At 68.0% G+C, this 57,287-nt stretch carries 52 protein-coding genes (1 of these 52 running past the window's edge); 41 read left to right on the forward strand and 11 right to left on the reverse strand.

Going from position 1 to position 57,287, the window contains the following annotated elements; translation table 11 throughout:
* The 4 genes from zapE to ACJJV7_RS00020 all read left to right on the forward strand — a co-directional run.
* A partial coding sequence (gene zapE / locus ACJJV7_RS00005) for a cell division protein ZapE (protein ID WP_405467789.1) occupies window positions 1–995 on the forward strand: 995 nt, incomplete at its 5' end.
* A 78-nt stretch (window positions 996–1,073) separates the two neighbouring features.
* Window positions 1,074–1,850 (forward strand): electron transfer flavoprotein subunit beta/FixA family protein, encoded by a 777-nt coding sequence (locus tag ACJJV7_RS00010; RefSeq protein WP_405371561.1) that lies wholly within the window; start codon window positions 1,074–1,076, stop codon window positions 1,848–1,850.
* A gap of 10 nt (window positions 1,851–1,860) precedes the next feature.
* Window positions 1,861–2,844, forward strand: coding sequence for an electron transfer flavoprotein subunit alpha/FixB family protein (locus ACJJV7_RS00015; protein WP_405371563.1), 984 nt, complete (start codon window positions 1,861–1,863; stop codon window positions 2,842–2,844).
* A 7-nt stretch (window positions 2,845–2,851) separates the two neighbouring features.
* On the forward strand, window positions 2,852–4,570 hold the full coding sequence (locus ACJJV7_RS00020; protein WP_405467791.1) for a cytochrome b/b6 domain-containing protein: 1,719 nt from the start codon (window positions 2,852–2,854) through the stop codon (window positions 4,568–4,570).
* A 69-nt stretch (window positions 4,571–4,639) separates the two neighbouring features.
* Here the strand turns inward: ACJJV7_RS00020 and ACJJV7_RS00025 are convergent, their stop codons facing one another.
* The gene (locus tag ACJJV7_RS00025; protein WP_405371569.1) at window positions 4,640–5,146 is read right to left on the reverse strand and encodes a GNAT family N-acetyltransferase; all 507 of its coding nucleotides are present in this window, start codon (window positions 5,144–5,146) and stop codon (window positions 4,640–4,642) included.
* A gap of 97 nt (window positions 5,147–5,243) precedes the next feature.
* On the opposite strand from ACJJV7_RS00025, the gene ACJJV7_RS00030 reads away from it, so the two are divergent.
* Window positions 5,244–5,804, forward strand: a complete 561-nt coding sequence (locus tag ACJJV7_RS00030; protein WP_405371571.1) for an acyl-CoA thioesterase — start codon at window positions 5,244–5,246, stop codon at window positions 5,802–5,804.
* 223 nt (window positions 5,805–6,027) lie between these two features.
* Here ACJJV7_RS00030 and ACJJV7_RS00035 read toward each other — a convergent pair whose 3' ends face one another.
* Window positions 6,028–6,762 (reverse strand): hypothetical protein, encoded by a 735-nt coding sequence (locus ACJJV7_RS00035; RefSeq protein WP_405371573.1) that lies wholly within the window; start codon window positions 6,760–6,762, stop codon window positions 6,028–6,030.
* Between the two features lie 149 nt (window positions 6,763–6,911).
* Between ACJJV7_RS00035 and ddaH the strand changes: the two genes are divergently transcribed.
* The 5 genes from ddaH to ACJJV7_RS00060 all read left to right on the forward strand — a co-directional run bounded on the left by ddaH (window position 6,912) and on the right by ACJJV7_RS00060 (window position 12,597).
* A complete protein-coding gene (ddaH, locus tag ACJJV7_RS00040; protein ID WP_405371575.1) occupies window positions 6,912–7,799 on the forward strand; it encodes a dimethylargininase in 888 nt (295 codons plus the stop codon).
* Complete coding sequence (gene rocD, locus ACJJV7_RS00045) at window positions 7,796–9,016, forward strand: ornithine--oxo-acid transaminase (RefSeq protein WP_405371577.1); 1,221 nt, start codon at window positions 7,796–7,798, stop codon at window positions 9,014–9,016. The genes ddaH and rocD overlap by 4 nt, the downstream gene beginning before the upstream one ends.
* A gap of 94 nt (window positions 9,017–9,110) precedes the next feature.
* Window positions 9,111–10,826 (forward strand): circularly permuted type 2 ATP-grasp protein, encoded by a 1,716-nt coding sequence (locus ACJJV7_RS00050; RefSeq protein ID WP_405371579.1) that lies wholly within the window; start codon window positions 9,111–9,113, stop codon window positions 10,824–10,826.
* Window positions 10,820–11,755 (forward strand): alpha-E domain-containing protein, encoded by a 936-nt coding sequence (locus tag ACJJV7_RS00055; RefSeq protein WP_405371581.1) that lies wholly within the window; start codon window positions 10,820–10,822, stop codon window positions 11,753–11,755. Before ACJJV7_RS00050 ends, ACJJV7_RS00055 begins: the two co-directional genes overlap by 7 nt.
* Window positions 11,752–12,597, forward strand: coding sequence for a transglutaminase domain-containing protein (locus ACJJV7_RS00060; RefSeq protein WP_405371583.1), 846 nt, complete (start codon window positions 11,752–11,754; stop codon window positions 12,595–12,597). The genes ACJJV7_RS00055 and ACJJV7_RS00060 overlap by 4 nt, the downstream gene beginning before the upstream one ends.
* 18 nt (window positions 12,598–12,615) lie before the next feature.
* On the opposite strand, the gene ACJJV7_RS00065 is transcribed toward ACJJV7_RS00060, so the two are convergent.
* The 3 genes from ACJJV7_RS00065 to ACJJV7_RS00075 all read right to left on the reverse strand — a co-directional run bounded on the left by ACJJV7_RS00065 (window position 12,616) and on the right by ACJJV7_RS00075 (window position 14,677).
* Window positions 12,616–12,783 carry a hypothetical protein gene (locus ACJJV7_RS00065; protein ID WP_405371585.1) on the reverse strand — a complete coding sequence of 56 codons (168 nt, stop codon included), beginning with the start codon at window positions 12,781–12,783 and terminating at the stop codon, window positions 12,616–12,618.
* An 80-nt stretch (window positions 12,784–12,863) separates the two neighbouring features.
* Window positions 12,864–14,240 (reverse strand): MFS transporter, encoded by a 1,377-nt coding sequence (locus ACJJV7_RS00070; RefSeq protein WP_405371587.1) that lies wholly within the window; start codon window positions 14,238–14,240, stop codon window positions 12,864–12,866.
* Complete coding sequence (locus ACJJV7_RS00075) at window positions 14,237–14,677, reverse strand: MarR family winged helix-turn-helix transcriptional regulator (RefSeq protein ID WP_405371589.1); 441 nt, start codon at window positions 14,675–14,677, stop codon at window positions 14,237–14,239. The genes ACJJV7_RS00070 and ACJJV7_RS00075 overlap by 4 nt, the downstream gene beginning before the upstream one ends.
* A 78-nt stretch (window positions 14,678–14,755) precedes the next feature.
* Between ACJJV7_RS00075 and ACJJV7_RS00080 the strand changes: the two genes are divergently transcribed.
* The 3 genes from ACJJV7_RS00080 to ACJJV7_RS00090 are packed head-to-tail and all read left to right on the forward strand — an operon-like array spanning window position 14,756 to window position 17,612.
* A complete protein-coding gene (locus ACJJV7_RS00080; protein ID WP_405371591.1) occupies window positions 14,756–15,607 on the forward strand; it encodes an alpha/beta fold hydrolase in 852 nt (283 codons plus the stop codon).
* A gap of 44 nt (window positions 15,608–15,651) precedes the next feature.
* Entirely contained in the window at window positions 15,652–16,701 is a 1,050-nt protein-coding gene (locus ACJJV7_RS00085) for a biotin/lipoate A/B protein ligase family protein (protein ID WP_405371593.1), read from the forward strand.
* Window positions 16,698–17,612, forward strand: coding sequence for a DNA-methyltransferase (locus ACJJV7_RS00090; RefSeq protein ID WP_405371595.1), 915 nt, complete (start codon window positions 16,698–16,700; stop codon window positions 17,610–17,612). Before ACJJV7_RS00085 ends, ACJJV7_RS00090 begins: the two co-directional genes overlap by 4 nt.
* An 11-nt stretch (window positions 17,613–17,623) precedes the next feature.
* On the opposite strand, the gene ACJJV7_RS00095 is transcribed toward ACJJV7_RS00090, so the two are convergent.
* Complete coding sequence (locus tag ACJJV7_RS00095) at window positions 17,624–18,154, reverse strand: YcxB family protein (protein WP_405371597.1); 531 nt, start codon at window positions 18,152–18,154, stop codon at window positions 17,624–17,626.
* Window positions 18,155–18,255: 101 nt separating this feature from the next.
* Between ACJJV7_RS00095 and pxpA the strand changes: the two genes are divergently transcribed.
* From pxpA to ACJJV7_RS00125, 6 genes are all read left to right on the forward strand, one after another.
* Window positions 18,256–19,011, forward strand: a complete 756-nt coding sequence (gene pxpA / locus ACJJV7_RS00100) for a 5-oxoprolinase subunit PxpA (RefSeq protein WP_405371599.1) — start codon at window positions 18,256–18,258, stop codon at window positions 19,009–19,011.
* Window positions 19,005–20,615 (forward strand): 5-oxoprolinase/urea amidolyase family protein, encoded by a 1,611-nt coding sequence (locus tag ACJJV7_RS00105; RefSeq protein WP_405371601.1) that lies wholly within the window; start codon window positions 19,005–19,007, stop codon window positions 20,613–20,615. Before pxpA ends, ACJJV7_RS00105 begins: the two co-directional genes overlap by 7 nt.
* Before the next feature lie 18 nt (window positions 20,616–20,633).
* Window positions 20,634–21,242 carry a hypothetical protein gene (locus ACJJV7_RS00110; protein WP_405371603.1) on the forward strand — a complete coding sequence of 203 codons (609 nt, stop codon included), beginning with the start codon at window positions 20,634–20,636 and terminating at the stop codon, window positions 21,240–21,242.
* A gap of 489 nt (window positions 21,243–21,731) precedes the next feature.
* Window positions 21,732–25,229, forward strand: coding sequence for a DNA-directed RNA polymerase subunit beta (locus tag ACJJV7_RS00115; protein ID WP_405371605.1), 3,498 nt, complete (start codon window positions 21,732–21,734; stop codon window positions 25,227–25,229).
* Between the two features lie 41 nt (window positions 25,230–25,270).
* Window positions 25,271–29,146 carry a DNA-directed RNA polymerase subunit beta' gene (gene rpoC, locus ACJJV7_RS00120; RefSeq protein ID WP_405371607.1) on the forward strand — a complete coding sequence of 1,292 codons (3,876 nt, stop codon included), beginning with the start codon at window positions 25,271–25,273 and terminating at the stop codon, window positions 29,144–29,146.
* Between the two features lie 106 nt (window positions 29,147–29,252).
* On the forward strand, window positions 29,253–29,903 hold the full coding sequence (locus ACJJV7_RS00125) for a hypothetical protein (protein ID WP_405371609.1): 651 nt from the start codon (window positions 29,253–29,255) through the stop codon (window positions 29,901–29,903).
* Between the two features lie 2 nt (window positions 29,904–29,905).
* Here ACJJV7_RS00125 and ACJJV7_RS00130 read toward each other — a convergent pair whose 3' ends face one another.
* Window positions 29,906–30,502, reverse strand: a complete 597-nt coding sequence (locus ACJJV7_RS00130) for a hypothetical protein (protein ID WP_405371611.1) — start codon at window positions 30,500–30,502, stop codon at window positions 29,906–29,908.
* Between the two features lie 178 nt (window positions 30,503–30,680).
* Between ACJJV7_RS00130 and ACJJV7_RS00135 the strand changes: the two genes are divergently transcribed.
* The 11 genes from ACJJV7_RS00135 to ACJJV7_RS00185 all read left to right on the forward strand — a co-directional run bounded on the left by ACJJV7_RS00135 (window position 30,681) and on the right by ACJJV7_RS00185 (window position 42,299).
* Window positions 30,681–31,865, forward strand: a complete 1,185-nt coding sequence (locus ACJJV7_RS00135; RefSeq protein ID WP_405371613.1) for an ABC transporter — start codon at window positions 30,681–30,683, stop codon at window positions 31,863–31,865.
* A gap of 3 nt (window positions 31,866–31,868) precedes the next feature.
* Entirely contained in the window at window positions 31,869–32,339 is a 471-nt protein-coding gene (locus ACJJV7_RS00140; protein WP_405371615.1) for a hypothetical protein, read from the forward strand.
* Between the two features lie 68 nt (window positions 32,340–32,407).
* The gene (locus ACJJV7_RS00145; protein WP_405371617.1) at window positions 32,408–33,067 is read left to right on the forward strand and encodes a spermidine/putrescine ABC transporter substrate-binding protein; all 660 of its coding nucleotides are present in this window, start codon (window positions 32,408–32,410) and stop codon (window positions 33,065–33,067) included.
* Between the two features lie 31 nt (window positions 33,068–33,098).
* Window positions 33,099–34,865, forward strand: coding sequence for a DUF5684 domain-containing protein (locus tag ACJJV7_RS00150; RefSeq protein WP_405371621.1), 1,767 nt, complete (start codon window positions 33,099–33,101; stop codon window positions 34,863–34,865).
* 290 nt (window positions 34,866–35,155) lie between these two features.
* On the forward strand, window positions 35,156–35,524 hold the full coding sequence (gene rpsL / locus ACJJV7_RS00155; RefSeq protein ID WP_378841566.1) for a 30S ribosomal protein S12: 369 nt from the start codon (window positions 35,156–35,158) through the stop codon (window positions 35,522–35,524).
* Window positions 35,525–35,529: 5 nt separating this feature from the next.
* A complete protein-coding gene (gene rpsG / locus ACJJV7_RS00160) occupies window positions 35,530–36,000 on the forward strand; it encodes a 30S ribosomal protein S7 (protein ID WP_184215316.1) in 471 nt (156 codons plus the stop codon).
* 78 nt (window positions 36,001–36,078) lie between these two features.
* Window positions 36,079–38,193: an elongation factor G gene (gene fusA, locus ACJJV7_RS00165; RefSeq protein ID WP_405371624.1), complete on the forward strand. Its 2,115-nt coding sequence runs from the start codon at window positions 36,079–36,081 to the stop codon at window positions 38,191–38,193.
* 147 nt (window positions 38,194–38,340) lie between these two features.
* Window positions 38,341–39,531, forward strand: a complete 1,191-nt coding sequence (gene tuf / locus ACJJV7_RS00170; protein ID WP_349309107.1) for an elongation factor Tu — start codon at window positions 38,341–38,343, stop codon at window positions 39,529–39,531.
* Window positions 39,532–39,671: 140 nt separating this feature from the next.
* Window positions 39,672–39,887 (forward strand): hypothetical protein, encoded by a 216-nt coding sequence (locus tag ACJJV7_RS00175; RefSeq protein WP_366214265.1) that lies wholly within the window; start codon window positions 39,672–39,674, stop codon window positions 39,885–39,887.
* A 217-nt stretch (window positions 39,888–40,104) separates the two neighbouring features.
* Entirely contained in the window at window positions 40,105–41,208 is a 1,104-nt protein-coding gene (locus tag ACJJV7_RS00180) for a glycosyltransferase (protein WP_366214266.1), read from the forward strand.
* The gene (locus ACJJV7_RS00185; protein WP_405371627.1) at window positions 41,205–42,299 is read left to right on the forward strand and encodes a glycosyltransferase; all 1,095 of its coding nucleotides are present in this window, start codon (window positions 41,205–41,207) and stop codon (window positions 42,297–42,299) included. Before ACJJV7_RS00180 ends, ACJJV7_RS00185 begins: the two co-directional genes overlap by 4 nt.
* 112 nt (window positions 42,300–42,411) lie before the next feature.
* On the opposite strand, the gene ACJJV7_RS00190 is transcribed toward ACJJV7_RS00185, so the two are convergent.
* From ACJJV7_RS00190 to ACJJV7_RS00205, 4 genes are all read right to left on the reverse strand, one after another.
* Window positions 42,412–43,314, reverse strand: a complete 903-nt coding sequence (locus tag ACJJV7_RS00190) for a glycosyltransferase family 2 protein (protein ID WP_405371629.1) — start codon at window positions 43,312–43,314, stop codon at window positions 42,412–42,414.
* Window positions 43,311–44,504 (reverse strand): hypothetical protein, encoded by a 1,194-nt coding sequence (locus ACJJV7_RS00195; protein WP_366214269.1) that lies wholly within the window; start codon window positions 44,502–44,504, stop codon window positions 43,311–43,313. Before ACJJV7_RS00195 ends, ACJJV7_RS00190 begins: the two co-directional genes overlap by 4 nt.
* An 86-nt stretch (window positions 44,505–44,590) precedes the next feature.
* Window positions 44,591–45,898, reverse strand: coding sequence for a hypothetical protein (locus ACJJV7_RS00200; protein ID WP_366214270.1), 1,308 nt, complete (start codon window positions 45,896–45,898; stop codon window positions 44,591–44,593).
* A 40-nt stretch (window positions 45,899–45,938) separates the two neighbouring features.
* The gene (locus ACJJV7_RS00205; protein ID WP_366214271.1) at window positions 45,939–47,096 is read right to left on the reverse strand and encodes a glycosyltransferase family 4 protein; all 1,158 of its coding nucleotides are present in this window, start codon (window positions 47,094–47,096) and stop codon (window positions 45,939–45,941) included.
* 285 nt (window positions 47,097–47,381) lie between these two features.
* Between ACJJV7_RS00205 and ACJJV7_RS00210 the strand changes: the two genes are divergently transcribed.
* The 11 genes from ACJJV7_RS00210 to rpsC form a co-directional block, all read left to right on the forward strand.
* The gene (locus tag ACJJV7_RS00210) at window positions 47,382–49,361 is read left to right on the forward strand and encodes a glycosyl hydrolase (RefSeq protein ID WP_405371632.1); all 1,980 of its coding nucleotides are present in this window, start codon (window positions 47,382–47,384) and stop codon (window positions 49,359–49,361) included.
* Between the two features lie 89 nt (window positions 49,362–49,450).
* A complete protein-coding gene (locus ACJJV7_RS00215; protein ID WP_405371634.1) occupies window positions 49,451–51,220 on the forward strand; it encodes a DUF4012 domain-containing protein in 1,770 nt (589 codons plus the stop codon).
* A gap of 104 nt (window positions 51,221–51,324) precedes the next feature.
* Window positions 51,325–52,806 (forward strand): sugar transferase, encoded by a 1,482-nt coding sequence (locus tag ACJJV7_RS00220; RefSeq protein ID WP_405467793.1) that lies wholly within the window; start codon window positions 51,325–51,327, stop codon window positions 52,804–52,806.
* A gap of 381 nt (window positions 52,807–53,187) precedes the next feature.
* Window positions 53,188–53,496, forward strand: a complete 309-nt coding sequence (gene rpsJ, locus ACJJV7_RS00225) for a 30S ribosomal protein S10 (RefSeq protein ID WP_018171443.1) — start codon at window positions 53,188–53,190, stop codon at window positions 53,494–53,496.
* 7 nt (window positions 53,497–53,503) lie between these two features.
* The gene (gene rplC / locus ACJJV7_RS00230) at window positions 53,504–54,163 is read left to right on the forward strand and encodes a 50S ribosomal protein L3 (RefSeq protein WP_405371639.1); all 660 of its coding nucleotides are present in this window, start codon (window positions 53,504–53,506) and stop codon (window positions 54,161–54,163) included.
* Between the two features lie 2 nt (window positions 54,164–54,165).
* Complete coding sequence (gene rplD, locus ACJJV7_RS00235) at window positions 54,166–54,828, forward strand: 50S ribosomal protein L4 (protein WP_405371641.1); 663 nt, start codon at window positions 54,166–54,168, stop codon at window positions 54,826–54,828.
* Window positions 54,825–55,136: a 50S ribosomal protein L23 gene (rplW, locus tag ACJJV7_RS00240; RefSeq protein WP_405371643.1), complete on the forward strand. Its 312-nt coding sequence runs from the start codon at window positions 54,825–54,827 to the stop codon at window positions 55,134–55,136. Before rplD ends, rplW begins: the two co-directional genes overlap by 4 nt.
* A gap of 24 nt (window positions 55,137–55,160) precedes the next feature.
* Complete coding sequence (gene rplB, locus ACJJV7_RS00245) at window positions 55,161–56,000, forward strand: 50S ribosomal protein L2 (protein WP_405371645.1); 840 nt, start codon at window positions 55,161–55,163, stop codon at window positions 55,998–56,000.
* A 12-nt stretch (window positions 56,001–56,012) separates the two neighbouring features.
* On the forward strand, window positions 56,013–56,294 hold the full coding sequence (rpsS, locus tag ACJJV7_RS00250) for a 30S ribosomal protein S19 (protein ID WP_144807106.1): 282 nt from the start codon (window positions 56,013–56,015) through the stop codon (window positions 56,292–56,294).
* A 37-nt stretch (window positions 56,295–56,331) separates the two neighbouring features.
* The gene (gene rplV / locus ACJJV7_RS00255; protein ID WP_405371647.1) at window positions 56,332–56,730 is read left to right on the forward strand and encodes a 50S ribosomal protein L22; all 399 of its coding nucleotides are present in this window, start codon (window positions 56,332–56,334) and stop codon (window positions 56,728–56,730) included.
* Window positions 56,730–57,287, forward strand: partial view of a 30S ribosomal protein S3 gene (gene rpsC, locus ACJJV7_RS00260; RefSeq protein WP_405371648.1) — the 5' portion only. It continues 198 nt past the right edge of the window; the window shows 558 of its 756 coding nt (coding positions 1–558); it begins with the start codon at window positions 56,730–56,732; the stop codon falls past the right edge of the window. Before rplV ends, rpsC begins: the two co-directional genes overlap by 1 nt.

The following is a 57,287-nucleotide window of genomic DNA, read 5'->3' on the forward strand; positions in this document are numbered from 1 at the left end:
CCGTTTCCCCCGCCGCCCCCGCCCGCGAACCTGTGCTGCGGGGTGACGAGACGACCGAGCGGTTCGCCGCGGCCACCGCCGCGCTCCGCCTCGACGACACGCAGCGTGACGCCGTGACGGCGGTGCTCGGCCAGCCGCGCGCGGGTCTGTACCTCCACGGACCGGTCGGGCGCGGCAAGTCGATGCTCGCCGAGCTCTACCTGGCGACCTTCGACCCCGACACGTCGCTGCGACTCCACCTCAACGAGCTGTTCCGGCGCCTGCAGGCCGAGCTCATCCGGGAGTGGAAGGCGCCGGCCATCGTGCTCCGCCGGCTCCTCGGCCCCGTCCGCGCGCTCCTGGTCGATGAGTTCCACGTCCACGACGTCGCCGATGCCGTCTACCTCTCGGCCCTCCTCGAGGTCGTCGCCGAGGACCGCATCGTCCTCATCGCGACCAGCAACTACGCGCCTCACGACCTGATGCCCGACCCGAAGCTGCACGAGCGCTTCCTCCCGGCCATCGAGCGCATCACCGCCGAGCTGGGCGTCATCGCCGTCGGCTCCGGTCCCGACCACCGTGCTCTCGGCGACGATGGCCGCGCGACATTCGTCTCCGGTCGCTGGACCATCACCCCCGGCATCCCGGCATCCCCCACCCCCGGAGTCCCGGCATCCGCACTGCAGATCGACGGGATCCCGCTCCATCCGCTCGAGATGGCGGACGGGCGCATCGCGTTCGACTTCGCCGGCATCTGCGACGCGGCCGTCGGCGTTCGCCAGTACCAGGGCATCGCCGACCGGTTCGAGACCGTGGAGGTCAGAGGCGTCCCCGACCTGGCGGTCGTCCGACGAGAGCCGCTCATGCGCTTCGCGACCCTCGTCGATGTGCTCTACGACCATGACGTACGCCTGGTGGTGACGTCCGCCGCGCCCTTCGAACGGCTCACGGATGCCGAGGCGCCGCCGGTCGACTCCGACCGGGTGATCAGTCGTCTCCGCGCCCTGCGGGGCTGACGGTGCCCCGCCGGCATCGCCCGGGACGGCGCGCACGCGCGCGACCGTAGACTCGAGCGTGATGTCGAGGAGGAGTCAATGAAGATCATCGTCCTGCTGAAAGAAGTGCCCGACACCTGGGGTGACCGGAAGCTCGATCTCGAGACCGGTCTCGCCGACCGGGGTGCGTCCGAGCGCGTCCTCGACGAGATCGGCGAGCGGGCTCTCGAGGTGGCCCTGACCCACGCCGAGAGCACAGACGGCGTCGAGGTCGTCGTCATGTCGATGGCGTCGGCGGGCGCCGCGGCATCCGTTCGGAAGGGCCTCGCGATGGGGGCGGGTTCGGCCGTCCAGATCGTCGACGACGCTCTGGCCGGCGCAGACCTGGGCGTGACAGCGAGGGTGCTCGCCGCCGCTCTCACGCGCACCGGATTCGACCTCGTCATCACCGGCAACCTCTCCACCGACGGCGCCGGCGGTGTGCTGCCGGCGATGCTCGCCGAGCACCTGCGAGTGCCGCAGGCGACCGCGCTCACCGAGGTCGTGATCGCCGCCGACGTCGTGACCGGAACGCGAGCGACGGATGCCGGCACGGCAAGGATCTCGGCGACGCTCCCCGCCGTGATCTCGATCACCGAGGCCCTTCCCGATGCGCGGTTCGCGAACTTCAAGGGCATCATGGCGGCGAAGAAGAAGCCCTTCGAGACGCTGTCCCTGGCCGACCTCGACGTCGATGTCGACCCGTCGCTCGCGGCGCAGTCGATCATGACCCAGGTCGCTGCGAAGCCGCCCCGCACGGCCGGCGTCAAGATCACCGATGAGGGCGACGCGGGCGAGCAGCTCGCCCGGTTCCTCATCGAGAACCGTCTGGTCTGAGGAGGCCGCGATGACTGATTTCCCCGCAGACGCCGTTCTCGTCTGGGTCGACACGACCCCGGACGGCAGCCTCGTCACGTCGGCCGCCGGACTCATCGGGGCCGCCGCCGAGATCGGCCGGCCCGTCGCTCTCATCACTGCGCCCGCGGCGCATCTCGCCGCACTCGCCGAAGAGGCGGCATCGCTCGGAGCGGAGACCGTGCTCACCGCCGCGACGGACTCGACCGACCTGACCGTGCCCGTCGTCGACGCGCTCGCTGCGGCATCCGCTCTCGTCAGCCCCGACGCCGTGCTCGTGTCGAACTCGGTCGAGGGTCGCGACGTGGCCGGCCGCTTCGCCGCACGCACGTCGGCAGCTCTGTGCGTCGATGCGGTCGGCGTCTCGCGCGACGACGAGGGCGTCCTCGCCCTGCACTCGGTCTACGGCGGCGCGTACTCGGTCACGGCCGCCGCCACCTTCGGCCCGCTCGTGATCACCGTCCGTCAGGGCGCTGTCGAGGCGCGAGCGGCGGCGGTCGCCTTGCCGACCGTCGTGCCCCTCGACGTGACCGCGTCTGCGGCGCCGGCGGCCCAGGTCACCTCGTTCGACCCGGCGGTCGTCACCTCGAGCCGGCCCGAGCTCCGCGGCGCCGGCAAAGTGGTCTCCGGTGGCCGTGGTCTGGGCTCCGCCGAGCAGTTCGCGCTCGTGGAGCAGCTGGCCGATGTCCTCGGCGCCGCCGTCGGTGCCTCGCGCGCTGCCGTGGACGCCGGGTACGTGCCGTATTCGTACCAGGTGGGCCAGACCGGTGTCTCCGTGTCGCCGCAGCTGTATGTCGCTCTCGGCATCTCCGGGGCGATTCAGCACAAGGCTGGCATGCAAACGGCGAAAACGATCGTCGCGGTGAACAAAGATGGAGAGGCACCGATCTTCGACATCGCTGATTTCGGTGTCGTCGGAGACGTGTTCACCGTCGTGCCGCAGCTGATCGCGGCGCTCGAGGCGAAGAAGAACTAGGAGCGGGATGGCGACGTACGCACGCACCGTGCGCCGCGGGCTGCCGCGCACGCCCGGCGGCGAGCCCTGGCCTCCGGCGACGGATGCCGCAGCTCCCGCACAGGCGGAGACCCCGACGGATGCCGCAGCTCCCGCACAGGCGGAGACCCCGGCGGCCGCTGCAGCTCCCGCACCCGCCGCCGCTGCAGAATCCGCCGCACCGGCGAGTGCCGAGCGCACCGTCCGACGCGGTCTTCCCCGTAGCGCGGGCGGCGACCCCTGGCCTCCCGCAGCGACCGGTACGAGCGCACCGCCAGCACCGCCGGTCCCGGCCGAGGCCGCGTCGGCTGCCGGCGCTGCGACGCCACCGCAGCAGAACTCCGGCGAGTCACCCGCCGATCTTCCCGCCACCGCGCGACCCGTTTCCGCGCCGTCCGGCGACCCCGCCTCCGCCCCCGTGCTGCGGCGAGGGCTCCCGCGTGAGCCCTCCGGCGCCCCGTGGCCGCCCGAGGGCACCGCCGCGCCGGCCACCCCCGCGCCGGGCTCGCCCGTTGAACACGCGACCCCGGCCTCACCGGAACCCGAGGCCGCCGCCGCGCCCGCCTCAGCCTCACCGGAACCGGCGGTCACCCCCGCCTCCCCGAAGCCCGACCCCGCCGCGCCTGTCCCGCCCGACCCCGCCACCCTGACGGCCCCGGAGCCCACGCCCGAGCGCGCCGCGGCGACGCCTGCTCCCGCGCCGCACCCGCGGTCGCCCCTCGAGGAGCGACCGCTCGCCCGGGCCGGCTCCGCGCGCCGACCCGCGCCGAAGGTCGTGGCGACACGGGTCGGTCCATTCACGCGCGCGCAGTGGGCGGGCGTGGTCGTGATCGGCGGAGGAGGCCTGCTCTATCTCGCCGCGATGGCCGTGCTCGCCGTGCGGTGGCTGCTGAGCCTTCAGGGGATGCAGGACTTCATCGCCACGTACCCCGGCGAGTACCACCTGCCCGAGGGCGCCCCGGTGGGGTTCCCCGCCTGGCTCAACTGGTCGCACTTCCTCAACGCCTTCTTCATGGTGCTGATCATTCGCACCGGATTGCAGGTGCGGCAGGAGAAGCGCCCGAGCGCGTTCTGGGTCTCGAAGAAGAACCGCAAGCGCAAGATGAGCCTCACGCTTTGGCTGCATCAGGCCCTCGACGTGCTCTGGCTGGCGAACGGCCTCCTGTTCGTCGTGCTCCTCTTCGCCACCGGCCAGTGGATGCGGATCGTCCCGACGTCCTGGGAGGTCTTGCCCAACGCCGCCTCCGCTGCCCTGCAGTACGTGTCGCTCGACTGGCCCACCGAGAACGGCTGGGTCAACTACAACGCCCTGCAGCAGCTCGCCTACTTCGCGACCGTGTTCATCGCCGCGCCGCTCGCGGCCATCACCGGCTACCGCATGAGCGCGGTCTGGCCGAAGAACGCGAAGAAGCTGAACGCGCTCTACCCGGTCGAGTGGGCTCGCGCGCTCCACTTCCCCACGATGCTCTACTTCGTGGTGTTCATCGTGATCCACGTCGCTCTCGTGCTCTCGACCGGGGCGCTCCGCAACCTGAACCACATGTACGCCGCGCAGGGGTCCACCGATCCGGCCGGATACGCCGACAACTGGACCGGGTTCTGGCTCTTCGCCCTGTCGATCGTCGTCACCGTGGGTGCCTACGTGGCGATGCGTCCGCTCGTGGTCGCGCCGATCGCGCGATTGTTCGGCAACGTCAGCAGTCGCTGAGCGTCCGCCTGAGACGGCAACGGCGCGGCATCCGGAGGGGGATGCCGCGCCGTCTGACCGCCGAGAGGGTCAGCGCACGAAGCGCACCTCGGTGAGCGTCTCGCCCAGGAACGGCTCGGTGTGGCTCGCGCCGTCGAGGGTGAATCCGTTGCGGACGTAGAACCGGTGCGCGCGGGGATTGTCCTCCGCCACCCAGAGGTAGGCGTCGGAGCCCTCGGGGATCACGGCGTCGAACAGGCGCTGGCCCATTCCGGTGCCGTGCCAGGCGTCGAGCAGATAGATGAAGTACAGCTCGCGCATGCGCGGGGCGTCGCGGTCGCGCGCCGGTCCCGAGCCGGCGAAGCCGACGATCTCACCGCCGGCGAGCGCGGCGACCATGCTGAAGTCGGGGCCCTGCTGAGCCCAGTGGGTCCACAGTTCGGCGAGACGCCGGGCCGACACGTTCTCGAGTGCGGCCTTGCTGATCAGGTGGTCGTAGGTCTCGTGCCAACACGTTGCGTGCACCCGCCCGAGGGCTTCGGCATCGACATCGCGAACGGGACGGACGACAGTGTCGGTCTGGAGTTCGGGGTCCATGGCCAGACTCTACGCACGGGCCGCACGATCGTGAAATCGGCCTGAATGTCCCGCCGAGGCGGGGTCGAGAGACGGGGACGGGATAGGCTCACGCCTCGTGAACGTCTGGTGGCGAACTGTCCTGATCATGCTGCGCGCACGGCTGCTCTACCGCCGCCGCGGAACCGTCGCGCCCGACACGGTCGGACGCATCCGGTTGCGCACGCTCCCCACCGACATCGACCTCCTCGGCCACATGAACAACGGGCGCTACGCGTCGCTGTTCGACCTCGGCCGATTCGACCTGCTCGTGCGCACCGGCCTCTGGCAGGCCATGTCGGAGCGGGGCTGGTACGGCGTCGTCGCCAGCGAGACGGTGACGTTCCGCAAGTCGCTGCAGCTCTGGCAGCGCTTCACGGTCGAGACGCGCATCATCGGGCACGACGACAAGGCGGTCTACCAGATGCACCGCGCCGTCGTCGGGGGGGAGGTGTACGCCGAGATGGTGCTGCGCGTGCGCTTCCTCCGAAAGAGCGGCGGCATCGTCCCGATGGAGGAGCTCTTCGAGGCCCTGCATCGCCCCGACACCCTGGCGCCATTGCCGGCGTGGATCTCCGACTGGGCCGCCGCGTCGGCGCTGCCGTCGACGAGGGCAGAGGCGCCCAGCATCTGGCCCTGACCCCGCTCCGGGCGAAGAGAAACAATTTATCTTTCTGGTGCGCGTCTCCGGCGTCGCGCACCATGGACATGCGCCGCTGGGGAGCGCGCCGCAGTGCTTCGCGCGATCATGTCGCGCGGGCCTGCGAAGTACACACGCCTGGGGGAGTGTCGCCCCGGAACCGGGTCATCCGACCTCGGCTCCGGGGCATTCCGCTGTCCGAGGCGCCTCCGGAGCGGTGGGCTCAGTTCCGTCGGAACGGGTCGTCGTTGCCGTCGCGCGGGACCATGAAGCCCTGCACGAGTGCGCGCACCGAGAGTCCGATGAGCGTCCAGTCGCCCGGCGGCAGGTCGTCCTCGCCGGTGAGGGTGTAGGTGGGGTGGGGGAGTCCTTCGAGCTCGCGGATCGCGAAGCCCTCGGCCAGCGCAGACATCGCCTGAGTGAAGTCCTGGATGGTGAGGCCCTCGCGCATCCGCATGCCGAAGGCGTCCATCACCTGCTGGTACAGCACGGCGAACGCCTCATTCGACTCGGCGTGCCGCGTGTGGCTCGCCTCGGTGAGTTCCGGCCAGGTGTCGGCGGCGGTCCGCAGCGCCAGCGCGATCAGGAACGACTGGGCGTCCAGCAGGTCGATGGGGTCGGTGAGATCGAGAGCGGCCGTCCGGATGTGGGCGAACGCCGCCACGCTGATGATCTCGTCCGCGGTCGCTCCCTCGCGGACGAGCGCTTCGACGGTCGCCTGCATCGTGTCGGCCGGTCCGGCCACCCGCATCCGCATCATCGCCACCGAGAGATCGCGGTGGTAGTCGGTCTGGTCGCCCCAGAGGCGGTACGCGGCCCCCGAGGTGAGGCCGGCCCTGCGGACCACGTCCTGCAGTCGGATGTGCTGCACCCCCGCGCTCACGCCCCGTTCGATGAGCATCTGCATGCCCGTCCGCAGCAGCAGGGTCTTCGTCTGTTCACCCGTGCGTCTACCCATGAGAGGCATCCTGTCACCCGTTCCAGATTTTCTGCCGGTCCGAGGGCCGGTCTGGCATAGTGGATGCCGGCGTGCCCGGGTCGTCGGCTTCGAACAGTCCCGCCGGGCCTCTGGACAGCGTCCGCCGCCCCTTGATCAAGGAGCGATTCATGTCCACGCATCACGACACCCTCTCGTCGACGGCCGAGGCCCCGGTCCCCGAGCGCATCGCGCAGCCGCGCCGATACCTCATGTGCCGGCCCGAGCACTTCACCGTCAGCTATCGCATCAACCCCTGGATGGAGCCGACCCACCCGACGGACACCGCCAAGGCGGTCGCCCAGTGGCAGGAGCTCCACGACACCTACGTGTCGCTGGGTCACCAGGTCGAACTGGTCGATCCCGTCCCCGGCCTCCCCGACATGGTCTACACCGCCAACGGCGGCTTCATCATCGACGGGCGCGCACTCGGTGTCCGCTTCCGCGTTCCGGAGCGCTCCGGTGAAGAGCGTCCGTTCATGGACTGGTTCGCCGCCAACGGCTTCGAGGTCATCGAGCCGGTCGAGGTGCAGGAGGGTGAAGGCGACTTCCTCCTCGTCGGCGACACGATCCTCGCCGGCACCGGCTTCCGCTCGGTGGGCGACAGCCACCGCGAGCTCGGCGAGGTGTTCGACCGCGAGGTCGTCTCGCTGCGTCTGGTCGACCCGCGGTTCTATCACCTCGACACCGCGATCACCGTCCTCGACCCGGTCGAGGGCCCCGGCGCCGCCGAGCGTGCGAACATCGCCTACCTGCCGTCGGCCTTCGACGAGGACTCGCAGCGCATCCTCGCGGAACGCTATCCCGACGCCATCCACGTGTCCGACGAGGACGGCGCGGTCTTCGGCCTCAACGCCGCGAGCGACGGCAAGCACGTGTTCATGTCGCCGCGTGCGACCGGCTTCGCCGCGCAGCTCCGCGAGCGCGGCTACGTTCCGGTTCCCGTCGATCTTTCCGAGCTCCTGCTGGGCGGCGGCGGCGTGAAGTGCTGCACCCTCGAGCTTCGGAGTGCACGATGAGCGCCGCCCCGACCGAGGTGACGACGGCCGGCCTGATCGAGGCCGAGGGCGTCCACGTCGCGCACAACTACCACCCGTTGCCCGTCGTCGTCTCGTCGGGTGAGGGGTCGTGGGTCACCGATGTCGACGGGCGCCGCTACCTCGACCTGCTGTCGGCCTACTCGGCGCTGAACTTCGGGCACCGGCATCCCGCGCTCGTCTCGGCGGCGGTCGCGCAGCTGGGCGCGCTGACCCTCACGAGCCGCGCCTTCCACAACGACCGGCTCGGCGCGTTTGCGGCAGCCCTCTCCGCCCTGTCGGGCAAAGACATGGTCCTCCCGATGAACACCGGCGCCGAGGCGGTGGAGACCGGGATCAAGGTCGCGCGCGCCTGGGCCTACCGCGTCAAGGGTGTGCCGGCCGACGCGGCGAACATCATCGTCGCCGCCGGGAACTTCCACGGACGCACGACCACGATCGTCGGCTTCAGCGACGACCCGCAGGCGCGCGAGGGCTTCGGCCCGTACGCGGGCGGATTCACGATGGTCCCCTATGGCGACGCGGCCGCCCTCGAGGCGGCGATCGACGAGAACACCGCCGCTGTGCTGATCGAGCCGATCCAGGGCGAGGGCGGCGTCATCATCCCTCCGGAGGGGTACCTGCGCGCGGTGCGCGAAGCCTGCACGGCGAACAACGTGCTCTTCATCGCCGATGAGATCCAGTCGGGTCTCGGGCGGGTCGGCACCACGTTCGCGTGCGATCGCGAGGAGGTCGTGCCCGACCTGTACCTGCTCGGCAAGGCGCTCGGCGGCGGGATCATCCCGCTGTCGGCCGTCGTGGGCGACGCCGACGTGCTCGGGGTCATCCACCCGGGCGAGCACGGCTCCACGTTCGGCGGCAATCCGCTCGCCGCCGCGGTCGGCCTGGCCGTCGTCGAGCTGCTCGCGACCGGTGAGTTCCAGCAGCGCTCGGCGACGCTCGGCGCGCACCTGCAGGAGCGCCTCGAGGCCCTGGTCGGCGCCGGCGTCACCACCGTCCGTGTCGCCGGTCTCTGGGCCGGCATCGACATCGACCCCGCGTTCGGCACCGGGCGGGAGATCGCCGAGAAGCTGCTCGCGCGCGGCGTGCTCGTGAAGGACACGCACGGGCAGACGATCCGCATGGCGCCGCCGCTCGTGATCCGCGGAACCGAGATCGACTGGGCCGTCGAACAGCTGAAGACGGTCCTCACCAGCTGAATCCGGACGGGTGGGGCGCAGCATCCGAACGGCCTCGGATCGATGCGGCGGAGGGGAAACACTCCCGCAACATGCGCCCCACTAGGCTCATCGCATGGGCGATCTCTTCGATGGATACGGCTCCACGCTCGCACCCCGGAAGACCGCCTCGGGCGTTCCGGCGTTCGACGAGATGTTCCGCGGGCCGGGGCACGCGGGCGCGCCTGCAGAGTCGCGTTCGGCGTATCGCGAGCTCTACCAGGCGCTCGCCCAGATGACGCAGGAGGAGCTCCGCGGGCGCACCGAATCGCTCGCCAGCTCGTACCTCGCGCAGGGAGTCACGTTCGACTTCGCGGGGGAGGAGCGTCCCTTCCCGCTCGACGCCGTGCCGCGCGTCATCGCCTATGACGAGTGGTCGCGGGTCGAGAAGGGCGTGCAGCAGCGCGTCCGCGCTCTCGAGGCCTTCCTCGACGACGCGTACGGTCACCAGCACGTCGTGCGCGACGGACTGCTGCCCGCCAAGCTGATCGCCTCGTCGCAGTACTTCTACCGCCAGGCCGCCGGCATCCGGCCCGCCAACGGCGTCCGCATCCAGGTCGCCGGCATCGACCTCATCCGCGACGAGAACGGCGAGATGCGGGTTCTCGAGGACAACGTCCGCGTTCCCTCCGGCGTGAGCTACGTCATCTCCAACCGGCGCGTCATGGCGCAGACCCTCCCCGAGCTGTTCGTCTCGATGCGGGTGCAGCCCGTGGGCGACTACCCGAACAAGCTCCTCCAGGCGCTTCGCGCCTCCGCCCCTCCCGGAGTCGACGATCCCAACGTCGTCGTGCTGACCCCCGGGGTCTACAACTCCGCGTACTTCGAGCACACCCTCCTCGCCCGCCTGATGGGCGTGGAGCTCGTCGAAGGCCGCGACCTGGTCTGCCAGGGCGGCAAGGTGTTCATGCGCACCACCCGCGGTCCGCGGCGCGTCGATGTCATCTACCGGCGCGTGGACGACGACTTCCTCGACCCGCTGCAGTTCCGCGCCGACTCGATGCTCGGAGCCCCGGGCCTCATGCTCGCCGCGCGGCTGGGCAACGTGTCGATCGCCAACGCGGTCGGCAACGGCGTCGCCGACGACAAGCTCCTCTACACCTACGTTCCCGAGCTCATCCGCTACTACCTCGCGGAGGAGCCCATCCTCAAGAACGTCGACACCTGGCGGCTCGAAGATCCGGGCGCGCTCGAAGAGGTGCTCGACCGGCTCGACGAGCTCGTCGTGAAGCCCGTCGACGGCTCGGGAGGCAAGGGGCTCGTCGTGGGACCCGACGCGAGCCGCGCCGAACTCGATGCGCTCCGCACGAAGCTGCAGGCCGACCCGCGCGGCTGGATCGCGCAGCCGGTCGTCATGCTCTCGACCATCCCGACGCTCGTCGAGGACGGGATGCGTCCCCGCCATGCCGACCTCCGCCCCTTCGCGGTCAACAACGGCGACGAGGTGTGGGTGCTTCCCGGCGGACTCACCCGCGTCGCCCTGCCCGAGGGGCAGCTGGTGGTCAACTCGAGCCAGGGCGGCGGATCGAAGGACACCTGGATCGTCGGCGGAGACTCGCCTCGTCGAGGCGGCGAGTACGGCCAGAACCAGAGCCTCGCCGGTCTCGTCGCCGAGCAGGCGACGGTCACCTCCGCGATCCCGATCATCTACGACGCGCAGGACGAGCCCGACCACTCTCCGCAGGACCGGCCTCGTACCCCGCACGAGCAGCAGGAGCAGCAACAGCAGCAGGGCCGTGATGCCGCGGCATCCGATACGCAGGACGAGGCCGAGGGAGGGGCGGCATGCTGAGTCGCATCGCCGAGTCGCTGTTCTGGATCGGGCGGTACATCGAGCGCTCCGACGGCACGTCGCGGATCCTCGACGTGCACCTGCAGCTGCTGCTCGAGGATCCGTGGATCGACGAGGACACCGCCTGCCGGTCGCTGATGGGCGTCATGGGCACCGTCCCGCCCGACAAGGACGGCGGCCTCGTGACGCGAGGAGACGTCCTCACCCTGCTCGCCGTCGACCGCACCAATCCCTCCTCGATCGCGTACTCGCTGCAGGCGGCCCGCGAGAACGCCCGCCGCGCTCGCGAGATCGTCTCGACCGAGCTCTGGGAGACGCTGAACACGACCTATTCGCGGATGCCGCGCCGGCTCAACGACGAGAAGGTCCACGAGTTCTTCCAGTGGGTGCGTGAACGCGCCGCGCTCGCCGTCGGGGTGACCGACAACTCGACGAGCCACGACGAGTCGTGGCAGTTCTTCACGCTGGGTCGCGCGATCGAGCGCACCGACATGACGGCTCGGATGCTGGCCACACGATCTCTGACGGAGGCCTCGGGCCCCTCGTGGACGACCATCCTCCGCTCGTGCGGCGCCTACGAGGCCTACCTCCGCACCTACCGCGGCGTGCCGAGCTCGCAGAACGCGGCCGAGTTCCTCCTGCTCGACCGGCTGTTCCCGCGGTCGATCATCCACTCGATCCAGACGGCGGAGCGCTGCATGAGCGCGATCGATCCGGTCGCCGATCGCGTCGGCCACTCGAACACCGTGCTGCGCGCCCTCGGCCGCATCCGCAACGAGCTCGAGTACCGCCCGATCGAAGAGGTCCTCGCCGAGCTGCCCGAGCACATGCAGAGCGTGCAGTCGGTGGCCCGGGAGGCATCCGAGGCCATCCGTGGCCGTTTCTTCCCCACCCATGCCGAACCGAGCTGGATCGGAGAGACCTCATGAAGCGCCTGCGCATCGAGCACACGACGGGCTTCGACTACCCGGGCAACGTGGGGGCGTCGTACAACGAGGCGCGGATGCTGCCCACGACGAACGACAGTCAGTTCGTGCTGAGCTCGCAGCTCGACATCGAGCCGTCGACGGCCGTGAACTACTACGTGGACTACTTCGGCACCCGCGTCGCCGCGTTCGACGTGCTGGCGGCGCATTCGGCCCTCCAGATCACGGCGCGCTCGCTCGTCGAGGTCCGCGCACGGCCGCTGACGCATCCCGACACCACGTGGGAGGCCGTGGCGCGCGACGCCGAGCGCTCGATCGGCACGGTCGAGATGCTCGGGCAGACGGGGCGAACCGACCCGCATCCCGAGGTCGCCGCGATGGCGGCGGCGATCGCCGCGCAGCACACGAACCCGTCGCAGGCGGCCCTCGCGATCGCGACGGCGATCGGGCAGGCGGTCGAGTACGTGCCGGGCGCCACCGAGGTGCACTCGACGGCGGCCGAGGCGTGGACTTCCCGCAAGGGCGTGTGCCAGGACATGGCGCACATCGCGCTCGGCGCCATCCGCTCGGTCGGCATCCCCGCCCGCTACGTGTCGGGGTACCTGCACCCGAACCCGACAGCCGAGGTCGGTGTGCCGGTGGTGGGCGAGTCCCACGCCTGGGTGGAGTGGTATGCCGGCTCGTGGCACGGGTTCGACCCGACGAACGACGCCGAGATCGGCGACCGCCACGTCACCGTCGGTCGCGGCCGCGACTACAACGACGTGCCGCCGCTGCGCGGCGTCTACGCCGGTCCGTTCAAGAGCCGCCTCGCGGTGCAGGTGCTCATCACGCGCGAGGCCTGAGGCCCCGCCGCCGGAGCGTCAGGCGGGGGTGTCGTCGGGGTCGAGCATCGCGACGGTGTCGGCTTCGACGTCGTTGTCGGCGTCGAGCTCCTCCTCCGTCGTGTCGTCGCCGCCGAGCGGGTTCTGCTGCTCGATCGGGGCTTCGCCGTCGTCGGTGGCGTTCTGGTCCGCGTCGTGTTCGGTCATGGCGGTCACGCTACGCCCGGCTCCTCCCGCGCCCGGCCCCCTTGACAGGGTGCCCGGCGCCGGCGAACCCGGCCGAAGGCTCAGGCCCGCTCGCCCCGGTCGCCCCGCTCGCCCCGGTCGCCCCGATCACCCCGATCATCGGGCAGCCGGATCGGCGTGGTCGCGGCGACCTCGTCGCTGAACTCCTCGGGGGCGATCACCGAGATCGGGCGCGTCTCGTCGATCGTGAGGGCGAACCGGCGCGACTGGTGCCGGTGCAGGCGGCCCGAGAAGAGCAGCCAGCCTCCCCCGATGCCGAAGGCGATGAGGGCGGCGGCCGCGCCCACGAGGATCGCGATGCGGGGCCCGAACGCGTCGGCCACCCATCCCACGATGGGAGCGCCGATCGGCGTGCCTCCCATGAGGATCGCCATGTACAGCGCGAGCACCCGGCCGCGGAGCGCGGGTTCGGTCGTCGTCTGCACGTAGCCGTTCGCCGTCGTCAGGGTGGTCACCGTGGCGAACCCGACGAACATCAGCGCGGCGGCGTAGAGGCCGTAGACCGGCATGAAGGCCGACACGATGGATGCCGCGGCGAACAGCCCGAGTCCGGCGATGACGAGACGGAGCCTCGCCCGGTCGCGGCGGGCGGCGAGAAGGGCGCCCGCGAGCGATCCGATCGCGAGGATAGAGCTGAGCACGCCGTACCCGTCAGCCTCCTGGCCGAACTCGAGCGCCATCGTCGAGGCCAGGATCGGGAAGTTCATCCCGAACGCCCCGAGGAGGAACACCATGATGAACGTGACGATGAGGTCGGGGCGGCTGCCGACGTAGCGCAGGCCGTCGGCCATGCGCGCGGCGCTGCGCATCTTCGGCCGGGGGACGAGTTCGTCGCTGCGGATGAGGAGCAGCGCAACCAGCATCGCGAGGAACGTGATCGCGTTCAGCATGAACACCCAGCCGGTGCCGACGGCGACGATCACGAGGCCTGCGACGGCGGGCCCGATCATGCGCGCCGTGTTGAACGATGCGGCGTTCAGCGCGACGGCGTTCGACGCGTTCTCGCGGGCGACGAGGTCGGAGACGAAGGCCTGGCGGGTCGGGTTGTCGAAGGCGGCGACCATGCCCAGTCCGAAGGCGAAGGCGTACATGACGGGGAGCGTCATGGCATCCATCAGCAGCAGGATGCCGATGATGAGGCCGAGCGTCATGAGCGACCCCTGCGTGACGAACAGCAGCTTGCGGCGGTCGAACTTGTCTGCGACCCAGCCGGTGAGCCCGACGAGCAGGAGCGGGGGTGCGAACTGCAGCGCCATCGTGATGCCCATGGCGGTGGCGTCGTTGTCGGTCAGCTGGGTGAGGACGACCCAGCTCAGCGCGGTGGCCTGCATCCACGCGCCGACGTTCGAGACGAGGGCGCCGATGAACCACACGCGGTAGTTGAAGACGGAGAAGGAGCGGAACATCGTGGAACTCATCGTTCGGCGGCCTCCTGCATGATCTCGGCGGCCTTCGCGAGCGTCGCGCGCTGATCGGGGCTCAACTCTTCGAGGACGGTCCCGAGCCAGGAGTCGCGGCGCCGCACGGTCTCGACGACGACCTCGCGTCCGGCGTCGGTGAGGTCGATGTTGACCTTCCGCCGGTCGGTCTCGTCGGGCGTGCGCGAGATGTACGCCAGCTCCTCGAGGCAGTTGACGGTGCGGTTCATCGACGGCGCGGAGACGCGTTCGCGCTCGGCCAGCTCGCCGAGGGTGTGCGGCCCGTGGACCTTCAGCGCGGCGAGGACGGCGAACTGCCCGTCGCTCATCGAATCGACGGCGCGTTCGGAGCGGAGGCGTCGCGCCAGACGGAACGTCGCCATGCGCAGATCGGATGCCGCGTGGGCGAGGTCATCGGAGGGGGAGGTGTCAGTCATCTGTTTAGTTAGCATAGCTCATTAGTCTGGCTAACGGCTGGGCGATCCGAGGTCGGGGCGGCCCATAGGATGCGGAGCATGCCCGAGTTCATCGATGCACACGGCATCGCGATCGTCTACGACGTCCACCCCGCCCACGGCGCCCCCCGCGGCGTCGTCCAGCTGCTCCACGGCGTCGGCGAGCATGCCGGCCGGTACGCGACGACGATCGGCGCCCTGACCGAGGCCGGGTTCATCGTCTACGCCGACGACCACCGCGGCCACGGCCGCACCGGCATGCGCCAGCACGGCGGCGACGCGACGCGTCTCGGCCGGCTCGGGCCGGGCGGGCTGCGAGCCGCGGTCGCCGCGTGCGTGCGGCTCAGTGGGATCATCCGCGACGAGAACCCCGGCCTCCCGCTCGTCCTCCTCGGACACTCGTGGGGCTCGTTCCTCGCGCAGATGATGGTCGACGACGCCCCGCAGGCGTACGACGCGCTCATTCTGTCGGGTTCGGCGCTGCGGTGGCCCGGCGACCTCAACGCGGCACCGCTCAACAAGCGGTGGGCCGGTCCCGGAGCGAACGGCACCGAGTGGCTGTCGACGGATGCCGCCGTGGGCACTGCCTTCCTCGCAGACCCGCTGACCACGACCACCCCGCTCGCCGAGCTCTTCGGCATCCGCGACACGCTCCGGCTCATCGGCCGCCCCCGCCGCGACCTCGGGGTCGCGCTCCCGGTGCTGCTCCTCGTGGGCGGCGACGATCCGGTCGGGGGGCCGAGAAGCGTCCACCGCCTCGCGGATGCCTACCGGAACCGCTCGAAGCTGACCGACGTGACGACCTTCGTCTACCCCGATGCGCGTCACGAGATCTTCAACGAGGCGGTGCAGGGCGAGGTGCGCGCCGACCTCCTGGCGTGGCTCGACCAGCGGATGCCTCGTCGCGACTGACCACCCGCGCACCCGGCGCTCCCGAACAGCGCCACAATGGACTCATGCACGGTGAGTACAAAGTCCCTGGCGGCAAACTGGTCGTCGTCGATCTCGAGGTGCAGGACGGTCGCATCGCGGAGTTCCATCTAGCCGGTGACTTCTTCCTCGAACCCGACGACGCGCTCGCCGACATCGACGCCGCGGTCACCGGGCTCCCGGTCGAATCCGACGTCGCGGCCATCGGGGCGGCGGTCCGCGCCGCCCTGCCCGAGGGTGCTCAGCTCCTCGGCTTCACGCCTGAGTCGGTCGGTACGGCCGTGCGCCGCGCCCTCATCGTCGCGCCGGGCTGGACCGAGTTCGAGTGGGAGATCATCCACGAGAAGGCGGTCTCGCCGGCGATGAACCTCGCCCTCGACGAGGTCCTCACGACCCGCGTCGGCGATGGGCGCCGAACGCCCACCCTGCGGATCTGGGAGTGGGACGAGTCGGCCGTCGTCATCGGATCGTTCCAGTCGTACCGCAACGAGGTCGACCCCGAGGGCGCCGCGCGTCACGGGTTCGAGGTGGTCCGCCGTATCTCCGGCGGCGGCGCGATGCTCATGGCGGCGGGCTCGATCGTGACCTACTCGCTGTACGTGCCGGCATCCCTCGTGGCGGGCATGACCTTCGCGGACTCGTACGCCTTCCTCGACGACTGGGTGCTGCACGCACTCCGCTCGCTCGGCATCGAAGCGACGTATCAGCCGCTCAACGACATCGCCTCGCCCTCGGGCAAGATCGGCGGCGCCGCGCAGAAGCGGCTCGCCAACGGGGGAGTGCTGCATCACGCAACCCTCAGCTATGACATGGACGGTCAGGTCCTGACCGAGGTCCTCCGCATCGGCCGCGAGAAGCTCTCCGACAAGGGCACGACGTCGGCGGCCAAGCGCGTCGATCCGCTCCGGAGCCAGACCGGTCTGCCGCGCGCGGAGATCATCGAGCGCCTCAAGGAGACGTTCGCGTCGCTCTACGGAGCGAAGGAGGGTGAGCTCTCGGCCGAGGAGTACGCCGAGGCCGAGCAGCTCGTCGCGTCGAAGTTCTCGACCGACGCCTGGCTGCAGCGCGTTCCGTGACCGTCGAGATCCACCTCGGCGACAACCTCGACGTGGCGCGGCGGCTGCCCGACGCCTCCTTCGCGCTCGTGTACCTCGATCCGCCCTTCAACACCGGTCGGGCGCAGGAGCGGGCGATCGAGTCGGCCACCCGATCGGTTCCCGATCCCGACCCGGCCGCGCTGATCGATTCCGCCCTGGTGTCGGGTTCCGCCGCGGCGGAGCTCCCGGGGGGCGCTGGCCCGGCATCCGGTCCGGTGAAGGGCGGCTTCCGGGGCGCCTCGTACGCCCGCACCCGCGGGATGCTGCGGCTCTACGACGACCGATTCGACGACTACTGGGCCTTCCTCGAGCCGCGGGTGCGCGAGGCGTGGCGCCTGCTCGCCGACGACGGCACGCTGTATCTCCATCTCGACTACCGCGAGGCTCACTACGCGAAGGTCATGCTCGATGCGGTCTTCGGTCGGGAGTGCTTCCTCAACGAACTCATCTGGGCGTACGACTACGGGGCGAAGTCGCGTCGCCGATGGCCCTCGAAGCACGACACGATCCTCGTGTACGTCAAGGATCCGGCCCGGTACCACTTCGATTCCGAGGCCGTCGACCGAGAGCCGTACATGGCGCCGGGGCTCGTGACACCCGAGAAGGCGGCGCGGGGAAAGCTCCCGACCGACGTCTGGTGGCACACGATCGTCCCCACGTCGGGGCGTGAGAAGACGGGCTACCCGACGCAGAAGCCCGAGGGCATCCTGCGCCGGATCGTGCAGGCGTCGAGCCGGCCGGGCGACCGTGTGCTCGACCTGTTCGCGGGCTCGGGGACCACGGGCGCCGTCGCCGATGCCCTCGGCCGTGACGCGGTGCTCGTCGACCACAGCCCTGAGGCGGTCGCGGTCATGCAGACACGCATGCCCGCCGCGAGGCTCGCGGGCTGACGGGGCGCGCCTCAGCGGGCGAGATGCCCGGTGCGGAGCGCGGTCACGTCGTCGTCGGTGAGCAGGTCGCGGGGGAGGAGCACCGCGGCGCCCTCGAGGTGCACGAGGTTCACGATCACCGTGTCTCCCGAGATCGTGACGCCGGAGATCGCCGCGTACCGGATCTCGGCGCGTCCGGTGGCGGCTTCGATCTCGAGTCCGTCGGACGTGACCGCGCAGGCGATCTCCTGGCCGAGCGGGTATGCGGCCTGCGTCGCTCGTCGCAGCCGTGACGCGCGCACGCGCCGGTAGGCGACACCGACGATCAGGGCGAGAAGCGCCAGGGGAACGAGCTGCAGGATCATCCGCGGGTTCATCGAGATCGCGTACCAGAGGACGGCGACAGCGATCATCCCGAGCGCCGATGCGATGACGAACCCGTTGAACGGCTTCACCGTCGTGAGGTAGTCGCGGACGAGCCGTCGGGGCAGGTCGGCGTCGGCGATCATGGTCCGCGCCGATCCTGCGATGGGCGTGCGTGCGTCGTGCATGGCGTCGGTCATCGTGCCCCCCCGGTCGCCCTCATCGTGGCACGGGGTGGCCGCGGACCGCTACAGCGCGGTCACGGGGTGGCCGAGGGCCCCGACAGCGATAACGTGGGGCGATGGCCCCGATCGACCTCAACGCCGACCTCGGCGAGACCGTCGACGGGCGTCCCACGGCCGACGACGCCGCCATGTTCGCCGTCATCTCGAGTGCCTCCATCGCGTGCGGGGGCCACGCCGGCGACACCCGCTCGATGCGCGAAGCAGTCGAACGGGCGGCCGCCGCCGGTGTCGCCGTCGGCGCGCATCCGTCCTTCGTTGACAGGGCGGGCTTCGGCAGGACCGCCCTCGAGGTCGACCCGGTCGAGCTGCGGTCGCAGGTGCGCGGTCAGCTCGAGGCGCTGCTCATGGCGGGCGCCGACCTCCGCTACGTCAAGCCGCATGGAGCGCTCTATCACGTGGTCATCTCGCGCCCAGATGCCGCCGCCGCCGTCATCGGGGCCGTCGCCGACGTCGCCGGGGCGCTCGGGCGGGCCCTGCCCGTCCTCGGGATGCCGGGGGAGATCTCCCGTGCCGCCGGCGAGGCGGGCCTGCCGTTCGTGCGCGAGGCCTTCCTCGACCGGGCCTACCTCCCGTCGGGTGCGCTCGTCCCGCGGTCGCAGCCCGGCGCCCTCCTCGAGAGCGTCGATGCCGTCGCGGCTCGGGCCGTCCGCATGGCGACGGAGGGCGTGGTCCGGGCGGTCGACGGGTCGCTGATCGAGGTGGGGGCGGCGTCGCTGTGCGTCCACGGCGATTCGCCCGGCGCGGTCGCGATGGCCCGCGCCGTCCGCGCGTCCCTCGACACGGCGAGCGTCGTGGTGCGGGCGCCGTGGTGATCCTGCCGTTCGGCGAGCGCGCACTGCTCGCCGAACTCAGCTCGCTGGGCGAGGTCGTGGCCCTGGCCGACCGGCTCCGGTCCAGGGCGCTTCCCGGAGTGACCGAGATCCTGCCCGCGGCCCGCACCATCCTCGTGCGGATCGATCCGGCCGTCACCGCGATCGCCACGGTGCAGGCGTGGCTGAGAGCGACGGATGCCGCGTCGGCACCACCCGCGCGGCGGCACGCTCCGCTCGTCGAGGTGCCGATCGTGTACGACGGACTCGACCTCGAGGCGACGGCATCCGAGATGGGCATGTCGGCGGAGGCGCTCGCCGCCCGCCACCACGCCGCGGAGTGGACCGTCGCCTTCACGGGCTTCGCGCCCGGTTTCGGCTATCTCGTGAGCGAGGGCTGGGGGCTCGACGTGCCACGCCTGGCGAGCCCCCGCACGCGCGTGCCCGCGGGGTCGGTCGGCCTGGCGGGGGAGTTCTCGGGCGCCTACCCGCGTGAGACGCCCGGCGGCTGGCGGCTGATCGGCACGACCTCCGCGCAGCTGTTCGACCCGGCTGCGGCCGAGCCCGCGCTCCTGCGCCCCGGTGCGCGGGTGCGTTTCGCGCCCGCGCGGGAGGCGATCGCCCGACCCGCGGCGGCTCCGCAACCCGCGGCGGCTCCTCGCCTCGAGGCGATAGCCCGCACCGAGGCGGCTCCTCGACCCGCGGCGTCGCCCCACGGCGCGGGCGGGCGCCCGGCCTTCACCGTCCTCGCCGCGGGGGCGCTCACGACGGTGCAGGATCAGGGCCGCGCGGGTCGCCTCGCCGACGGTGTCGCGTTCTCCGGTGCCGCCGACCGGGCGGCGCTCCGCACCGGCAACCGCCTCGTCGGCAACGCCGAGGGGGCCGCCGGTCTCGAAATCACCCTCGGCGGCTTCCGCGCCGTCGCGGCCGACGACCTGTGGATCGCCGTGACCGGCGGGTGGGGGCCGCTTCGCGTCGGAGACCTCGAGGTCGATCCTTTCCGCGCCGTCCGGTGGCCGGCCGGGGCGACGCTCGAGGTCGGCCCCCTCGCCCACGGCGCACGGGCGTTCCTCGCGGTGCGCGGGGGCGTCGCCGGGCCGGCGGTCCTCGGCTCCCGCGCCACCGATGTCCTCGCGGGGCTCGGGCCCCGGCCGCTCGCCTCCGGCGACACGGTCGCCCTCTCCGGCGAGGAGGCGGCCGCGATCCCGGTCGATGACCTCCACCCCTGGGGGCCGCCGCCCGACGTCCTCGAGATCCCTCTCGCGCCCGGGCCTCGGCGCGACTGGTTCACCCGCGAAGCGAACGAGCTGCTCTTCGAGGCGCTGTGGACCGTCTCGGCCGACGCCGACCGCATCGGCATCCGTCTCGACGGTCCCGCCCTCACACGGTCCCGCACGGGGGAGCTGCCGAGCGAGGGCATGCTGCCGGGGGCCCTGCAGGTGCCGCCGCGAGGTCGGCCGGTGATCCTCGGTCCCGACGGGCCGGTGACCGGCGGATATCCGGTCATCGCCGTGGTCCCGGATGCCTCTCGCGACCTGCTCGGAGGAGCGCGGCCGGGTACACGGCTTCGCATGCGTCACGCAAGGGTTCCCGGCCGTTTCCTATGACCCTCTACGGTTGAGCACATGACTCGCACCGTCACCGCATCCGCATTCACCGCCCTCGCCCTCGCCACGTCCCTTGCTTTCGCAGGCTGCGCGTCGGGCGGCACGGAGCCCAACACGTCGAACGAGTCCGCAGCTCCCGCCGAGTCGTCCGCCCCCGCTGCTCCCGCCGTCGAGCCCGCCGCGGGCGAGACCGTCTCCGGAGAGGGCTACTCCTTCAAGGTCCCCGAGGGTTGGGGCTTCCCCGAGGACGTTCCCGCCGGATACGACCCGTCGATGTTCTCGGCCGACCTGACCGACGCCGACGGCTTCGCCGACAACGTCAACATCATCACCTCGCCGGCCGGCGAGATCACGCCCGAGCAGGTCGAGACCGCGGGTGTCGCGGAGCTCGAGGGTGCCGGCGCGACCAATGTCACGGCTCTCGACCGCGTCACGATCGGCGGCAAGGAGTCGGCTCACCTCACGGCCGGCTTCTCGGCTGAGGGCGTGGACTACACGGTCGACCAGTACTACTTGACCGCCGACGGCCAGACCCACATCGTGACCTTCTCGTTCAGCCCGGGCGTCGGCCAGGCCGAGCGCGACGAGCTCGCCGAGTCTGTCCTGGCCACCTGGACCTGGAGCTGACCGAGCGCCGCGCTCCGGCATCCGTTCTTCCCGAATCGGTCGATGAGAGAGATCTCATCGACCGATTCGGTCATTCTCCGTGCGGTCTGCGCGCCGAGTCCTAGGCTCGAACCGATTCCGCTTGACCTCATCCGGCGGTATCGACACGGGGTGCGATGCCCACGCATTCGGGAGCGAAGCGGCGCCACCCCCCACCGGCTCGGGTCTCCATCCCGAGTCGGTGGAGTGCGCGGAAATCCCGGCGACAAGCCCGGCATCCGGCTCTATACCGCAGGTTGCGGACCTCGTCAACGATCCGACTAGACACGGCGCGTCGTCCGACCTATAGTAGGTAGTTGCGCTCCCCTCTACTTGCCCTCATATGGTGGTCGGCTCGTGCCTGCGCCCCCGACGGACTCCGTCGGCGAGCGTCGCAGGTAACAGATGTGGGAGTACTCCACCTGACGACAAGGAAAACCAGCCCTCCCCGGGCTCACGGAGGTAATTCCCTTGGCTGCTGCGCGCAACGCAACTTCCACCACCACCCCTAAGAACGGCCGAGGCGCATCCCGTCTCTCGTTCGCCAAGATCTCCGACACGCTGACGGTCCCCGACCTTCTCGCGCTGCAGACCGAGTCGTTCGACTGGCTCGTCGGTAACGACGCGTGGAAGACGCGTGTCTCCGAGGCTCAGGCCGAGGGTCGCACCGACGTCCCCGAGATCAGCGGTCTCGAGGAGATCTTCGAGGAGATCTCCCCGATCGAGGATCTCGGCGAGACGATGCAGCTCTCGTTCACGAACCCCTACCTCGAGCCGGAGAAGTACTCGATCGAGGAGTGCAAGGAGCGGGGCAAGACCTACGCCGCGCCGCTGTACGTCGAGGCCGAGTTCATGAACCACCTCACCGGTGAGATCAAGACCCAGACCGTCTTCATGGGTGACTTCCCGCTGCAGACCGCGCGCGGAACGTTCATCATCAACGGCACCGAGCGCGTCGTCGTCTCGCAGCTCGTCCGCTCGCCCGGCGTCTACTTCGACAAGACCCCCGACAAGACGTCCGACAAGGACATCGTGTCGGCGCGCGTCATCCCCAGCCGTGGTGCCTGGCTCGAGTTCGAGATCGACAAGCGCGACCAGGTCGGCGTCCGCATCGACCGCAAGCGCAAGCAGTCGGTCACCGTGTTCCTCAAGGCCCTCGGCCTCACGAGCGAAGACATCATGAACGAGTTCGCGGGCTTCAGCTCGATCGAGGAGACCCTCGAGAAGGACACGATCCTCACCAAGGAAGATGCCCTCCGCGACATCTACCGCAAGCTTCGTCCGGGCGAGCAGGTCGCCGCCGAGGCCGCCCGCGCGCTCCTCGACAACTTCTACTTCAACTCGAAGCGGTACGACCTCGCCAAGGTGGGTCGCTACAAGATCAACCAGAAGCTGGGCATCGACAAGGCTCTGTCCGACTCGGTCCTGACCGTCGAGGACATCGTCGCGACGATCAAGTACCTCGTCCGTCTCCACCGCGGCGACGTCAGCTACGACGGCACCCGCAGCGGCAAGCCCGCCGAGATCCGTCTCGACATCGACGACATCGACAACTTCGGCAACCGTCGCATCCGCGCCGTCGGCGAGCTCATCCAGAACCAGGTCCGCACCGGTCTGTCGCGCATGGAGCGCGTCGTCCGCGAGCGCATGACCACGCAGGACATCGAGGCGATCACGCCGCAGACCCTGATCAACGTGCGTCCCGTCGTGGCGGCGATCAAGGAGTTCTTCGGAACGTCGCAGCTGTCGCAGTTCATGGACCAGAACAACCCGCTCGCGGGCCTGACCCACAAGCGTCGCCTCTCGGCCCTCGGGCCGGGTGGCCTCTCCCGTGAGCGCGCCGGCGTCGAGGTCCGTGACGTCCACCCGTCGCACTACGGCCGCATGTGCCCGATCGAGACGCCGGAAGGCCCGAACATCGGCCTGATCGGCTCGCTCGCGTCGTTCGCCCGCATCAACGCGTTCGGCTTCATCGAGACCCCGTACCGCAAGGTCGTCAGCGGCAAGGTCACGGCTCAGATCGACTACCTGACCGCCGCCGAGGAGTCCGACTACATCGTGGCCCAGGCCGGCGCCGAGCTGACCTCCGACGGCACGTTCGTCAACGACCGCATCCTGGCCCGCCGCGGCCAGGGCGGCGAGGTCGACCTGTTCCCCGTCGACGAGATCGGCTACATGGACGTGTCGCCGCGCCAGATGGTCTCGGTCGCCACCTCCCTCATCCCGTTCCTCGAGCACGACGACGCGAACCGCGCCCTCATGGGTGCCAACATGCAGCGTCAGGCCGTCCCGCTGCTGCGCAGCGAGTCGCCGATCGTCGGAACCGGTATGGAGGGCTTCGCCGCCATCGACGCCGGTGACGTGCTCACCGCCGACAAGGCCGGTGTCGTCACCGAGGTCTCGGCCGACGTCGTCACCGTCCAGCTCGACGAGGGCGGCACGCAGGACTACTTCCTCCGGAAGTTCGACCGCTCCAACCAGGGCACGTCGTACAACCAGCGCGTCGTGGTCTCGGCCGGCGAGCGCATCGAGGTCGGCGAGGTCATCGCCGACGGTCCCGCGACCGAGAACGGCGAGCTCGCCCTCGGAAAGAACCTCCTCGTCGCCTTCATGACGTGGGAGGGTCACAACTTCGAGGACGCGATCATCCTCAGCCAGGAGCTCGTCAAGAACGACACCCTCTCCTCGATCCACATCGAGGAGTACGAGGTCGACTCCCGCGACACGAAGCTCGGCAAGGAGGAGATCACCCGTGATCTCCCCAACGTCAGCCCCGACCTGTTGAAGGACCTCGACGAGCGCGGCATCATCCGCATCGGCGCCGAAGTCCGCCCCGGCGACATCCTCGTCGGCAAGGTCACGCCCAAGGGTGAGACCGAGCTGTCGGCCGAGGAGCGCCTGCTCCGCGCGATCTTCAACGAGAAGAGCCGCGAAGTCCGTGACACCTCGCTGAAGGTTCCCCACGGTGAGCAGGGCACGATCATCGCCGTCAAGGAGTTCAACGCCGAAGACGGCGACGACGAGCTCGGCTCGGGCGTCAACCGTCGCGTCGTGGTCTACATCGCCCAGAAGCGCAAGATCACCGCCGGTGACAAGCTCGCCGGTCGACACGGCAACAAGGGTGTCATCGCGAAGATCCTCCCCGTCGAGGACATGCCCTTCCTCGCCGACGGCACGCCCGTCGACGTGGTCCTCAACCCGCTCGGCATCCCGGGTCGAATGAACTTCGGCCAGGTCCTCGAGACCCACCTCGGCTGGGTCGCGAAGCAGGGCTGGAAGGTCGACGGCAGCCCCGAGTGGGCAGGCAACCTGCCCGAAGAGGCATGGGAGGCTGCGCCCGGCACGAAGGTCGCGACCCCCGTGTTCGACGGTGCGTTCGAGGAGGAGATCGCTGGTCTGCTCGACTCGACCAACGTGAACCGCGACGGAGAGCGTCTCATCGACAGCTCCGGCAAGGCAGCGCTGTTCGACGGTCGTTCGGGCGAGCTGTTCCCGGCGCCCATCTCGGTCGGCTACATGTACATCCTGAAGCTGCACCACCTCGTGGACGACAAGATCCACGCCCGCTCGACGGGTCCGTACTCGATGATCACCCAGCAGCCGCTCGGTGGTAAGGCGCAGTTCGGCGGTCAGCGCTTCGGTGAGATGGAAGTGTGGGCGCTCGAGGCTTACGGCGCGGCATACGCGCTGCAGGAGCTCCTCACGATCAAGTCCGACGACATCGTCGGTCGCGTGAAGGTCTACGAAGCCATCGTCAAGGGCGAGAACATCCAGGAGCCCGGCATCCCGGAATCGTTCAAGGTCCTCATGAAGGAGATGCAGTCACTCTGCCTGAACGTCGAGGTCCTCTCGGCCGACGGCACCGAAGTGAACCTGCGCGACAGTGACGACGAGGCCTTCCGCGCTGCGGAAGAGCTCGGCATCAACATCTCCACCCGGTTCGAGTCGACGTCCATCGACGAGATCTGACCCGGCCCGGTTACGAACAGAATTCCGACACAGGAGAATCAGTGCTCGAGTCACACACCTTCGATCAGCTTCGCATCGGTCTCGCCACCGCCGACGACATCCGTCGTTGGTCCTTCGGCGAGGTCAAGAAGCCCGAAACCATCAACTACCGCACCCTGAAGCCCGAGAAGGACGGCCTCTTCGGTGAGCAGATCTTCGGTCCCTCGCGGGACTGGGAATGCTCGTGCGGCAAGTACAAGCGCGTCCGCTTCAAGGGCATCGTCTGCGAGCGCTGCGGCGTCGAGGTCACCAAGAGCTCGGTCCGCCGTGAGCGCATGGGCCACATCGAGCTCGCCGCCCCGGTCACCCACATCTGGTACTTCAAGGGCGTCCCCTCGCGCCTCGGCTACCTGCTCGACATGGCGCCGAAGGACCTCGAAAAGGTCATCTACTTCGCCGCCTACATGGTGATCTCGGTCGACGAGGATGCGCGTCACCGCGACCTTCCGACGCACGAGGCAAACCTGCGCCTCGAGATCAAGAACATCGCCGATCGTCGTGACGCTCGCGTCGCCGACCGCCTCCAGAAGCTGGAGGACGAGCTCGCGGCCCTCGAGGCCGACGGTGCGAAGGCCGACCAGAAGAAGAAGGCCAAGGACGCCGCCGAGAAGGAGATGGCGACGATCCGCAAGCGCGGCGACGAGCAGGTCGCCAAGCTCGAGCGCATGTGGGACGAGTTCCGCGGCCTCGAGGTCGGGCAGCTCAAGCAGGAAGACGACATCTTCCAGGAGCTCCAGGACCGCTTCGGCCAGTACTTCGAGGCCTACATGGGTGCGGAGTCGATCAAGCGTCGTCTGCTGGCGTTCGACCTGGCCGCTGAGGCCGAGTCGCTCCACCTGCAGATCTCCGAGGGCAAGGGTCAGCGCAAGATCCGCGCGATCAAGCGCCTGAAGGTCGTCAACTCGTTCCTGTCCACCGGCATGAGCCCGGCATCGATGGTCCTGGACGTCGTCCCGGTCATCCCGCCGGAGCTTCGCCCGATGGTCCAGCTCGACGGTGGCCGTTTCGCCACCAGCGACCTGAACGACCTCTACCGTCGCGTGATCAACCGCAACAACCGTCTTCGTCGTCTGATCGACCTCGGTGCCCCCGAGATCATCGTCAACAACGAGAAGCGGATGCTCCAGGAGGCCGTCGACGCCCTGTTCGACAACGGCCGCCGCGGTCGTCCCGTCACCGGTACCGGCAACCGTGCCCTCAAGTCCCTCAGCGACATGCTGAAGGGTAAGCAGGGTCGTTTCCGCCAGAACCTGCTCGGCAAGCGCGTCGACTACTCGGGCCGTTCGGTCATCATCGTCGGCCCGCAGCTGAAGCTGCACCAGTGTGGTCTGCCCAAGCAGATGGCACTCGAGCTGTTCAAGCCGTTCGTGATCAAGCGCCTGATCGACCTGGGCCACTCGCAGAACATCAAGGCCGCCAAGCGTGCGGTCGAGCGCACACGTCCCGAGGTCTGGGACGTGCTCGAGGAGATCATCCGCGAGCGTCCCGTGCTGCTCAACCGTGCACCCACGCTGCACCGTCTGGGCATCCAGGCGTTCGAGCCGCAGCTCGTCGAGGGCAAGGCCATCCAGCTCCACCCGCTCGTCTGCGCCGCCTTCAACGCGGACTTCGACGGTGACCAGATGGCTGTCCACCTTCCGCTGTCGGTCGAGGCTCAGGCCGAGGCTCGCGTGCTCATGCTCGCGTCGAACAACATCCTGAAGCCGTCCGACGGCCGCCCGGTGACCCTGCCCTCGCAGGACATGATCATCGGTCTGCACCACCTGACGACGCTCAAGGTCGGCGCATCCGGTGAGGGGCGCGTGTTCGGCTCCGTCGGTGAGGCGATCCTGGCGAAGGACGAGGGCACCCTCGACCTGCAGGCCAAGGTCCGCATCCGCATTCCCGGCCTCACGTTCCTCGAGGGCGAAGCCCCCGAGAACTACGAGCGCCACGGTCTCGTCGACGCCTCGCTCGGCCAGGCGATCTTCAACGACACCCTCCCGAAGGGCTACCCGTTCGTTCGCGAGCAGGCAGACAAGGGCAAGCTGTCGCAGATCGTCAACAAGCTGGCCGAGGAGTACCCCAAGACCGAGGTCGCGGCATCCCTCGACCGGATCAAGGACGCCGGCTTCTACTGGGCCACGCGTTCCGGTGTGACCGTCGCGCTGAGCGACGTCCTCACGCCGCCGAACAAGCGCGAGATCATCTCGAAGTACGAGAAGCTCGCCGCCAAGGTCCAGGGCCAGTTCGAGAAGGGTCTCGTGACCGACGCCGAGCGTCGCCAGGAGCAGATCAAGATCTGGACCGAAGCGACCGACGAGGTGCAGGCCGCCATGAAGGCCAACTTCCCCGAGGACAACACCATCTACCGGATGGTGTCGTCGGGTGCTCGTGGTAACTGGCTGCAGATCCGTAACATCGCGGGTATCCGAGGCCTGGTGAACAACACCAAGGGTGAGATCATGCCGCGTCCGATCATCTCCTCGTACCGCGAGGGGCTCTCGGTCGCCGAGTACTTCACCGCTACGCACGGTGCTCGTAAGGGTCTCGCCGACACCGCGCTCCGCACGGCCGACTCGGGTTACCTGACCCGTCGTCTGGTCGACGTCTCGCAGGATGTCATCATCCGCGAAGAGGACTGCGGCACCGCGAAGGGCCTCGAGTTCACGATCGCCGCTCCCGGCACCGACGGCTCGCTCGTCCGTGACGCGAACGTCGAGAACTCGGTGTTCGCCCGTACCCTCGCCGCCGATGTGGTCGACGCTCAGGGCACTGTCCTGGCCGAGGCCGGCGACGACGTGGGCGACGTCCTCATCGACAAGCTGGTCGCCGGTGGCGTCGAGAGCATCAAGGTTCGCTCGGTCCTCACGTGCGACTCGGCCGTCGGTGTCTGCGCGAAGTGCTACGGCCGTTCGCTGGCCAGCGGCAAGCTCGTCGACATCGGAGAGGCCGTCGGCATCATCGCGGCCCAGTCGATCGGTGAGCCCGGAACGCAGCTCACCATGCGTACCTTCCACACCGGTGGGTCCGCATCGGCAGATGACATCACGCAGGGTCTTCCCCGCGTGCAGGAGCTGTTCGAGGCGCGTACCCCCAAGGGTGCGTCGCCGATCGCAGAGTCCGACGGTGTCATCAAGATCGACGAGACCGACAAGGCCAAGAAGGTCATCCTGACGCCCGACAACGGCGACGAGCCGCACGTCTACCCCGTCCTCAAGCGCGCCACCCTCCTCGTCGAGGACGGCCAGCGCGTCGTGGTCGGTCAGCCGCTGCAGGTCGGAACGCTCGACCCCAAGGAGGTCATGCGTGTGCAGGGCGCCCGCGAGGTGCAGAAGTACCTCGTCGGCGGCGTGCAGGGCGTGTACCGCTCGCAGGGTGTGCCGATCCACGACAAGCACATCGAGGTCATCGTTCGTCAGATGCTCCGCAAGGTGACTGTCGTCGACCACGGTGAGACGACGCTGCTTCCGGGTGAGCTGGTGGACTTCAAGCGCTACCAGCAGATGAACCGCGAAGCGGTCGCCGAGGGTAAGCGTCCCGCATCGGGCCGTCCCGAGCTGATGGGTATCACGAAGGCGTCGCTCGCGACCGAATCGTGGCTGTCGGCTGCGTCGTTCCAGGAGACCACCCGCGTTCTCACGCAGGCGGCCATGGAGGGCAAGAGCGACCCGCTCGTCGGCCTCAAGGAGAACGTCATCATCGGAAAGCTCATCCCCGCCGGCACCGGCCTTGCGAAGTACCGCAATGTCATCGTCGAGGCGACGGAAGAGGCGAAGAGCGAGCGGTACCCCAACCGCATCTTCGCGTCGGACGGTGCGTACAGCGACGCCGACCTGAGCTACGTCGATTTCGACAGCTTCTCGACCGACGACTTCACTCCGGGCACCTACAACTGACCTGACGTGACGTCGCGAAGGGCCCTGGGATTCGTTCCCAGGGCCCTTCGCCGTTCTCCCGGCGGTGCGTCGCCCGGCACGGTCCGTCTCGTCGTAGCGTGGGCGCATGAGCCGGATCGGGGGACGCAACGCGGGCTTCGCCTGGTTCGTGGGCGTCGTGAGCGCTGCCGTCGTCGTCACTCTGGCGATTGTGGCGGCGCCCCTGTTCCCCGCCGCGACGGGCTGGTTCGCGAACGCCTATCGCGAGGTGCAGCTCACGATCGACCCGGATTCTGTGCCTCCTCGCCCCGAACCCGCTCCGGCGGAGGCTGAAGACCCCGAGGTCGAGCAGGGCGGCCCGCCGACCGAATGCCGGGACCTCTACGATCAGACGCTGTGGACGTCGCTCTCGGCGTCGACCGGGTCGGAGATGGTCTCTTCGCAGGACGCACCGGCCTCCAGCGCGACGGCCCTCATCGATGCTCTCCAGCCCTCGGTCGCCATGACATGCGCGTGGACGGCCGACGAAGGCTCACTGTCGACGACGGTCGCGGCCGTGCCGACGGATGCCGGTGCGATCGCCGCGGCTGTCCTGCCCGAGGCGGGATTCTCCTGCGACGACAGCACGGGCCGAGTGCTGTGCACCCGCACCGACGGCGACCTCATCGAGACGATCGAGACGGGCGGCGGCGTCTGGGTGTCGACGTCGCAGCAGGCGTGGCATCCGTCGTCCTACGCGTCACGTGTCGCCGAGGACGTCTGGGCCGCGCAGGGCTGAGGTCAGCCGTTCGGCCAGAGGGCGGCGACGATCGCGGTCGTGTAGCCCTGGGGTGTCAGGTTCGAGTACTGCGTGTCGATCGCGACGCCGTCGCGGTAGTAGATCGTGCGCCCCTGGGGGAGCCCGAGGGCGCCGTCTTCCCACGTCTTCTCGCAGCGCACACCCTCGTCGGGGGAGTAGCAGAGAAAGTCCTCGCTCTCGGCGAGCGCGTTCATCGCGTCGATCGCCTCGTTCTTCGGGGCGTACCCGACGACGGTGACGAGGTGGGTCATGCTGGCGCCGGGGTCGGCCCAGACGCACACGCGGCTGCTGTCGGGGCGGATGCCGCCGCCGAGACCGGGCGCATTCAGGGCGATGCCGTCGAGCGAGGCGATGATGTCCTCGTTGAGGATGCTCTCGCAGTCGGCGGGGAGCGCCGTGGTCGACGTGGAGGGTGCGAACGGGAACTCCGCGATGGGCACCGGCGTGATGGTGGGCGAGGGCACCTGGGTGGACGTCGGAGTGGGGGCAGCGTCGGGCTCCGGTGCGCACCCGGTGACGGCGAGCGCAGCAGTCAGGAGGGCGACGCCCCAGACGAGCGGATGCCGGCGGGTGGTCATGTGACTCACGATACGCATCGGCGGGCGCGCGCCCGAGCAGCGACGAGGGTGTCGGGGCGCCGACACGGGCGTAAATCCGGGCTCGAGACACGACGGCACGCCTCCCGAGCCGGTTCGTGCCGCGGGGATACGCTCACTGGTGCGGCGGCGCACGCCTCCGCGTGAGGAGCACACGGCAATGAGCGACCCCCAGCACGGCGAGCGCGACCACGAGAACCGCGAACCCGCGTACGGCGAGCCGGTCGACGAGAGCGCGACACCCGAAGACAAGCCTGCCGTCGACGACGTCGTCGGCAGCGCGAACGACAGCCTGGCCGAGGCCGAGGCGGCATCCCGTGCCGACCGCGGCGACTCGTCGTTCTCGTTCGCCGATCGGGGTTCCGACCTCTCGATCGACTACGGCAAGTACAGCGACGACGGTGCGCCCGTCGCCGCGACGGCCGTGAGCAGTGAGCCGCTCTACCGCGCCCCCGCAGAGCCGGCCGACTCCGGCTCCGGCGACCGCGATGCTATCGACCGCGACGCTGCCGACCGCGACGCTGCCGGCAGCGACGCGGCGACACCGGCGACGACCGCCTACAGCTCCGCGGCTGCGACGAACGCCTACGGCTCCGCCGACGAGACGCCCACCACGGTCACCCCCAGCGAGCCCGCTGCGACCCGGCGATCCGACGACGCTGCGGCGACGACGCGCCTCGACACCCACAGCGACTCCTCCGACGAGACGCGCGCCGTCTCGGAGCAGCCCGTGCAGCGCTCCGGAGAGGGCGGCGCACCCACGGCCGTCTACTCGCAGCAGCCGATCTTCGTCCAGGCCCCCGAGGCTCCCCGTCAGCGCGGCAACCGCGGCGCCGCGGGCCTCATCGGCCTTCTCGCCGCCGTGGTGTTCGCCGTCCTGTACCTCGTGGCCGGCCTCGCGCTCACGGCCGCGAACGACGGCCTCGCATTCGCCGACGTCCCCACCACCGCCCTGCAGACGCTGACCACCTTCGGCTTCTGGGTTCCGGTCGCGGTGTTCTTCCTCGGCTTCTGGCTGCTCGGCGCCTTCATCAACCGGGGTCGTTGGGGCCTTTGGGTGGTCTTCGGCCTCCTGGTCGGTGTCGCCGCCTACGCCGGTCACATCCTCGGTCAGCTGTTCGAGGCACCGTTCTGGTCGATCGCCCCCTCGCAGGCGGGCACGATCGTCGGCGAACAGCTGCTCGCCCCCCTCGCGGTCATCGCGTTCGTCCTCGGTCGTGAGATCACGATCTGGTTCGGCGCGTGGGTCTCCGCCCGGGGACGCCGCGTCACCGAGATCAACGACGAAGCGCAGCGTGAGTACGAGCGGACGCTCGAGGCCGGTCCACAGCTGCACCAGTACTGACTGATGGATGAACCCGGCCGTGGTGTGTCGCCGCCCCTCGCGGCGTTCTTCGCCACGGCCGGTTTCGGCGCTCTGGGCGTGTTCGGATTCGGCTTCACCAGCCTCCTGGGCGAGCAGGACGTCATCGCGACACCGGGCCTGAGTCAAGGTCCCGGCATCGTCGCGATGCTGCTGTCCGTCGTCGTCTTCGCCCTGACGATCTGGACGGCGGTCCGCGGGGGGCGCTACGCGTCGGCGTTCTGGGTCGCCGTCGCGACTGCCGCCGCGTATCCCGCGGGCATCGCCGTCGGCGCCGTGTTCCAGGGCGTCGACCCCGCCAAGGCGGCGGGAGCTGCGGGCGGTTTCGCCCTCTCCTGGTTCATGGTCGTGCTCCTCGCCGCCGCCGGTGTCGCCGCGTGGTGCGGGGTCGCTCTCGTCCGAACCCGGTCGAGCCGCCCGCAGTGGCCGTGGGAGAAGGACGACGACGAGGACTGACGGCGCGGGGCGGCATCCGATTGTCGCGTCGTCCCCCGTTTTCCGCGGTTTTCCAGGATGATGGAGCCGTGGAGCGCTCGCTCGAGACGCAGGTCAGCCAGGCCGTCGATGCCTGGCTGCGATGGCTGCCGCGCTGGGAGCCCGCCACGCACCGTGGCCGCGTCGCTCCCTGCCGCCGGTGCCTCGGGTCACCGATCCTCTCGGCGGCGGGCCTCGGCTCCGATGTCCCGCACGGAGTTCAGCACGGTCTGTCCACACGGGTGAAGACGATCGTCGATCATTCGGTCGCCCGGTACACCGCCCTCAATCTCCCGATGCTGCAGAGCGAGCTCGACCAGCAGGCCGATCGCAACAGATCGCGCAGCTACCGCCCTGCCGAAGGGCTCGAGCCCGAGTTCGAAGGTCTGCCCCTCGATCCGGAGCCGGTCGCCGGTGCGCCGTTCCTGTTCACGATCGCCGGTCTCGCTGACGAAGCGGATGCCGGTGTGCCCGCCCTGCCGCCGCTCTCCGACGAGGCGAAGGCCGCGCTCCGTCAGGAGGTGCGCTTGGCCGACGAGTACGCAGGCATGGTCGGGCGCGAGGTCTGCACACTCCTGCTGCGCCACCGCCTCCGCATCCAGGCCGCGGTCGGACAGTACGTCGAGCCGCAGATCGCGGCGATGCTCGAGGAGCTCACACGGTCGCTCGATGCGCCCTTCGACGGCGGCGACGGGCTGGGCGGGCTCTGACCCTCCGGCATCCGCTCACTAGGGTTGAGCCATGAACACGGGTGTCGACAGCGCTGCAGGTGTCGCGCTGGTTGTCCTCAGCATCGTCCTGGGTGCCGGTGTGTACGTGTGGATCGCGCTCGCGCTGTCGGCGATGTTCCGGAAGATGGGCGACGAGCCCTGGCGTGGCTGGGTGCCGTTCCTCAACATCGCCACCGTCCTCCGCTGGGGCGGTTTCTCGCCCTGGTGGGTGCTCGCGGCGGTGGTTCCGATCGCGGGCCAGATCGCGGTTGCCGTCCTCGTGGTGATCTCCGCTCATCGCGTGAACCCGGGCTTCGGCTACGGCGCCGGCATGACCGCCGTGGCGGCGGTGCTGTTCCCGGTGTGGGCGACGATCCTCGGGTTCGGTCCCGCTCCGTGGCGGGGCGCCCGTCCGACGATCTCCGCGCGTCCGAGGGGGATCCCCGCACCGACGCCCGCGTCACCGCCCTATGCGCCGTTCACTTCGGCTCCCTCCAGCTACACGCCGTCCACCACGCCCGGCGGTCCGTCCCCCGAGGTGGAAAGTGCGGCCGTTCTCCCGCCCGCGCCGTCCGGCCAGGCCTGGCACCCGGTGGCGCCGGCGACCCCGCCACCGGCGTCCGTCGCCCCGCAGCCGTGGGCGCCGCCGTCGTCCGCAGCGGACGGTGATGTCTCGGCGCAGCCATCGGTGACGGATGCCGCGCCCTCATCCGGTCACACTCAGGAGCCTGCGCCGGCGGGCGCGGCAGAGACCGCGGGCCGCCCGGCCGATGAGCCCGCCGATGTCGAGCCCGAGGGTGAGGCGCCCGGCGGCACGTCGCCGATTCCGACCGTGCGCCGGGCAGAGGAGTGGCAGGGCGAGATCGACGAGGTGTCGGCCGTCGCTCCGGCTCCGTTTCCGCCGAGCTCCGCTGCACCGTCGCGGCCGTACGTCGGGCCGCCGGTCGGCGCGGGGGAGAGCGGCATCATCTCCTCGGTTCCCGGGCGCGAGGGCGAGCCACCCGTCGCATGGCTGCGCCCCCAGCATCGCGGCGTCGCACGCGACGAGCACGACGCGTTCCCCGAGCTGACCGGTGAGGTGTCGGCGGTGGTCGGTGCCCCCGACGCCGGCGCACCGGTGTCGGCCAGCCGCTCGGTCTCCGCGCAGCAGCGGGAGAACGACTCCTCCGCTCCGGAGGGACTCACGGGCCCGCACGCTCCGTCACCATCCGACGCGGATGCCGCTGACCCCGACTCGTCTGCGCAGCCCGCGCCTGCCGAAGCGCTCCGTCCGGCCACTCCGCCGCCTGTCGACGAGGTGCCGGCGGCGACCGTGACCCGCGCGCCGCAGGCCTCTCCGCCGATGGCCGCCGCACGACCCGCCGCGGCCGCGCAGGCTGCTCCGGCGCCGGTGGCCCGCGGCGATGTCGAAGACCTCGATGAAGAGCTCGACCGAACGGTGATGGTCCGCCGCCGTCGCAGCCTGTGGGAGCTCGTACCCCCGACGGGCGCCGCGGTCGCTCTCGAATCGGATGTCGTGATCGTCGGCCGCAACCCGGCTGCCGACCCGCGGCATCCGCGTGCCCAGCTCGTGACGATCGTCGATCCGACCCGGACGGTGTCGAAGACGCACGCACGGCTCGAGCGGCGCGGCGAGATCTGGCACATCGTCGACCTCGACTCGACGAACGGCGTGCTTCTGCCGAGCCTCCTCGGCACCGACATCGAGGTCGAACCCGGCACCGAGGTCGAGGTCGCCGAGCGATTCCTGTTGGGGGATGCCGCGCTCCGACTGCACCGCGTGGAGCTCAGCGGCTGATCGTAGGGCCGATATGGCCCGCGTTTGACCGACCTCCGTCATCCCGCGTATCATTGATCGGGTGTGCGCACTCGCGCGCCCTGAGACGTGCCTCGGCACCGACCGGGAAATGCGGGATGCGCTCTCACTGGGATAGGGCCTGCGAACAGGTCACCCCCACGGCATATCCACCACCTCACAGCCCGTCGCGATCGCGGCGTGCCGGTGGATCTGTGGTGAAACCACGAACGCTGTCACCGTGCAGCACCTGTGCAGAGCGAAAGCCGCGCACAGCATGACAAGGAGAGAACGTGCCAACCATTCAGCAGTTGGTTCGCAAGGGTCGCTCGCCGAAGGTCACCAAGACCAAGGCGCCCGCCCTGAAGGCGAACCCGCAGCAGGCGGGTGTCTGCACCCGCGTGTACACCACGACGCCCAAGAAGCCGAACTCGGCGATGCGCAAGGTCGCTCGTGTGAAGCTCCGCAACGGCGCCGAGGTCACCGCATACATCCCCGGTGAGGGCCACAACCTGCAGGAGCACTCGCTCGTGCTCGTCCGTGGTGGTCGTGTGAAGGACCTCCCCGGTGTGCGTTACAAGATCGTCCGCGGCGCCCTGGACACCCAGGCTGTCAAGAACCGTAAGCAGGCTCGCAGCCGCTACGGCGCCAAGAAGGGTTGAGTTAGATGCCTCGTAAGGGACCCGCACCCCGCCGCGTCGTCGTCAACGACCCGGTCTACGGTGCACCGATCGTCACCCAGCTCGTCAACAAGATCCTCGTCGACGGTAAGAAGTCGATCGCTGAAGCGATCGTCTACACCGCTCTTCGCGGCGTCGAGGCCAAGAACGGCCAGGACGCTGTCGCGACGCTGAAGAAGGCGCTCGACAACGTTCGCCCCACCCTCGAGGTCAAGAGCCGCCGCGTCGGTGGCTCGACCTACCAGGTGCCCGTCGAGGTCAAGCCGCACCGTGCGAACACCCTCGCACTGCGCTGGCTCGTCTCGTACGCCAAGGGTCGTCGTGAGAAGACCATGACCGAGCGTCTCCAGAACGAGATCCTCGACGCATCGAACGGCCTGGGAGCCGCGGTCAAGCGCCGCGAAGACACCCACAAGATGGCCGAGTCGAACCGCGCCTTCGCGCACTACCGCTGGTAAACAGCACCCGGTGACCGGCCGGCGTAACCCGCCGGCCGGTTCCCCCGCGACATCCGTCACTACACGTAAGGACACCCCGTGGCACAAGAAGTGCTCACCGACCTCAACAAGGTCCGCAACATCGGCATCATGGCGCACATCGATGCCGGCAAGACGACGACGACAGAGCGCATCCTGTTCTACACGGGTGTCAACCACAAGATCGGTGAGACGCACGACGGTGCCTCGACCACCGACTGGATGGAGCAGGAGAAGGAGCGCGGCATCACGATCACGTCTGCCGCCGTCACCTGTTACTGGAACAAGAACCAGATCAACATCATCGACACCCCCGGTCACGTGGACTTCACCGTCGAGGTGGAGCGCTCGCTCCGCGTCCTCGACGGCGCCGTCGCCGTCTTCGACGGCAAGGAGGGCGTCGAGCCCCAGTCCGAGACCGTCTGGCGTCAGGCCGACAAGTACAACGTCCCGCGCATCTGCTTCGTCAACAAGATGGACAAGCTCGGCGCCGACTTCTACTTCACCGTCGACACGATCGTGAAGCGCCTCGGCGCCAAGCCGCTCGTGATCCAGCTGCCCATCGGCGCGGAGAACGGCTTCCTCGGGGTCATCGACCTCGTCGAGATGCGTGCGCTGGTGTGGCCCGGTGACTCCAAGGGTGATGTCACCATGGGGGCGAAGTACGAGATCCAGGAGATCCCCGCCGACCTCGCCGAGAAGGCCGCTGACTACCGTCAGCGCCTGCTCGAGACGGTTGCCGAGACCGACGACGCTCTGCTCGAGAAGTTCTTCGGTGGCGAAGAGATCACGGTCCCCGAGATCAAGGCCGCGATCCGGAAGCTCACCGTGGCATCCGAGATCTACCCGGTCCTGTGCGGCTCCGCCTTCAAGAACCGCGGCGTGCAGCCGATGCTCGATGCCGTCATCGACTACCTGCCGAACCCCCTCGACGTCGGCGCCATCGAGGCGCACGACCCGAAGGACTACGACACGGTCATCGAGCGTCACCCCGACGCGAACGACCCGTTCTCGGCGCTCGCGTTCAAGGTCGCGGTGCACCCGTTCTTCGGTCGCCTCACCTACATCCGCGTCTACTCGGGTCGCCTCGACTCCGGCGCGCAGGTCATCAACTCGACCAAGGGCAAGAAAGAGCGCATCGGCAAGATCTTCCAGATGCACGCCAACAAGGAGATTCCGGTTCCCGCAGTCTCCGCCGGCAACATCTACGCCGTCATCGGTCTGAAGGACACCACCACCGGTGACACCCTGACCGACCCCACCGCGCCCGTCGTCCTCGAGTCGATGACCTTCCCCGAGCCCGTCATCGAGGTCGCCATCGAGCCGAAGACCAAGGCCGACCAGGAGAAGCTCGGCGTCGCGATCCAGAAGCTCGCCGAAGAAGACCCGACCTTCCGCACCGAACTGAACGTCGACACCGGTCAGACGGTCATCAAGGGCATGGGCGAGCTGCACCTCGACATCCTCGTCGACCGCATGAAGCGCGAGTTCAACGTCGAGGCGAACGTCGGCAAGCCCCAGGTCGCGTACCGCGAGACGATCAAGAAGACCGTCGAGCGTCACGACTACACGCACAAGAAGCAGACCGGTGGTTCGGGCCAGTTCGCGAAGATCCAGTTCGCGATCGAGCCGCTCGATCTCGCCTCGGACAACACGTACGAGTTCGAGAACAAGGTCACCGGTGGCCGCATCCCGCGTGAGTACATCGAGCCGACCAACCAGGGCTTCCAGGACGCCATGAACGTCGGTGTCCTCGCCGGCTACCCCATCGTGGGTGTCAAGGCGATCCTGCTCGATGGCGCATCGCACGACGTCGACTCCTCCGAGATGGCGTTCAAGATCGCCGGCTCGATGGGTTTCAAGGAGGCTCTCCGCAAGGCGAACCCCGTCATCCTCGAGCCGCTCATGGCCGTCGAGGTGCGCGTGCCCGAGGAGTACATGGGCGACGTCATCGGCGACCTGAACTCGCGTCGTGGACAGATCCAGTCGATGGAGGACGGTGCCGGCATCAAGATCGTCCGCGCCCTCGTCCCGCTGTCGGAGATGTTCGGCTACATCGGTGACCTGCGCTCGAAGACCTCGGGTCGCGCGGTCTACTCGATGGAGTTCGACAGCTACTCCGAGGTCCCCCGCGCGGTGGCCGACGAGATCGTCCAGAAGACCAAGGGCGAGTAACACCGCCCTGACGGATGCCGGGGGCTCGGCCCTCGGCATCCGCCCAAACTGAATATCGTCACGTCAACTACACTGACACCATCCCCGTAGAAGCCCGGTCGCAATCCAGCGCCCGGATGACTACACAACAGTCCTGAGGAGGACCCAGTGGCCAAGGCCAAGTTCGAGCGGACCAAGCCGCACGTCAACATCGGAACGATCGGTCACGTCGACCACGGCAAGACCACGCTCACCGCTGCCATCTCGAAGGTGCTCGCCGACAAGTTCCCGTCGGCCACCAACGTGCAGCGTGACTTCGCGTCGATCGACTCGGCTCCCGAAGAGCGTCAGCGTGGTATCACGATCAACATCTCGCACGTCGAGTACGAGACCCCGAAGCGTCACTACGCACACGTTGACGCCCCGGGTCACGCTGACTACATCAAGAACATGATCACCGGTGCTGCCCAGATGGACGGCGCGATCCTCGTGGTCGCCGCCACCGACGGCCCGATGGCTCAGACGCGTGAGCACGTCCTGCTCGCCAAGCAGGTCGGCGTGCCGTACCTGATGGTCGCGCTCAACAAGGCCGACATGGTCGACGACGAGGAGATCCTGGAGCTCGTCGAGCTCGAGGTCTCCGAGCTCCTCGCATCGCAGGGCTTCGCTGAGGACGCTCCGGTCGTCCGCGTCTCGGGCCTCAAGGCTCTCGAGGGCGACGAGAAGTGGGTCCAGTCGATCCTCGACCTCATGGAGGCTGCGGACGAGCACATCCCCGACCCCGTGCGTGACAAGGACAAGCCGTTCCTCATGCCGATCGAGGACGTCTTCACGATCACCGGTCGTGGCACCGTCGTCACGGGCCGCGCGGAGCGTGGCACCCTGGCCATCAACTCCGAGGTCGAGATCGTCGGCATCCGCGCTACCCAGAAGACCACGGTCACGGGTATCGAGATGTTCCACAAGCAGCTCGACGAGGCATGGGCCGGCGAGAACTGTGGTCTGCTCCTCCGTGGCCTCAAGCGCGACGACGTCGAGCGTGGCCAGGTTGTTGTGAAGCCGGGTTCGGTTACGCCGCACACCAACTTCGAGGGCACCGCGTACATCCTCTCGAAGGAAGAGGGTGGCCGTCACAACCCCTTCTACACGAACTACCGCCCGCAGTTCTACTTCCGTACCACCGACGTCACCGGCGTCATCTCGCTGCCCGAGGGCACCGAGATGGTCATGCCCGGTGACACCACCGACATGACGGTCGAGCTGATCCAGCCGATCGCCATGGAGGACGGTCTCGGATTCGCGATCCGTGAGGGTGGCCGCACCGTCGGCGCCGGCACGGTGACGAAGATCATCAAGTAAGTCCTTCGGACATACCGGCAAGGGTCGGGCCTTCGGGCCCGGCCCTTTGTCGTTGTCGAGGGGGTGCGCACTCGGCGGGTGCCGACTTAGACTGACCGCGCCGCGGCATCCGCGCGGCTCAGGATCGGAAGAGGGAACTCATGGGTATCGACGACGTGGTCAACAAGAGCAAGCAGTTCCTCGAGCAGCACAAGGACGAGATCCAGACGAATCTGAAGTCTGAGAAGGCCGAGGGCGTCAGCGACAAGGTGCTCGACGCGGCCGCGGAGTTCGTGAAGAAGGTCGCGCCCGATTCCGTCGACGCGAAGGTCGACGAGGTGCGCGACAACGTCGACCGCCGCATCGGCAACGAGTAACACGACGGGTCTGAAGGGCCGGATGCTGCGGCATCCGGCCCTTCGTCGCGTCCGGGGATGTGCGGGGTGGAGGGCGGCGTCTGCCGTAGAGGGGAGGCTCTGACAGAATGGAATGTCGACCCAGGGCGGGCCGCGTTCGGGGGGGGAATCGCGTCGTGAAATCCAGGAGTACTGTCTGTTCATCGCGTGACTCCCGCTCTCTGCCGCGGGAACGCTGATGGCAGGCATCCTGGTGCACGAGTGGCTCGCAGAGCGCGGCGGCTCGGAGAACGTGTTCGAGGTTCTGTCGGAGACCTTTCCGGATGCAGAGCGGTGGTGCCTCTGGAACGACAGCAACGGGCGCTTCGAGGGGGTCAACGAGACGGTGCTCGCTCGCTCCCCCCTGAGAGGCAAGAAGGCGCTCTCCGTGCCGTTCATGCCGTTGGCGTGGCGCATGCTGCCCGAGCGCGACGCCGATTGGGTTCTCGTGAGCAGTCACGCATTCGCGCATCACGCGCGCTTTCGCGGCCCTGCCAGGGACGTCCCGAAGCTCGTCTACGCGCACACCCCGGCGCGCTATGTGTGGGTCCCGGAAGCAGACGGACGAGGGAGAGGCCTGCCCGCCCGTGCACTCTCCAGTGCACTTCGACCGCTGGACCGAGCTCGAGCCCAGGAACCCGTAGCCATCGCTGCCAACAGTCAATACGTCGCCGATCGCATCCTGAACACCTGGGGGAGGGAGGCGGAGGTGATCTACCCTCCTGTCGACGTCGACCGTTTCGCGTCAGAGCCTGACCTCCGGGAGCGCGACCTTCGCATCCTCAAGGCCCTTCCCGACCGGTTCGTCCTCGGGGCGTCTCGCTTCGTAGAGTACAAGCGGCTCGAGGAAGCGATTCGTGTGGGTGCCCTGGCTGACATCCCCGTCGTGCTTGCCGGAGGTGGGCCGGATGAGGCGCGGCTTCGCGCCGTGGCCGAGAGTTCTGCGGCAGCCGTGCACTTCGTCTCCGACCCCTCTCAGGCGCTCCTCAGCGCCCTCTACCGGCGGGCGGCGCTGCTGGTGTTCGCTCCCATAGAAGATTTCGGCATCATGCCGGTTGAGGCGATGGCATCGGGAACGCCCGTTCTTGTCAACGCCGTGGGTGGGGCAGCTGAATCGGTCATCGATGGGGTCACCGGCGCGCACGTACGCGAGTGGGCCGACTTGTCGGAGGTGAACGTCTCGATCGGCCGCGCACTAACCTCGGCGCCCGAGGATTGCCTTCGGCGGGCCGGTGCGTTCGGGGTCAAGGTGTTCCAGGACAAGATCTCGACCTGGGTCGCGGCGGAAAGCGGAGTGGCATGACCCTTCGAGCGCCCGGCTCGCGGGCGGGTGCTCGTCCGCTTACGGTGCTAGCGTGGCCACTCGACCGAAGCGGCGAGAACCCCTACACGAACAATCTCTATGCGGCGTTGCGGGATCGCGGGATCATCGCCACGGAGTTCACCTTCGGCGCGCTGCTTCGCGCGCACTATGACATTCTCCACGTCCACTGGCCCGAAGGTGTTCTGCCCGGGAAGCCTCTCTGGCGTGCCGTGCCGGCAGCGCTCGCAGTCGGGCTCACATTCGCGGTGGCCCGGCTTCGCGGGGCACGGGTGGTGTGGACGGTGCACAACGAGCGGCCTCACCGCCCGGCATCCGAGGGAGGGCTCCGCGCTCTGCATGTGGGTATGCGAATGACGTTGTCAGGGTTGCTTTTCTTGTCGGATGCCTCCCGCGAAGAGTTCTCTCGTTCCTCCACATGGGCTCGTCGTCTACCCTCGACCGTCACGCCGCATGGGCGTTTCGGCGTGCGCTACCCGCAAGCCCAGGAGCGCCGCTCGCAGGCCAGGGCCGGCCTTGGGGTGACGGACGACGAGACATTGGTCGCTTTCCTCGGACGGATGGAAAGCTACAAGGGGCCCTTGGACCTCGTCCGGGCGTACTCCCAGCTGCCCTCATCGAGTGGGATCCGGCTGCTCCTCGCGGGGACCGTTCCGTCGAATCAGGAAGGCGATCGGCTTCGGGAAGCCATCAAAGCGGCGCCCATCCTGACGGAAGAAGCGTGGCTGGATGATGAGCGATTCGCCGAACTGAGCGCGGCCGCTGATTTGGTTGTGTACCCGTATCGTCGGATCTTGAACAGCGGCTCGATCCTCGTCCCCGTCGAATATTCGACGCCCGTCCTTGCCCCGGACATGGGCAGCATCCCCGAGGTTTCGACCATGCTCGGCGGTGACTGGATACGGGTCTACGACGGGCCTTTGACCCCGGACACCTTGGCGACGGCGGCGACCGCGGGGAGGCCTGACTCCAGTCCGAACTTCGATTCGTTCGAGTGGGCCGCCATCGCGGCAAGTACAGAGCGATTCTTCAGCGGGCTGCTGAGTGCGCGCCGGCGTCGTCAGCTCAGCTGACGAAGGAGACGGGCCGGAACCCCTCCGATGAGGGATTCGCAGGGAGATGATCACCTATCAAATCTGCCATCGTCATCGGCAGCGGCCTGAACCAGGCGGCAAGACGAGCGTATTATGAGTCTGCTGGGTTCCATTGGCTGACGGCGACAAAGCCTTCTCTAATACCACTGAGGAGACCGGCGAACCGCGGAGCCGTACGACCCGGCTCTTTGATCGCACGCCAGAACAGGCGGGCAGTGGGTATGAGGCCGCGGCCGACAGTGAGATCGATCGCTCGCCATACTGAGTCCGCGCAGACGATGAGTCGATTCCGTGCCATGAACCTGTACCAGATCAACGACTTCATCCCGTCGGTCGACGTCGTGGCGCCGACATGGTGCAGGATCTCCGCCTCAGGGGCGATGACGAGGGGGACATTCGCTGCCACCGCTCTCCCGCAGAGGTCCGCGTCCTCCCAGTACATGAACAGGTCCTCCCGGAACCCGCCCAAGCTGTCCCATGTCCCGACGTCCATCAAGAGGGAAGCGCCCGACAGGAAGGTGCATGTCGCCCCGGGGTCGATCGAATGGCGCGTGACTCCCCGCTGCCGATCGAACGTTCCCCCTTGGAACCACACCTCGCTCGGCTGGTGCGCGTATCGAATGATCGGCGAGATGATGCTGCCAGGGTTGCGGTCAAGCGCGAGCCGAAGTGAATCTTCTGCGCCGTCGCAGAGTTCTGTATCGGGATTGAGTATCCAGATCCGGTCCTGGGCGCTCGCTTCGGACGCAGAGACCGCGGTGTTCACGGCTCCACCGAAACCGAGGTTCTGGTCTGAGAAGATCGAGGTCATCCGCGGCTCGGACTGCGCCAGCGCATCGAGAGCTGCGCGCTGGTCTGCGCTGGGTGACGCGTTGTCGATCACGACGAAGCGGAGGAGTGGGTCCTCCGTGAAACTCGACACGCATGCTTGAACCAGCTCCGCGGAGTCGTAGTTGACGATGATGACGAATGTGCGCGAGGGTTTGCTGCTCATGAGGGGCTCCTATCGCTGTGCCTGCTCTGCAACGCGAAACTAGTGAGCAGAACCAAGCTCAACAGGACAGGGGCGAGGTTTGTGTAGATCGGGGAGAATGCGATGTCCCAAAGCGCGAGGATGAAGACGAACCAGAGCAGTATGGGCGCGCGTCCATCGGTCGTAGCAGCGATGATGAAGCGTGCCAGGATGGCCACGGCGACCACGAGGAAAACGAGCGTTGCCACGGGGCCGAAGTTCACCCAGAAATCGCCGTAGAGCGAGTGGAGTTTGAATCTGTCGTCGAAGACGTAGACCCTCAGATGCTGCAGGCTGGGCTCGACACCCGCGGTCGCGTATGAGTCGATGATGCCGGACTTGTCCGTCTCTGTCGGGACGTAACCAGGCCCGTACCCCCAGGGACGCTCCGAAAAGAGGTGGCGCGTGGCGATCCATTCCACTCGGCCGCCGGTGATGATGTCTCCCCCGCGGGAGAGAGCCAATTGCGTGGATTCCTGAACGCGGGACCCCAGCAGTCCCGACAGAAGGAGCTGAGTGAACCCGACGACGCCTGCTCCTGCAGCTGCGACGGCTCCGAGGGTGAAGACAGCAGGCCTCACGTCGAGTCCTCGGACGGAGATGCGCCGCCGGCCAAGGTAGTTTGCCAGGAGAGTGAGAATCAGCGCTCCTGCACAGATGGCGATCATGCTTCGGTACCCCCCGACGGCGCTCGCGACAGCGATCCCGCCGAGAGCGATCACCGAAAACCAGAGGCTCCGGCGAGCGAGGAGACCGAAAACGACGAGGGCCAGGGGGTAGGCGATGTAGTACTTCCACCCGTTCTCATCGAGCGGCAGGTGCGACAGTGGCACATCCAGGAGCGCACCCGCGCCGTAGGCGACGGCTGTGGCCGCCGGTCCGTGGGAGTACGCGGCCCACGCGAAGATCCCGACGAGCAACGCGCCGGTGATGGTCATTCCGATGACGCTCGCGGCGACTCCTGAATCGGCGGCACCGGTCGACGTTAAGAAGAGCGCCGCCCCCGATGCCCCGAGGAGGAGGAGGGCGCATGCGAGCCAGAGCGCCGGGCGAAGCCGAACGAGCGCGGGGAACCACAGCGGAGCCGACAGAAGGATGAGAACCGTGCCAACGGGCGCGGGGCCCACTCGCGCCGCCGAGACGGCAGCGAGCGCGACGATGATCAGCGGCACGCGGTACCGGACCGCCCGGGCGCCCAGAGCTTCGATACGTGCTCTGAGACGCGCTGTGGCGCCGCGGTGAGCGGGAGTACTTCTGGTCACGGAGTGTCTCCTCGTGAGAGGGTCCGGCCGAGGTGGCGGGTCATGAGGTAGGCCACAGTCGGCAGTTGAACAAGCCAGATTCCCAACACATTGGCGATCAGAACGCCCGAAGCTTGGAATTGCGGGATGAGCACCACTGCTAGGGAGACCTTCACGACAAGAGCTCCGAAAAGCGCGGCGCCCTGAGCTTGTAGGAGCCGCGGGGTCGTGAGCGCACTCGTCGGAGCGAGCAGCAAGGCTTGAGTGAAAACCAGGACGGCCATCGTGCCAACGAAAAGCGAATCGGCTGGGGCGCGCACCCCGGCGACGGCGGCGTACAGCGGATACCCGAACCAGATTGACACCGAAGCCAACACTCCGATTGCTGCAAAGAAGCCGGTATGGCGGAGCACGATCTTGACGCTGAGTGTGCCGTCCAGGCGTCGACGGGTGTATCTCGGCCACATGTAGGTGCCAAACGAGCCGAGTGCCGACTGTGCGGCGCTGTAAAGGGCGATCGACGCGGCAAATGTTGCTAGAGCGATCGCCGTACCTATCTGGGCCAGGAGGACGCGGTCGAAAGCGAACATGAGCTGGCTCCCGACGGTGAAAAGCACGCCGCTGAGGCCCGCCGAGAGCGCCGATGCGAAGTGCATGCGCCGCAGTTGCCCGATGCGTGGTGCCGAGGTCACAGCAGACCGGATGTGGGGGAGGACGATCAACCATCCAGCGGAAGTTGAGATCAACGCGCCGGCGAGAGGGAAGAAGGCGTGCATGACCAGCGGCCCCCCACTCGCCGCGGTGATCGCGGTCGCGGTGACGGCGATCACCGGGCCGGCCGACTGCAACACGATGAGGGTGTTGATCCGACCGAGGCCCGCGAGGAGCCGATAGGAGGGGCTGGAGATGACCCAGAGGCCGCAGAGGATGCCATAGATCGGCATATACGAGTTCGGGTCGCCCAGCAGCCTCGATGCGTCGCCCAGAAGCGCGGGCCAGAGCCCGGTTGCCCCCAGGATGCCGAATACGCAAGCGACCGCAACGCCGATGCCGCAGAGGAGCAATGTCGTTGGCCCAAACGACAGCCGAAAGGCGGTCCAGCTTCGAGTGTGAGCGCCGCGGGCGACCTGGTTCGTCAGGTTGAGGCTGAGGCCGAGGTCCGCAACGGGCATGATCATGATCAGTGCGGCAACGAGCGACACTGCTCCGTACTCGCTCGGTCCGTACGCCGCGGAGATGATTCTGATCGTGAGGACGGTGGCGCCGAAGCTGCAGAGCAGTGCGAAGACCTTGGTCCCCGCGACGCTTGCTATCCCCCGGAGCACAGGTGAAGCCTAGATGAGACGTGGCGGCAGAGCGCGTCGGTCATCGACGGGCGCCTTCATCGGCCGCGTCTCGAAAGGCCTGAAGGTGAGCGTCGGCTGCGGCTTGATCGGTGGGAAGGTGAGGCGTTTTACGCGCTGCTTCGCCCAGCCGAGATCGGAGCACCGGGTCCGAGATGACGCGATCGAGTGCCGCGGCGAGAGCGTCGACATCTCGCGGCGGCACGCGGATACCGTTCTTCTCGTGATCGACCCACTCGGTCGGCCCTCCCTCGTCCGCAACCACTGTCGTCTTTCCCCGGGCGAGGTACTGCAGCACGTTCTGTCCGAGCGGCTCCGGTCGCGTCGAGTACTGAACGCAGACATCCAAGGAGTCGATCGCCGCGCTCACGTCGTCAACGAAACCTGCGAAGGTGACGTCCGTGAGCCCGCTCGACGTCACGAGCTCGGTGAGCTGGCGTGCATAGGCCTGTTTGCCGAAGGCGGCGTCGCCGAAGAAGGTCAGGCTGGCCCGATCGCTCACCCTGCTGACCCGATAGGCCTCGATCAGGAGGTCCTGGCCCTTCCACGCGTCCAGCCGGGCCACCATCCCGATACGAAGGGTGGGTGCTGACGAGAGGGAGCGTGGCTGTGCGCGTTCTACCCCGATAGGGCTAGCAAGCACGAAGATCGGCCGACCCTTCGAGCCGCCTCGGGCACTCGACGCAGTCGACTCGGAGTTCGCGATGTAGACGGAGGCCTTCCGGGACACCAGCAGCTTGAAAGCGTAGAACCCGAAGGTGCCAAGGGATGGACGGTCGATCCGATCGCGGAGGTGCACGACGAAGGGCACGCGTCTTCCAATGAGTGCCAAGGCGCCGACGATCGCCGACCTGCTGGTGTTGGCGTGGACAACGTCCACGTCGTGGAGGGCACGCAGGCGACGGTAAGCCAGCGCCTCTTGCACCAGGCGTACTGCGACCGCAACCGCTCCGAGCGGGCCTGCGTCGGTCGCACCCGGAGGCTGAGCGACGCCAGATCGGATGATCTCCACATCGGAGGGCAGTCCATTGAATACGCCGGCATCCTCACCTTGTCCGGAGAGAACGAGCCGCGCCCGCCAGCGGCCCGGGGAGACGACGAGTATCCGGCGAAGAGCGAGCTCTGCGCCGCCGGGCTCCAGCGCGTGGCCCAGGTGCGCCACGCGCAGAAGGTCAGTCATTCCCTAAGCGTATCTGCGGGGCCGTATGCTGATGTTCGGGGGGCCAGCTTCATGCAGGCGGTGCACGTCGCGCCGTTGCGAGGTCTTCCACTCGCCCTATACCTAGCCAGTCGCGTTACCGCGCGCCGGCGTTGAAGGATGACGATGACTGCTCGCACAATCGGCTCGGCCCCTCCCTACGGTAGGAAAATCACTCGACTGATCGCCACCGTGTCCATGGCCGCCTTGGTCGGTAGCGTCGGCATTGTCGCTGCTGCCGATTCCGCGTCTGCATCTTCCTCGAGCGTGAGTTCCGTGTCGGCCGGTGCGCAGCGTGGAGTGAAGGTCGCGGCCGCTGCCAAGAGCGTCGGAATCCCGCGCACCGCGATGGCGGAAGCCTCCATCGACAAGTGGAAGCTTGCTCCTGCGCAGAACATCGCGGAGGTGGGGCCCGTCGTCGGCAGCGCCAAGTCGGGCTCGATCGCCCTGGGCATCGATGCGCCGGTGATCACGAAGACCCGAACGGCGGCGACCACGAAGGCCACGGTCGCGCCCGGGACGACCTACGCCTTCAGTGCCTACGTGAGGGTCGCGTCTCGCACCCTGAAGTGGGTCCCGGCGTCGTTCAAGATCAACAAGAAGACGATCCCGCTCACCAAGATCGACGCTCGCTGGAAGCGCGTCACCGGAACGTACAAGACCGGATCGTCGGAGACGTCGGTGGACATCGCCGTGAATCTGCAAAAGGCCGTACGAGGCTTCGCTGTTGACCACATCACTCTGGCGCCCACGGCCGGGTCAGCGAAGGGTGTGAACGTCGTTCCGAATGGATCGTTTGAGGGTGTCGGGGTTAAGCGCGGCATCGTGAGCACGTCATTGATCGCGACGACGAAGACGGCTGCCGTCGCAGTGGCTCTCCCGAAGGGCAAGATCACTTGGGAAGCGCATCGTGGCAACAAGCGAGTTGCGAAGGGATCGGCGACGTCGAAGGCCGAGATCACCGCGTTGCCGCTGACGGGTGTTCCCCAGGGTTATTACACGCTGACGGTGCGGTCGAGTGACAAGAAGACGATGAAGACCAAGATCGCGGTCCTCGACAGCCCGAATCCGTGGATCACGCAGGATTCTCGCTACGGTGTCGGTCTTCACGTCGAGAAGCCCATCTACGCGGAGGCAGCCCGCCACACCCGAGCCCTCGGGCTTTCGGGGGCGCGAAACGACATCTACTGGTACCTCGTCGAAAAGAAGAAGGGCTCGTTCGACTTCTCCGACTACGCAGCGCCGTTGGACAAGCTCAACGCACAGGGAGTCGGCGTCCTCGGCATCCTCGGATACGGGAGCGGCTTCTACGGAAACCCTTACGCCCCGAAGTCGAAGACGGCGCTCAAGGCATACGGCAAGTACGCGGGAGCAGTCGCTAAGCGGTTCAACCTCGCTGGCGTCGAGGTCTACAACGAGTTCAACCACAAGCCGAAGAACAAATCCGGCTGTGTGACGGCCAAGTGCTACGCGCCCATTCTGAAACAAGCGAATGCATCGGTCGGGAAGGTCAAGCCGAAGCTTCCCGTCATTGCGGGGGCCACAGCGCGCTACGACGCCAAGTGGTTCGACGACCTCTGGAAGAAGCAGGGTGGTCTGAAGCAGGCGGATGCCGTCAGCTTCCACCCCTATGAAGTGACGGGCAAGCCCGAAGCGCTGACAGGGATTCTGTCCAAGGCGCGTCAGAGTATGAAGAAGAACGGGAAGACGACGAAGCCGATCTGGATCACGGAACTCGGCACGTCTTCGCGCACCGGAAACCGGACCACGACGGAGCAGGCCTCCGTTCTCGTACGCTCCTCCGTTACCGCCTTCGCCGGTGGGGTCAAGAAGTTCTACTGGTACGACCTGATCAACGACGGCCCGAGCGCGAAGGACCACGAGAGCAACTTCGGTCTCTACTCCCACCCGCAGAAGGGCATCGCGGCGCTTGCGCCCAAGCAGGGCGCGTTCTCGCAAGCGCTCACGATCACGCAGCTGGGTGGTCGCGGATTCCGCGCCACCGAGAAGGCAGGCACCGGAGTCGTCTCCCAGGCCTTCGGCTCCAAGAGCGACACCGTGCGTGTCGTCTGGTCGGCGAAGGGCAAGAAGACAGCCAGCATCAAGACGAAGACCCCTGTCGTCGTCGTGAACTTCGATGGCACGAGCCGCAAGGTCAAGCCGAAGAACGGCGTCGTCAAGATCAGCGTCACGACCAACCCGGTCTTCGTCCGCAGCGGCAAGGCCACCGCGGGCGTCACCAGGTAAGCGTCATCCGAACGAGCCCTGCCTCCCGAACCGTCGGGGGGCAGGGCTCGTTCGCGAGACTCGCAGATTGACTATTTATGATGGAACCCATGACCCCGACGACCCGCCGCGAGGCACGACAGCAGCCGCGCGAGCAGGGCGAGACGACCGAACGTCCGCGTCGTCGGATACGCATCAAGTGGGTCCTCGCGATCCTCCTTGTCGTGGTTCTCCTCTGCGCGGCGTGGTTGGCGTTCCGTGCCCTCACGGTCAAGAACGCGCTCGAGTCGGCTCAGTCCGCGCTGCAGCAGGCTCAAGAGGGTGGCGATGTCGCCGGTGCGATCGATATCGTCGCGCGAGAAGCGGGCACCGCATCGTCTGCCGCGAGCGATCCGATCTGGGCCGCCGCCGAGATCCTCCCTTTCGTGGGCGAGAACCTTCGCGGTGTACGCCTGGCCTCACAGTCACTCGATGTCGTCGCGAACGACATCGGAAAGCCAATCCTCGACATGCAAGGCGACGGCGAGGGGGCGATCCTCTCTCGGGCACTTCCCGTGATCGAGCGCGGAGCCGAACTGCTCGCTCCGCTCCGCACCGACCTCGCGAGCCTGTCGTCAAGCACGACGCTCCTCGCGCCCGTCCAGTCGGGCGTGACGCAGGTCAACGATGTCGTAGGCGCGCTTCAGCCCGTTCTTGCCGTCATGCCGGGCCTGTTGGGCGCCGACGAGGCCAAGAACTATCTCCTGGTGTTCCAGAACAACGCCGAGACTCTTCCGCTCGGAGGCAGCGCTGCCTCCGAGACCATGATCCGCGCAGACGCCGGCGACCTCGAGATCACGGGCCAAGGCAGCAGCGGAATCTTCGACCGGGACAAGCGCGATATCGGCATCGAGATCTCCGAGCCCTTGCGCGAGCTGTACGGCAAGACCTACGGCACCCGCGTGAACATGTCGACGACGCGGCCCGACTGGCCGGCTGCAGCGCAGATGGTCGCGGCGTTCTGGAACCGCACCATCGATGACACTCGAGTCGACGGCGCCGTGTCGATCGACCCGCTCGCGCTGGCACGCATCCTCAAGGCGACGGGCCCCATCACGGTGCCCGGTCCCGACGGTGATTTCGAACTCAACGAAGGCAATGCCAACGACGTGCTCCTGAGCAAGGTGTATCAGTGGTGGGATGCCTACACGCCGGAAGGGGCTCTCGCCTCTGACAAGTTCTTCGGCACCGTCGCGTCGACGGTCTTCAATTCGATCGCCTCTGGTGACTTCAACCTCAAAGACATGGCGTGGGCGGTATCGGAGAGCGTGGAGACCGGAAGCGTCATGGCGTGGATGGCCGATGCGGAACAGCAGTCCTTCATTGAGTCAGCCGGCAAGATCTCCGGCATCCTGCCCTCCGACAACACCGATGAGACCGTGGTCGGCGTGTACTTCCGCGACGTCTCCGCTTCGAAGATCGACTACTACCTCGACGCGGCAGTCGACGCGACGATGAGCTGCGCCGACGGTGTGACCACCCTCACGACGAAGGCCACCGCCCATCTGGCGATCACGCAGGCGGATGCCGAGAACCTGCCGCGCTACGTGCAGAGCTTCCGAAACGGTGCCAACTTCTTCTCCAAGCACTTCTTTGTCTACGCGCCTCCGGGCATGGAACTCGTCGACACAAAGACCGAAGGCGAGTTCGCGGAGCCGTTCCGTCAGGGCAATACCGATCTCGGGCGCGCGGTCGTCCCGTTCCAGAGCCGTGTCGCTCCCGGCGAGACCGTCACGGTCGAGGCGACCTTCACCGGCACCGGCGACTTCGGGCCACTCGCCGTCCGAACGACTCCTACCGTGCGGGGCACAGACGTCGTGATCGACGATTCGTGCCGCTGATCGGGGCTTTCGCCGTTTAGGTAAACTCACGTTAGAATCTGCCTAGAGGTTGCTGGACTTTCGCACAGTTCGGCGTTGGGGGCTTCAAACGCCGAGGGGGGCAAATGCGAAAGACCGAAGCGCGCGCTCGCGTAGCGGCACGGGTGGTCCGTGCCCGGCGTTCGAGCCGCGATTGGCCGCGGATGTACGGCCGTTCACTCGTGGTGAGCGACGTGCTCGTGATCATGGTCACGCTCGCCGTCTATCGAGCCGTGGTCGTCCCTCCCGAACCCCTCACGCTCACGTGGGGCAACTCGCCGTTGGTCTCCAGCTGGCTTCCGCTCGCTGTTGTCGGCGGCCTCTGGGTTATCGCCCTGACCATGTTCGAGAGCCGTGAACGTCATGTCGTCGGCAACGGCGGCCTGGAGTATCGGCGCGTCGTCAACGGCTCCATCACGCTCCTCGCGGTTCTCATCGCAATCGCCTTCTTCTTCCGCATCGAGGTGCAGCGCAGTCTGTTCCTCGCTGCGATCCCCATCGGAATCATGGTGCTGGTGCTGTCGCGCTGGGCCATGCGCCAGTGGCTTCGCCGTCAGCAGCGCGACGCGAAGTTCGTCCACCGCGCGGTCGTCATGGCGGAGGCAGGCAATGCCGAGCACGTCGTCGATTCGATCAAGCGCACGCACGGCAGCGGCTTCGACGTCGTCGGCGTGGTTACCAGCGGCAAGCGTTCACCCGACACCATCGGGGGAGTGCCGGTGATCGGCGGCTTCGCCAACGTCATCGAGGTGTTCGACCTCGTCGATGCCGACACCCTCATCATCGGCGGCGCCGACGAGATCGATCCCCGCACGATGCGCCGCATCGGATGGGAGATCGCCGACCGCGACGCCAACCTCGTCGTGGCACCGGCTCTCACCGACGTCGCCGGCCCGCGCATCCACGCGACGCCGGCCGCCGGGCTCCCCTTCATCCACATCGAGTTTCCGCAGCTCGAGGGCGGCAAGCGCTTCGTCAAGCGCACATTCGACCTCATCGGATCTGCGCTCATCCTCCTCGTCGCCTCGCCCATCATGCTGGCGACCGCCATCGCGATCCGTCTCGACTCGTCCGGACCCGTCTTCTATCGCCAGGTGCGCATCGGACGCGAGGGCCGCGAGTTCGGAATGCTCAAATTCCGTTCGATGTCCCAGGATGCCGACGACCAGCTCGCGAGCCTCCTCGACCTCCAGGGCAAGAGCGACCAGCCTCTCTTCAAGGTCATCGACGACCCGCGCATCACCCGTGTCGGCCGCTTCATCCGCAAGCACTCCATCGACGAAGTGCCCCAGCTCGTCAACGTCCTCCTCGGGCACATGAGCCTCGTGGGGCCCCGCCCGCAGCGCGCCGACGAAGTCGCGCTGTACGACGAGGCAGCCCACCGCCGCCTGCTCGTGAAGCCGGGCATGAGCGGTCTCTGGCAGGTCAGTGGACGGTCGATGCTCGACTGGGAGGACTCCCTCCGCCTCGACCTGTACTACGTCGAGAACTGGTCGTTCGTCCAGGACCTCCACATCCTCCTGCGCACGTTCCGCGCGGTGCTCGCGCCCGGCGCGAGCGCTCACTGAGTCACCCGCGACGGCGTCCGCGACATCGCGACACGCCCGGGTTTGCGACACGCCCGACGGGAACGTAGACTGTACAGGTTCCACATTCCTGCGCCTCGGCGCGGGATCACTGCCAGGGCAGTGCATAGGCGGCATCCCTTCTTCTGAAGCCGGATGCGAAGACCTAGGCCGCGGGTAGCAGAACACCACATCCCCACCCCCTCCTTCATCGGACACGCATGCGTGCGTGCGGGGGATCGGATGCCGCGGGGTCACCCGCGGATTGACATCAGAACAGCGGTGCAGCATCCCTCGCTTCGGCGGGGACAAGTGCCCGGCGCGTAAGCGCCCCGTGCGTCCAATGCCCCCGAGGTACGACGCGAGAAAGAGAGTGAGCAGACAATGGCGGGACAGAAGATCCGCATTCGCCTGAAGTCGTATGACCACGAGGTCATCGACTCGTCGGCACGTAAAATCGTCGACACCGTGACCCGTGCGGGCGCGACGGTCGTGGGCCCGGTGCCCCTTCCGACCGAGAAGAACGTGATCGCAGTCATCCGTTCGCCGCACAAGTACAAGGACAGCCGCGAGCACTTCGAGATGCGCACCCACAAGCGCCTCATCGACATCATCGACCCGACGCCCAAGGCCGTCGACTCGCTGATGCGACTCGACCTCCCGGCTGACGTCAACATCGAGATCAAGCTCTGAGGTCGACATGGCTGATATCAACTCCAAGGTTTCCAAGGGCCTGCTGGGCACGAAGCTCGGCATGACCCAGGTCTGGGACGAGAACGGCAAGGTCGTTCCCGTCACCGTCATCGAAGTCGCCCCCAACGTGGTGACTCAGGTGCGCACGCCCGAGCGCGACGGCTACAACGCCGTTCAGATCGCCTACGGGCAGATCGACCCGCGCAAGGTCAACAAGCCGCAGACGGCCCACTTCGAGGCTGCCGGCGTGACCCCCCGCCGCCACCTCACCGAGGTGCGCACGGCTGACGCTGCTGACTACTCACTCGGTCAGGAACTCACCGTCGCTGCCACCTTCGAGGCCGGCCAGCGCGTCGACGTCGTCGGCACCAGCAAGGGCAAGGGCACCGCCGGTGTCATGAAGCGTCACAACTTCAAGGGCGTCTCGGCTTCGCACGGTTCGCACCGTAACCACCGCAAGCCCGGCTCGATCGGCGCATCGTCGACCCCGAGCCGTGTCTTCAAGGGCATGCGCATGGCCGGCCGTATGGGTGGCGAGCGCGTGACCGTCCTCAACCTCACGGTGCACGCCGTCGACGCCGAGAAGGGTCTGCTGCTCGTCAAGGGCGCCGTCCCCGGTGCTCGTGGCCGCATCGTCTACGTCCGCAACGCAGTGAAGGGTGCCTGAACATGGCTGACTCGACTCTCGCGCTCGACGTCCTGAAGGCAGACGGCACCAAGGCCGGCTCTGTGGAGCTGCCCGCCGCTCTGTTCGACGTCAAGACGAACATCCCCCTCATTCACCAGGTCGTCGTGGCGCAGCTCGCCGCGGCACGCCAGGGCACCCACTCGACCAAGCGTCGCGGTGAGGTCTCCGGTGCCGGCCGCAAGCCCTTCAAGCAGAAGGGCACCGGTAACGCCCGTCAGGGCTCGATCCGCGCGCCGCACATGACCGGTGGTGGCATCGTGCACGGCCCCAAGCCGCGCAGCTACGCGCAGCGCACCCCCAAGAAGATGATCGCCGCCGCCCTCCTGGGTGCGCTCAGCGACCGCGCTCGTGGTGGTCGCCTGCACGTGATCGATTCCTTCAGCATCGAAGGCGCCCCCTCCACCAAGGCGGCCGTCACCGTGCTGAGCGAGCTCGCTCCCACGAAGAACGTCATGGTCGTCATGACCCGTGACGACGAACTGAGCATGAAGAGCGTCCGCAACCTCGCGTACGTGCACGTGCTGACGTTCGACCAGCTCAACGCCTACGACGTTCTCGTCTCCGACGACATCGTCTTCACCAAGGCCGCTTTCGACGCGTTCGTCGCTGCGAAGGCCGGCTCGACCGAGGAGGTCTCGGCATGACCGCCGCGAACATCCCTGTGAACAAGGACCCGCGCGACATCATCCTGAAGCCGGTCGTCTCGGAGAAGAGCTACGGGCTCATCGATGAGGGCAAGTACACGTTCCTCGTGGACCCCCGCGCGACCAAGACCGAGATCAAGCTCGCCATCGAGAAGATCTTCGGTGTGAAGGTCGCGTCGGTGAACACCCTGAACCGCACGGGCAAGGCCCGCCGCACCCGCTTCGGCACCGGCAAGCGCAAGGACACCAAGCGCGCCATCGTCACCCTGAAGTCGGGCACCATCGACATCTTCACGGCCGTCGGCTGACAGCTGGGATAGAGGACTAGAGACATGGCTATTCGCAAGTACAAGCCCACGACCCCGGGTCGCCGCGGTTCGTCGGTCGCCGACTTCGCTGAGATCACGCGATCGACGCCCGAGAAGTCGCTTCTTCGCCCCCTGGCGAAGACCGGTGGTCGTAACAACCAGGGTCGCATCACGACGCGTCACATCGGTGGTGGCCACAAGCGCCAGTACCGCGTGATCGACTTCCGTCGTAACGACAAGGACGGCGTCAACGCCAAGGTCGCTCACATCGAGTACGACCCCAACCGCACGGCGCGCATCGCGCTGCTGCACTACTTCGACGGCGAGAAGCGCTACATCCTGGCGCCCAACAAGCTGTCGCAGGGCGACATCGTCGAGTCCGGTGCGGGCGCAGACATCAAGCCGGGTAACAACCTGCCGCTGCGCAACATCCCCACCGGTACTGTCATCCACGCCATCGAGCTCCGCCCCGGTGGCGGCGCGAAGATGGCACGCTCGGCCGGCACGTCGGTTCGCCTCGTTGCGAAGGACGGCCCCTACGCCCAGCTGCGTCTCCCCTCGGGTGAGATCCGCAACGTCGATTCGCGCTGCCGCGCGACCATCGGCGAGGTGGGCAACGCCGAGCAGTCCAACATCAACTGGGGTAAGGCCGGCCGTAACCGCTGGAAGGGCATCCGCCCGACCGTGCGTGGTGTCGCCATGAACCCGGTCGACCACCCGCACGGTGGTGGTGAGGGTAAGACCTCTGGTGGCCGTCACCCCGTTACTCCTTGGGGCCAGGCTGAGGGTCGTACCCGTCACGCCAACAAGGAAAGCGACAAGTTGATCGTTCGCCGTCGCAACGCCGGCAAGAAGCGGAAGTAGGAGTAGAGGAAGATGCCTCGCAGCCTTAAGAAGGGCCCCTTCGTCGACGAGCACCTGCTTCGCAAGGTCGTCTCGCAGAACGAAGCCGGTACCAAGAACGTCATCAAGACCTGGTCGCGCCGTTCGATGATCATCCCGGCAATGCTGGGTCACACCATCGCGGTCCACGACGGACGCAAGCACATCCCCGTGTTCGTGTCCGAGACCATGGTCGGCCACAAGCTGGGCGAATTCGCGCCCACCCGAACCTTCCGCGGCCACGTGAAGGACGACAAGAAGGGCCGTCGCCGCTAACGCGGTGGCGCTCTCAGAGAGGAAGAGGAGGAGAACAATGGTGGAATCCATCGCACGCGTCAAGCACATCCGCGTGACCCCTCAGAAGGCTCGTCGTGTCGTCGCGCTCATCAAGGGCAAGCAGGCTCAGGAGGCACTCGCCATCCTGAAGTTCGCACCCCAGAGCGCCAGCGAGCCGATCTACAAGCTCGTTGCTTCTGCGGTCGCAAACGCCCGCGTGAAGGCCGACAAGGACAACGAGTTCCTGGACGAGCAGGACCTGTACGTGGCTAACGCGTACGTCGACGAGGGCTCGACGCTCAAGCGTTTCCGCCCCCGCGCTCAGGGTCGCGCGTTCCAGATCAAGAAGCGCACCAGCCACATCACGATCGTGCTCTCGACCCCCGTGGTCGCTGAGTCGGTCGCGGCTGACAAGACCAAGAAGGCGAGCAAGTAATGGGACAGAAAGTCAACCCGTACGGCTTCCGCCTCGGCATCACCACCGACCACGTGTCGCGTTGGTTCTCGGACTCCACGAAGCCCGGACAGCGTTACGCGGACTACGTGGCCGAGGACGTCAAGATCCGTCGCCTGCTCACGACGTCGCTCGACCGCGCCGGCGTGAGCAACATCGAGATCGAGCGCACGCGTGACCGCGTTCGCGTCGACATCCACACCGCCCGCCCGGGCATCGTGATCGGTCGCCGTGGCGCGGAGGCCGAGCGCATCCGCGCCGACCTCGAGAAGCTCACGAGCAAGCAGATCCAGCTGAACATCCTCGAGGTGAAGAACCCCGAGGCCGACGCTCAGCTGGTCGCACAGGGCATCGCCGAGCAGCTCTCCGCACGTGTGGCCTTCCGCCGCGCGATGCGCAAGGGTCTGCAGGGTGCTCAGCGCGCCGGTGCCAAGGGCATCCGGATCCAGGTCTCCGGCCGCCTCGGCGGCGCCGAGATGAGCCGTTCGGAGTTCTACCGCGAAGGCCGTGTGCCCCTGCACACCCTCCGCGCGAACATC

The organism is Microbacterium sp. Ld4, from assembly GCF_045066555.1.
Taxonomy (GTDB): Bacteria; Actinomycetota; Actinomycetes; order Actinomycetales; family Microbacteriaceae; genus Microbacterium.

Bases quoted from the DNA above. Each gene is read 5' to 3' on its own strand.
- ACJJV7_RS00110 (WP_405371603.1), top strand. From the start codon at position 20,634: ATGACTCGCACCGTCACCGCATCCGCATTCACCGCCCTCGCCCTCGCC.
- rocD (WP_405371577.1), top strand. From the start codon at position 7,796: ATGAGCGCCGCCCCGACCGAGGTGACGACGGCCGGCCTGATCGAGGCC.
- ACJJV7_RS00015 (WP_405371563.1), top strand. From the start codon at position 1,861: ATGACTGATTTCCCCGCAGACGCCGTTCTCGTCTGGGTCGACACGACC.
- ACJJV7_RS00180 (WP_366214266.1), top strand. From the start codon at position 40,105: ATGGCAGGCATCCTGGTGCACGAGTGGCTCGCAGAGCGCGGCGGCTCG.
- ACJJV7_RS00175 (WP_366214265.1), top strand. From the start codon at position 39,672: ATGGGTATCGACGACGTGGTCAACAAGAGCAAGCAGTTCCTCGAGCAG.
- ACJJV7_RS00010 (WP_405371561.1), top strand. From the start codon at position 1,074: ATGAAGATCATCGTCCTGCTGAAAGAAGTGCCCGACACCTGGGGTGAC.
- ACJJV7_RS00095 (WP_405371597.1), bottom strand. From the start codon at position 18,154: ATGACCGACGCCATGCACGACGCACGCACGCCCATCGCAGGATCGGCG.
- ACJJV7_RS00035 (WP_405371573.1), bottom strand. From the start codon at position 6,762: ATGGGTAGACGCACGGGTGAACAGACGAAGACCCTGCTGCTGCGGACG.
- ACJJV7_RS00135 (WP_405371613.1), top strand. From the start codon at position 30,681: ATGAGCGACCCCCAGCACGGCGAGCGCGACCACGAGAACCGCGAACCC.
- ACJJV7_RS00215 (WP_405371634.1), top strand. From the start codon at position 49,451: ATGACCCCGACGACCCGCCGCGAGGCACGACAGCAGCCGCGCGAGCAG.
- ACJJV7_RS00025 (WP_405371569.1), bottom strand. From the start codon at position 5,146: ATGGACCCCGAACTCCAGACCGACACTGTCGTCCGTCCCGTTCGCGAT.
- rplC (WP_405371639.1), top strand. From the start codon at position 53,504: ATGGCTGATATCAACTCCAAGGTTTCCAAGGGCCTGCTGGGCACGAAG.
- rplB (WP_405371645.1), top strand. From the start codon at position 55,161: ATGGCTATTCGCAAGTACAAGCCCACGACCCCGGGTCGCCGCGGTTCG.
- ACJJV7_RS00050 (WP_405371579.1), top strand. From the start codon at position 9,111: ATGGGCGATCTCTTCGATGGATACGGCTCCACGCTCGCACCCCGGAAG.
- pxpA (WP_405371599.1), top strand. From the start codon at position 18,256: ATGGCCCCGATCGACCTCAACGCCGACCTCGGCGAGACCGTCGACGGG.
- ACJJV7_RS00150 (WP_405371621.1), top strand. From the start codon at position 33,099: ATGAACACGGGTGTCGACAGCGCTGCAGGTGTCGCGCTGGTTGTCCTC.
- ACJJV7_RS00130 (WP_405371611.1), bottom strand. From the start codon at position 30,502: ATGACCACCCGCCGGCATCCGCTCGTCTGGGGCGTCGCCCTCCTGACT.
- rplD (WP_405371641.1), top strand. From the start codon at position 54,166: ATGGCTGACTCGACTCTCGCGCTCGACGTCCTGAAGGCAGACGGCACC.
- ACJJV7_RS00055 (WP_405371581.1), top strand. From the start codon at position 10,820: ATGCTGAGTCGCATCGCCGAGTCGCTGTTCTGGATCGGGCGGTACATC.
- ACJJV7_RS00190 (WP_405371629.1), bottom strand. From the start codon at position 43,314: ATGAGCAGCAAACCCTCGCGCACATTCGTCATCATCGTCAACTACGAC.
- ACJJV7_RS00125 (WP_405371609.1), top strand. From the start codon at position 29,253: ATGAGCCGGATCGGGGGACGCAACGCGGGCTTCGCCTGGTTCGTGGGC.
- rpsS (WP_144807106.1), top strand. From the start codon at position 56,013: ATGCCTCGCAGCCTTAAGAAGGGCCCCTTCGTCGACGAGCACCTGCTT.
- ACJJV7_RS00020 (WP_405467791.1), top strand. From the start codon at position 2,852: ATGGCGACGTACGCACGCACCGTGCGCCGCGGGCTGCCGCGCACGCCC.
- ACJJV7_RS00060 (WP_405371583.1), top strand. From the start codon at position 11,752: ATGAAGCGCCTGCGCATCGAGCACACGACGGGCTTCGACTACCCGGGC.
- ACJJV7_RS00185 (WP_405371627.1), top strand. From the start codon at position 41,205: ATGACCCTTCGAGCGCCCGGCTCGCGGGCGGGTGCTCGTCCGCTTACG.
- ACJJV7_RS00065 (WP_405371585.1), bottom strand. From the start codon at position 12,783: ATGACCGAACACGACGCGGACCAGAACGCCACCGACGACGGCGAAGCC.
- rplV (WP_405371647.1), top strand. From the start codon at position 56,332: ATGGTGGAATCCATCGCACGCGTCAAGCACATCCGCGTGACCCCTCAG.
- rpsG (WP_184215316.1), top strand. From the start codon at position 35,530: ATGCCTCGTAAGGGACCCGCACCCCGCCGCGTCGTCGTCAACGACCCG.
- rpsJ (WP_018171443.1), top strand. From the start codon at position 53,188: ATGGCGGGACAGAAGATCCGCATTCGCCTGAAGTCGTATGACCACGAG.
- ACJJV7_RS00205 (WP_366214271.1), bottom strand. From the start codon at position 47,096: ATGACTGACCTTCTGCGCGTGGCGCACCTGGGCCACGCGCTGGAGCCC.
- ACJJV7_RS00085 (WP_405371593.1), top strand. From the start codon at position 15,652: ATGCACGGTGAGTACAAAGTCCCTGGCGGCAAACTGGTCGTCGTCGAT.
- ACJJV7_RS00070 (WP_405371587.1), bottom strand. From the start codon at position 14,240: ATGAGTTCCACGATGTTCCGCTCCTTCTCCGTCTTCAACTACCGCGTG.
- ACJJV7_RS00075 (WP_405371589.1), bottom strand. From the start codon at position 14,677: ATGACTGACACCTCCCCCTCCGATGACCTCGCCCACGCGGCATCCGAT.
- ACJJV7_RS00220 (WP_405467793.1), top strand. From the start codon at position 51,325: ATGCGAAAGACCGAAGCGCGCGCTCGCGTAGCGGCACGGGTGGTCCGT.
- ACJJV7_RS00080 (WP_405371591.1), top strand. From the start codon at position 14,756: ATGCCCGAGTTCATCGATGCACACGGCATCGCGATCGTCTACGACGTC.
- rplW (WP_405371643.1), top strand. From the start codon at position 54,825: ATGACCGCCGCGAACATCCCTGTGAACAAGGACCCGCGCGACATCATC.
- ddaH (WP_405371575.1), top strand. From the start codon at position 6,912: ATGTCCACGCATCACGACACCCTCTCGTCGACGGCCGAGGCCCCGGTC.
- ACJJV7_RS00140 (WP_405371615.1), top strand. From the start codon at position 31,869: ATGGATGAACCCGGCCGTGGTGTGTCGCCGCCCCTCGCGGCGTTCTTC.